The organism is Acetobacterium sp. (genome assembly GCF_039830195.1).
Classification (GTDB): Bacteria; Bacillota; Clostridia; order Eubacteriales; family Eubacteriaceae; genus Acetobacterium.
In genome coordinates, this window is the sequence record NZ_JBDODG010000039.1 from 1 (window position 1) to 57,671 (window position 57,671).

Genomic DNA, 57,671 nt, shown 5'->3' on the forward strand with positions numbered 1-57,671 from the left:
CTATTTTACCTCATTTCCTTGCAATTTGGGACTGCACTTTTATGATAACACTCCAAATATATCCCTGATCAGGAGCTTTTTTTGCAACCTCAAGAACTGATTGTCAAAAGTTCTCTTCATTTCTTATCTGATTCAGATAAGGCGGGTATAGCATTCTATGTGCGATGTAAAAAATCCAATCGGGCTGGTCTGTCCCCTGGCGAATATACTCAAATACCATTTTGCACATTGGTTCGGTAATAGCAGTTTCACCGGATATTTATGCTCTATTGCCTGGATACTAATAATCTCTCGCTGTGGATACCTCGTGAATGCCGTTCTGTTCGATTTCCTAACACTCACGTATAGATTACAGTTGGTCTTAGCTTTGGCAGTGAACACTTCGGAAGCTTCCTATTTTTCTGGTGAATACAGTCAGCAACGTGTTTTATGTGGTTTTAAATTGACGTTATTTTTAAAAAAAACTAACCGATTTCGCGGGAATCTGCTCAGCGTTACCTTATTTTTTATTTCAGCAACGAGCTAATTATGGATCTATTGACTAGCTTCGCAACCAAAACGGAGGGGAATTTACAAACAAGGTCAATTATTATGCAATCTACTCTGGCTTAAATACAACCGGACATTCTGATCACTGCTTATCTGAAAAAATATTCATACTCTATCCGGAAAGCTTTTCAGAAGCAGTGTTTTCTAATTCACTCAGGTGAGAAAGGGAAAGGGCATTGAGAAAATAAGTTCGCCAAAGAGCTGCACTATTGTAATGAAGATCAATTTTTTAGCAATTTCCTAATTAATGCGGCCACGTGAAGTCATTATGACAACCTTAGAACGCTTTAAAATAATTACTATTCGAAAAGAATGCCAAAATAGCGATCATCACATTGGATAAAGCAGGTATCATGTCAACAGTTTTCTTTCGTATAGTAAACCACCTATCTCTAACGATTAAGATTATAATTCATCAAACGCTGAGTAAATGATAGACAGTATTTATTATCAGCATTTTATGCAATGATGTACTAGATGTTGAAAATGAACTTATCCAATTGAGAAAAGAAGACCAACTCATACTGGCGGAAAATGACATCCTAAAAAATCAGCGATATAACCCTCGCTGTGCTTGGGTACTCTAAAATACGAAATTAGAATTCTATTCGCACCAGTCAAGATCCTATTCAATATCAGTAATGTGCCGTTACCAAAAATGCCTTATATTGCATTTTAAAAAAGACCAGAGTAGCCGGAACCAATCATCCCTGTCGTGATTCAGATAATGATTGATTGCATCATGCGGTCACCAGATATGATACCGTGCCAAATAAAACTGGCTTACTGATTTATTTGGCTTTGCTAGAAACAGATACAGATTGGAACAGCTTGAAATTTTTCATACTATTCAAGGAAGAGAAATAGCAGCAATAGCATTGATCGCGTAAACGAGATCTTTAAACTTTGTAGAACCTTAAATAACAGCAGTTTCCTTTGTGCAATTCAGCAACAGCTTTCAATCATTCACCTAAATAATGTTCAACGTTATTTACAGGAATAATAACTGTAGCCAACGCATTTTTTCATAATTGACCTACTCATCTTCCTATTTTCATGTCTCAAAAATAGCTTTAAGTTTATCCATGATATTTTGTTCATAGTATTCCTTTGCTGTATTTTGAGCTCCTCGCGAAAGTTCATTATAATTTTCCATATTATGTGTCTCTGTTAATCTCACCATAATCTTTGATAATTCATTTGAATTTCCAACCGGAAATTTGTATCCGTTTATACCATCATGAACATAGTAATCTGGTGCGGCATATGAACTTGATACAACTGGAATGCCGCATGACATTGCTTCTATGGCAACCAACCCCAAACTCTCACCTTCTCGTTTAGTCGGAAAAATAAAATAGTCGATCAGCCCATAAAACAACGCTAGTTCTTTTTGCGGCAACAATCCCACTCTACAAATAACATCTTCCAGTTTATTTTTTCTAATAAGTTGCTCCAATTCTTTTTCTTCTGGACCGCAACCAACTAAAATATAATTCGCTTTAATACCTTTTGAAATTGATTTAGATACGGCTTCTATATAGGTATCCCAGCCTTTATCTTTGCTTATTCTACCAGCCATACCAAAATTTAAATGCCGCTTATCCAACCCATATTTCTCTTTGAGATTTCTTTTGTTTTCTATGCTTAAAGGATGAAAAACATTATGATTTACTCCAGCTGACGGGTACACATAAATGGTTTCAGTTTGTAAGCGATATTTCTGCGACACATATTTTTTAAAATATTCGCTAGGTACAACTATTTTTTCACTTTTTCCCAATATCGCTATTGTATACTTTTGCAGCTTCTCCTGTTTGGAGTTTTCAGGAACGACATCACTACCATGGACATTTGTATATATTGGCTTTTTTCTCATTTTATTTGCAATAAGAACCGGTATACTGCTATGAGAAGCATAATGCACATAAACTATCTCATAAGTTCCAAATAGTAATTTCAGGACAGTCTTAACGTAAAACAAAAAATAGTTTTTAGCTTTTCCTATTTTGGAATCGCTAAAAAGCATCACACATTTTTTATATTTAATACCTGCGATGTCCAACTGATCACAGAACTTCTTAACAAATATGCCGTATGAAGGATGTTTTGAATCTGGATACATATTTGACACTATAACTAACTTCAAACTGGTCTCCTCAATTATTTTCTATAAATTGCACAATACTTTCAATGATTATATTTGAATTGGATTCATATTCCTGATACTGCTCCATCTTGCTTGTCTGAATGGCAGCTTTTAAATCTTCCACATCCCAGCATGGGCAAATTAAATTTAATCCGTCAAACTGCCTAATCAACTGTATTTGATGGTCATCTACATGCTCTCCATATCTAGCAAGCCTTGGCACTGCAATTACTTTTTTTCTTTTTTTTACCGCACCAATAATTGCCCCTGTACCACCATGGGTGATCACCGTGTCACATTTGGATATAGTGCATGCAAATTCATTTCTGTCTAAAAAAGATTTATAAATATAATGCTGTGGTATGTAATCACTTACACCAATTTGAGCAAATACCTCATCTGATATAGTTCCATCTGCAACACATTCATCAATTTTTTTTAGCAATCTGTTAAATTGGAATCTTTGACTTCCTAATGTTACAAATATCATGTTCTTCCTCCTCGTTAATTTTTTAAAGCGCTGTATACAATCAATGAGTATCTCTGGATAAACGAATCATCATTGATAATCACTTTGTATTAATAGATGCCACCTAAATAAATTGCTTTTGGATAAAATTCTTTCATTTGTGGCCATTGAACATAAAACTGATCTGCATATTTATAAAGTAGTTTTCCTGATTGAGTAGGACTTATTACTTTCGCAAATGATTCTATGTAAATCAGCTTCTTACCAAACATTTTACATATCAAACAAAGAGGAATCATTGCCAATACACCGGTACATATGATTATATCTGGTTTTTCAACTATATATAATTTCAATGCTTTAAATGCATTCATAGCTAATCTTGGAAAACATGATTTTTCTTTTCTATTTACTTGCAACATGTAATAAACCTTTATACCTTTTACATCTGAACCGTATTCCGTTTTTTCAGAAACAACAACGCTATCATATTTATCCATCAATGGTCTCAGCATCATCAACTGCTCAAAGTGACCGCCTGACGAAGCCGCAAAACATATTTTTTTCTTTTTTTTGTACACAACGCTCACTTCCTTTGATCAATCTCTACCGAATGGTCTTTTGTAAGGACCTATTCACACACATTATCCAAACAGCTGTCCTCAGGATTTGCAAGGATTGTATTGCATACTTTCTTGAAATCTATTAAATTACAGTCAACTTTACTACCGAAGAAATTACTGCCATATTTACGGGAGACAGTAACTACCATAAACAAAGGACGGATTATCATAGCACATGCCATGCGAGGAATGAACCAACTACATTATTAATTCACTCCATTGTTCTAACCTTGGTCGAAATGACTGGCCTTTCGTATCATCATTCTTTCAATCCATATTCGTTACGATTCTAGTATTTAATAGACTTTTAGTAGGCAAGTATTGATTTTTTTCATCAGTCACATTTTTCATGTAAACGATCAACAAAGCCTCACTCTTTATTTCAACGCTCTTTTCATTTGTTTCATAAGACTTTGTTGTTCCCATTATTTCTATAGCCCAATAAAATACGTTGCATATTTTACATTTCTATATAGCATTTGTTCCTGTCATCATTAAATCTCCCAATAAAAAATCCACCATAGTCCCCCCCCACAGTGGATCATTTACCCAAGTCTCATACCAATACAACCTCATCCTACACCGCACCACACCGTCCAAACACCACCATCACCGTCTTAAACAATATCTTAACGTCCGAACCCATCCGCCACTCACTGATATATTTATTGTCTAAGGCCACGACTTCTTCAAAATTCGTCACCTGGCTGCGGCCACTGATCTGCCATAAACCGGTGATCCCGGGCTTCATTGCCAGTCTTGACTTGTGGTGAAAGCTGTATTCATTAAACTCATCCAGCGTCGGTGGCCGGGTGCCCACCAGTGACATATCGCCTTTTAGGACATTCCACATCTGCGGCAACTCATCTATACTAGTCGAGCGGATAAACTGACCGATCCCTTTGATAATCCGGGGATCATTATCCATCTTAAACATCAGTCCGTCCATTTTGTTCTTGGCCAGCAATTCTGCCTTGCGCTTTTCGGCATCCGGATACATGGACCTAAACTTATAGATTTTAAAGGGCCGCCCGTTGGTCCCGACTCGGGTTTGGGAGTAAAAGATCGGACCGGGACTTTTAATGTAAATCATCGGGGCCACAAAGAGACAACAGATCCCCATGATCAGCAATCCCACCAGGCTGCCGCAAATATCAATTACCCGTTTAACAAACAATTGCCGGACACTGATGACGTTTAAACCGCTGGTGACAATTTTGTACTGGCCAAACTCCTCAATGATTTCTTTCTTGGGATATTTACTCTTTCGTTCACCCAGCACATAATGGACCACTACCCCCATCGTAATACAGGTTTCTTCAATTTCATAAATCAATTCATTGTAATGATTGGCAAAGATCAGGACATCGTCAACTACATTTCTTTTGATATATTTATAGGCCGCCTCTTTAGATGGCAATTGGGGAATCTTACAGCCCTCAGCCGGCTGATCATCCAACACTACTACACGATTGAAATGGTACGCCTCGCAATCATTGTTCTGAACGGTTCTGATAATGTTGTCCAGTTCATCAAGGCGATCACTGAACGTGAAGATGACCCCCTTCTTGGCGTTTATACTCAGTGTTAAACGCTTTTTGCTGGCTCTCTTAATCAGACTCCTTGCCGTATAGGTTAGCACTAATGTCAGTAAATACATTAGGGTTAAATTCAGCCGTGAATAAACGGCGGTGGTTTTTAAAATAAAGGTAATGAAGATGACCCATCCATAAATCAAACTGACCTGATATAAGACCGACGTCGCTTCATCAAAATAACCGCGGCAATAAATGTTCTTGTAGGCATCGTTAAGTAAAACGTAAATATAAAAACATATGCTCATAATCAGGGCCAGCTCAAAATACGTTCGGTAATTGTTCTGTGAAATAATACCATTGATAAGCGGTAATAAAAATGCAATATTCAGACAGATAAAATCGCTTATTGTAAACTTATAGTACTTTATCCAACTTTCCTTATAAAGCTTATACATCTCTTACCCCATTTTCAAAATACATCTATTCGATAAAAACTGCTTTTGTTCTATTCTGCCGATTTATAAAAAAGGTCAACGGTTAGTTGGGTTAAATTGCCCTGATCCGGGTAAAACTCTATGAATTCCGGGCCCTGGCGGGCTTCACCAACCATGGTGAAAATGGCCGCTTCGGGATAGGTTTTAATATAGTTCTGAAACTCATTCAACTTAACATAATCACAATCGGTGATCAGATAATCTTCTACGGCGGCAAAGGATTTGACTAAAAAATTGCCATTTTCACCCACCCGCAGTCTTAAATTATTATAAAACCCGTTGATATACTGTTCCTGTCGGCGAATCCGGGATAAATTGGTGCCGTCCGCGACATCCATCCGGCGCCTGATAAATTGCAAGGCCAGATCACCACTTAAGGTTACCGGGGTCTCCGGTAAAAAACCAGGATTAATGGCCGTCAGATCTTCTTTAATAACAACCGGTACCCCGCCTACCATATCATTTAAGACCGGTATGGCATCCATTTTCATAATGGCGTAATTGTCAACGGTAATCCCGCCCAGCAGTTTTTCGACGGCATTGACGGTATTTTCGGCACTGTCTTTCAGTCCGGTTCCATAAGTATGGGACAAGGCAATTTGTTCAAAGGCTGTGCCGGCACTTTTGCCGCCCAGCCCCAGCACCGGTACTTCCATCATGGTGTCCCGGTTGATAATCAAAATTTTACAGGTGTTTTTATTTTTATCGTAGGCAATCAGGGCGAGAAAGTCGATCTGCTCATTGTTCAGGTATGAGTCACTTTCTGCTACCGCACCAAACTTGTCAACACCACCGAGAAGAAAAGTATACACATCGGGATCTGGTAAGTATTTCTGATCATTGATATAAATTGCTTTCGACTCTTCATAATCGGTCAGGGTCTGACCGGCATTTTCGATTTCTTCCTGTCCAAATACTTGTCCAAATTTGTGTCCAAAATTTGTTACTGCTAAATAAGCAGTAACAACCGCAATCGTGCCGATAATCAGGATGACAAAGGTACGAAAAACGATGTTACTGCCAGTTCTACTATTCTTTCTCATCTGGTCTGATTAATTATACGGATTTTTTCTTTTTCAGGGCCACGAATACAACTGCTAAAATAACAGCACCCAGACCTAAAACCGGAATCAGCATTGAGAAGGTATTACCGTTGCCGCCTGCTTCACCGGTAACGGTTGGTGGGGCTGCGTTTTTCTTGGTACTTTCAACGGTGGTTGTTGCTGCTGCGGTACCCTGATCGGCTACCAGAATTGCAACCGGGCATAAATGCGGGAATTTAACGGTTAATGAGCCATCGGCATTGACGGTTACATCTTTAGACTCGATGAAATCCCATTTGCCGGTATCCTTATTGAAAACAGTCACGATCACGGTATCCCCTGGTTTATAACTGCCACTCATAGTCAGCTCCAGTTTTTGGCCTTTGTCAAATTTTAAATCCTGATTCACTTTGATATCAAAGATCTCACGAACCACAACCTTATCAGCCGCAATTCCGGGGTAATTCTTAGTCAGGAAATCGCCTAAATCTTTGTTGTATTCTGAGTTGGGGTTGGTGAATTGAGCTTTAGCTTCGTCGTAAATTGCTTTTTCTTCGGGACTTAATGTTCCCTCTGCTGCATCGGCGGTAATCTTAATGTCGCCGGCATTAATGGTGATCGGGTTACCATCGGCATCGGTGAATGTCGCTGCCCCCACAACATCCGGTGCTGCCTTTGAGCTGACACTCGGGGCGACCGATGCAAATACCTGCGCACTTGTCAGTGATAACAGCACGGCTGTCATCAACACAATAACCTTCCAATTCTTCTTACCTTTCATAAATGATTCCTCCTTCTAAATACTGGTTTTGTTTATCATGAAAAGCTTTTACACTTTTTATGCCTAGTTTTTTTTCAATCGTTTGATAGGCTTCCCCCACATTGGGTGGCCGCGATGTTAAATTGTGACAATCTGAACCGATAAAATCAACGCCATTTTCATTGAACAGCTTCAGGGCTTTTCTTTGGGTACCGCGGTTGATAAAGTAATCGGCATTGACCTGGATAAAAAAGTTATCACAGACATAGTCAATATTATCAGTTCGTTTTTGCAGCCGCAGATAGCGATCCAAATGCGCGATCACCACTTTCAGCCGAGTTCTGTTTTCAATGGCATGGAGCGAATCGAGCATCCGTTTCGTCCAGGCGGTCATTGGCATTTCAATTAATATGAAATCGGTATCGGAAATCTTCAGTGCTCCGATATCTTCGGTGGTGACGATCCCATCATAATAAGCGACTTCTGCGCCAATCCGGATTTTATCCAGTGGTACGGTCAGCGATCTGATCGCGCTGGCTCTTCTGACTAAAAAATCGATCGGTTTTTCCAGCCAGGGATAAAAGTGCGGCGTCGCAACGATCATTTCAACCCCCTGATTGAAGGATGCTTCAATCATTTTCGCTGATTCTTCAGGGTTTTTACTGCCATCATCCATCCCCGGTAAAATGTGCGAATGAAAATCAATCATCCGATCACCCCTGGGGTAGCGAAGGACTGGCCTTCACATAGTCTGCTTCATAATTCTTTTGATACGCATGTTTTTTATAATACCCCAATTTTGCCTGATTATAGCCATTAAACACAAAACCCAAAACTTTTGTATGTGAGAATTTCAACTGTCTCATGGTTTCATTGAGCGCTTTTTGATCACAGCGATCCTGGCGTACCACTACCACCATCCCGTCGATATGCTTCGAGGCAATCACCGCGTCAGCAACAACGGTGATGGGGGGTAAATCAATTAAGATATAATCATAGTTCTCGGAACAGATTTCCAGAAAACCCTTCATTTTGTTGGAATCCAGCAATTCGGCGGGATTCGGGGGGATTCGGCCCGTCGGTGCGAGGTCAAACTTAACCAGTTCTGACATTCTGACGCCCACCAGGATATCACCCGGGGCAATCTCATGGTTTACCAGCAGGTCGGTCAAGCCGACATTTTCATTAAGGCCCAGCTTGGACGCGACGGTCGGTTTTCTAAAATCGGCTTCGAGAACCAGCACCTTCTTATCGTTTGCGGCTATCGCATAGGCGATATTGATGGTGGTCAGGCTTTTGCCTTCGCCACTCAAGGCACTGGTGATGCCAATGATCTTGCATTTTTTATCATCGGCAAACGAGAATTCCAAATTGGTCCGCAACAGTTTATAGGCTTCTGCGGCTTGAAAATTCAGGCTGCCGCCGATTTTTTGCTGTTCTGTTAATTTATTCCGATCTGCGCCCTTACCAGCGGTGTTTTTCTTTCTCCAACCCATCAGTAGGCACCTCCTTTCGCTCTTGTTTTACTTGTAATTACTGTAATAGTAACCATTATTACTTGTTTTACTGTCCATATCGGGAATAATTGCCAGTAACGGGATTTCCTCATAGTTTGTGATCAGGTAATTATCGTCGCGGATGATGGTGTCGCTGAGTTCCAGGGCAATAATCAGCCCGGCACATAAAAGAAAACCGATTAACGCCCCGACTAAACTGTTTTTAATCAGGCTGGGACTGCTTTTCTCCGCCGGGATAACGGCGTAGTCAACGATCCGCACCGAGCTGCCTTCAACAATACTGCTGATTTTTTCGGGCAGGATGCCGGCAATGGTATTGGCAATTTTTTCGGCCCGGTAGGGGTCGGTATCGGTCACGACCACTTCAAACACTTCGGTGGAGCTGACTGATTCTGCCGTGATCATTTTGCTTAGTTCCTCATAGGTTAAATCCAGCTCGGCCTTGCTGATGATCTCGCTCAGCACCTGTCGGGACTGCAGAATGACAATATAGGTTTCAACCAGACTTTTGGCGGCGGAAATATCCCCGCTGGTCAGACTCAGGGCGGCGGAATCAAATGACAGTGAACTATTGTTAACATACATTTGTGCCTTTGATTCATAAAGTGGTTCCACCAGGAAATAGGTAAAAGCCAGTACCAGGCCACCACATATAACCGCTGAGATCACAATTAACCAGGCTTTACGCCAAAGTGCTTTGAGCAGTTTAAGGATATCTATTTCTAAATCTTCTTCTAATTGATGTGTCGTGTTCGCCATTGATTCTCCCCTAAATTAAAGTGTACGTGGTTTCTTAAAACTTTATTAAACTTTTTTCATTCTTTTCCATTCTAGCACAATTTTTTTTGCACCACAACGTGTGGCAACTTGTGTGACACGTTTTTTGGCATTTTTTTGAAATTATTTTTTATTGTTTTTTACGATTTTTTAGCATATGTCAAAGATTTTCGTTTTACTTAAGATTTTTAAGCATTATGCTGAAAAATTGGCATAAAAAAAACGCCGGTCAACGGCGCGAGGTGGTTGCTAAACTTCCGTACCGACCAATTGTTAATCTGTTGTCGGTACCGGGGTTACTAGCGTATTTTAATTCAGTTCACTCAATATCATCTGGTTTTGGAGGCGGGACTGGTTTAGGTCAATGATCCGCTGATTTTTGGAGCCCCGGAATTTGAGTAGCAGGCTCTTTTGGGTTATGTCGAACTTCCCGTCCACCAGCAGATCGGTGTGCTCCAGCAGTTGCTGCTGATCTTTGTTGGCGATCAGGGTTTCGTAGCGGTAGCCGCTGTAGGCTATCACATGATAGCCCAGCTGCCGGGCACGGCGGGCCAGTGCGGCAAAGGCCTGCGGCTGTTCAAAGGGTTCCCCGCCGCTGAGGGTAATGCCGTCCAGCAGCGGGTTCTTTTGCATTTCGTCTAGAATAGTTTCGATGTCTACCAGCTTGCCGCCGCTAAAATCATGGGTGGCCGGGTTATGGCAGCCCTGACAATGATGGCGGCAGCCCTGGGCAAACACCACCAAGCGGATGCCCGGGCCATCGACAATCGATTCCTTAACGACGCCGGCAATTCTTAGCTGGGGGTTCATTACAGTTGCTCCAGCCGGTCCCCACCAGCCATTGGCCCGGCGGTATTGAAATGATTGATCCGATCTCTCACTTCGGCTTTTTTGGCGTCGTTGAAGCGGTCCAGGGTTCCGACCAGATAACCGGTGATGCGACGGATCCGTTCAAATTGAACATCACCTTCGCTGCGGCCGCAACTGGGGCACTCATCGCCAATGATGCCGGTATAGCCGCAGACCGGATCCCGGTCCACCGGGTGGTTGATTGAGCCATAGCCGATGCCGGCTTCTTTCATGGTTCTAACCACTTTTTCAAAGGCTTCCAGATTGTCCAGCGGGTCCCCATCCATTTCCACATAGGTGATGTGCCCGGCGTTGGTCAACTCATGATAGGGGGCTTCCAGGGTGATTTTTTCATAAGCGCTGGTGGGGTAGTAAACAGGAATGTGAAAGGAGTTGGTGTAGTATTCGCGGTCGGTGACGCCGGGGATCTCACCAAAGACCTGTTTATCCAGTTTGACAAAGCGTCCGGCGGTGCCTTCGGCCGGGGTACCCAGCAGGGTGAAGTTGAGCCGGTACTGCTCACTGGTTTCGTCCATTCGTTTGCGCATATGGCCGATAATGCTAAGCCCCAGAGCCTGCACTGCGGCCGCTTCACCATGGTGTTGGCCGGTTAAAACGGTCAGGCATTCGGCCAGGCCGATAAAGCCCATGCTCAGGGTGCCATGTTTCAGCACTTCGCGGATTTCCATCTCGTCGCTCAGCTCGGCAGAGTCAATCCAGACGCCCTGGCCCATCAGGAAGGGAAAATTCTTTACTTTTTTGTGGGCCTGAATTTCAAATCGCTCCAGTAGCTGCTCAATGACCAGATCGATTTTCTGATCCAACTCTTTAAAAAACAGTTCCTGGTCGCCTTTGCTGTTTAAGGCAATCCGGGGCAGGTTAATGGTGGTAAAACTGAGGTTGCCGCGGCCATAGGTGATTTCCCGATTGGTGTCATGAACATTGCCGATTACCCGGGTACGGCAGCCCATATAGGCGATTTCGGTTTCTGGTTGTCCGGGCTTGTAATATTTCAAGTTATAAGGCGCATCCAAAAAGGAGAAATTCGGAAACAGGCGCTTGGCACTGACCCGGCAGGCCAGTTTAAACAGATCATAGTTGGGATCCCAGGGATTGTAATTGACCCCTTCCTTGACCTTGAAAATATGAATTGGAAAGATCGGGGTTTCGCCATTGCCCAACCCGGCCTCCGTGGCCAGCAGCAGGTTTTTTATCACCAGCCGCCCCTCGGTGGTGGTATCCATGCCGTAATTGATGGAACTGAAAGGGATTTGAGCCCCGGCCCGGCTGTGCATGGTGTTGAGATTATGGACAAAGGCTTCCATCGCCTGGTAGACACTGCGGTCAATTTCCCGTTCGGCATTTTCCACCGCAAAGTCCTGGACCCGGCTGATGATGTTGGCATCGGGGATCCATTGGGTCAGGCTCCGGGCTTCGGCTTCCCGGTAATTTTGCGGTTGATCCAACGCCGGACTTAAGCCCTGTTTCTTTTCAATATCTTCACTGATGGCTTTGACCTTAGCAAAGGCGTTTTTAGTATCCGCCAGTAAGGTTAAGGCCTTGGCCAGATTTTCGCGATAAAGCCGGATATAGGTTTTTTTCACCCCGGGCACCATGGTATAGTCAAAATTGGGAATGCTCTGGCCACCATGCTGATCGTTCTGGTTGGACTGGATGGCAATGCAGGCCAGGGCTGAATAGCTCTGAATATCATTGGGTTCCCGCAGATGGCCGTGGCCGGTGGAGAAGCCATTTTTAAACAGTTGCTCTAAATCAATCTGACAGCAGGTGGTCGTCAGGGTTAAAAAGTCCATATCATGAATGTGGATTTCGCCAGCCTTATGGGCCTTTGAATGGTCGGGATTGAGGACAAACATTTCATAAAACTGCTTGGCGCCTTCTGAGCCATATTTCAGCATCGTACCCATGGCAGTGTCGCCGTCGATATTGGCGTTTTCCCGTTTGACATCGTTGTCTTTGGCCTCTTTAAAGGTCAGGTCTTCATATATTTTCATCAGCCGGGTATCCATTTCGCGGATCCGGGTGCGTTCGGCCCGGTAGAGGATATATTCCTTGGCGGTTTTGGCGTGGCCGGTTTCGATCAGGATTTTTTCCGCGGCATCCTGAATTTCTTCCACCGTCGGGGTGTTGGTCTTCATTTCCTGTTCGATATAAATGGCCACTTTTTCAGCCAGATCCATGGCGGTCTGGTAATTCTGGCCGCCGATTTCCGTGGCTGCCTTAAAAATTGCATTGGCAATTTTTTCAATATTAAAGGGCGCTTCTCGTCCGTCGCGTTTTTTGATTTTAGTAATCATGCTGGTCTGTTTTCCTTCTTTCCTGCTAGTCTGCTTATTTATTTGTTTACTTATTTATTTACTTTCCGGGCATTGAAAAACCTCTCGACGGCGGGGGTCAAGAGGCATAAGATTGGTTGGTTCAAACACCTTTATTGTCTTTATTTTGTTGTCTGTATTTTACCACATACAAGATATGGTGTCAAATCCATTATGCGTTGCAAACCGTCATCAATATCTCAGCAGCAATGAGTTTACATCGTACTGCTCTTTCTGGCGCCCATCTATAATAACATAAATTTACAAATTTGGGACCTTAAAATTACTGCAAACCCTTTCAAATCCTGAGACCCTTAACTTTTTTCAGAAACAGCATTATTTTTGCAAAAGCTGTTGACAGCTTTAAGAAGGTAATGTATTATCTATTAAGGTAATGTGTTACCTTAATAGATTGTTGGAGGTTATCATTTGGACAATATCGATTCAATGCCGGACCAAAAATTTATCTTTGGTGGGGTTCAAGTTGTTGCCAACCAGATGGATACTCTACTGGAACGGGAACTCAAAGAATACAATTTAACCACCAAGCAGTGGCTGCTGACCATTGTGGTACAGAATATTTTTGATCACGACCCGACCATCAAAGAAGTCGCCAAAGGCATGGGCAGCTCCCATCAGAATGTCAAACAGGTCGCGCTTAAATTAGAACAAAAGGGCTTTGTGGTGATGGCAAAGGATCCCCACGATGCCCGGATCACCCGGATCAAACTAACTGATGCGATTGATTCTTTTGGCCAGGAAAGCCAGCAGAAATCCGAACTCTTTACTGAAAAATTATTTGATGGCATCAGCGCCGCAGAACTGGCGGCGACCCGGTCAGCCATTGAAAAATTGCTGACAAACCTGGAGGCGATGGACCAGGAATCAAAATAACAGGAGGAAAAACACATGAAAAAAGCAATGATTATTATTCTCAGTATTCTGGGCGTATTGGTACTGGTCGGGGCCGGCGGTGTTTTTTACATCACCAATGGCCTGGAGGCCGGCGAAAACCTGGCGATCAACCCCGTCGATCTGACCAACATTGAAGATGGCACCTATGCCGGGGTTTATCAGGCGGGACGCTGGAGCAATGAGGTCGCCGTCAGCGTGGCCGATCATCAGATTGCCAACATCGATGTGGTCAAAACAATCACCATCGAAGCTCCGGAAATGACCAGCACCATCATCAACAGCGTCATCGAAAAACAGAATACCACCGTCGACACCGTCACCGGTGCCACGGTGTCAAGCAAGGCCTATCTCAAATCGATCGAAAATGCCTTATCCCAGTGATGCGTTTTACGATTGCCTGAATAGCCGTTTTTAAGCAAGCAAACAGCCTGTTGTCGCGGTGGACAACAGGCTGTTTGCTTATTTTTTGATGTGGTAGTATTTAGCTTGCTGATTGGTTGATTTCTTCCAGGGTTTTCCCCATCGTTTCTTTGCCGAATACGGCCACCACAATGGCCACCACCGCAAACACCAGGGTCAGGGTAATAAAGACATTGGTATAGCCGATTTCGGTGCCATAATAATTATAGATCACCGGCACAATAAAGGGTGCTGAAAAGGCGCCGATCCGACCAAAGGCAGCGGCCCAGCCGGACCCGGTCGCTCTAAAAAAGGTGGGATAGACTTCCGGGGTATAGGCGTAAACGCAGCCCCAGGCGCCCAGGCTGAAGAAATAAAGCATTGAACCATAGATCAAAATTTGTTCGACACTACCGGCATGGCCAAACAGCCAGGCGGCCAGGGCGGTTCCGGCAAAATAAATGGCCAGTACTTTTTTGCGCCCGACCTTTTCGATCAGATAGGCGGCACTGAAGTAGCCCGGCAACTGGGCCAGACACATAATCAGGGTAAACTCAAAACTTTTGGTCAGGGTAAAGCCCTTGGCCACCAGGAGCGATGGGGTCCATAAGACAAAACCATAGTAACCAAAATTGATGCCGAACCAGATCACCCACAACACAATGGTCGAACGGATATGTTCTTTGCCCCATAAATCCAGAAACGATGCCTTGATATGCGCGAACTTATCGGTTGCTGATTCAGCGGCTTTCGCCTGGCTGGTAATATTGGCCTGCTTTTCCATCGTCATCAGGAGATCTTCAGCTTCACTGATTTTACCCACCGATTCCAGATAACGGGGCGATTCGGGCACGGCCATCCGGAAAAAGGCCGCAAACAGGGCTGGTACGCCGCCGACAAAAAAGGCCATCCGCCAGCCGTAAACAGGGATAAACAAATACGCCACAAAGGCGGCAATCAGCCATCCCCAGGCCCAGAAGCTCTCTAAAATAATAACATTGCGGCCCCGCATCCGGGTCGGCGAAAACTCACTGACCAGGGTTGATGCCGCCGGCAGTTCCCCACCCAGTCCAAAACCGGTAAAGAACCGTAACACCAGCAGCATCGTAAAATTCACGGCAAAGCCGGACAACGCACTGGAGACCCCATAAATAACCAGGGTCCACATAATCACCGTTCGGCGGCCCCATTTATCGGCGGCCATGCCGGATAAGCCGGCGCCCAGGGCCATCCCCAGCATCCCGATGCTGCCCAGCAGACCAAGCTGGCTGGGATCCAGGGCCCATTCTTTACCAATGGCTGCCATCACACCGGAAACCATCCCCTGATCCATCGCATCAAACATCCAGCCGATCCCGGTTAAGAGCAGAACCTTCTTTAACATCGGGGTCATCGGCAGCTGATCAATCCGCGAAGCAATATTTAACATTGTTACCCTCCTCATCATACTTAAGTTGTGATTATTATAGCATAACTATTTATTTTTGCTACCAAATCCCGGTACGAATTGGGAGAATTTGTTTGCCTTTGGCGTTTAATTGCTTTTTATTGTCACCAGCAACTGCCTGATCGCCGCGCTAAATTGCGGGTGCAGACGGGCGATTTCCTTTTCATCGCCGCCTTCAAGGGCCTTTTGCAGGGCCTTGGCGATTTCAAAAAGGTGCTTGGCACCAATGCTGCCAGAACTGCTTTTAACCTTATGGACCGTCTGGGCAGCGGCCTGATAATGCCCGTTGTTGATGTCGCGATCGAGGTTTTCTGCCACGTCCTGGTTTTCGTTGAAATAAGCTTCCAGAACACTTTCATAAAGCGACTGATTGTTGCCCATATAGCGGAGTCCCTCTTCCCGGTCCAGGACCATGGCCTCATCGGCACCGCCATTGTTCTGGTTATCACGCTGGCGGTCCGGTTCTTTTTTGCTGCTTGTTGTGGCGCTGACAATTTTTCTGATGGTTTCCACAAAGTGTTCGGGATCAAAGGGTTTGCTGATGTAGTGATGAATCCCACTCGCTTGGCATTTTTCCTTAACCCCCTCAATCACGTCAGCGGTCATCGCGACAATGGGAATATCCGCCGAGAGCGCTCTGATTTGCTCGGCTGCTTCATAACCGTTTAGAACGGGCATGTGCAGATCCATCAAAATTAAATCGATCTCGCTGCGGTGCGCCTTAAACAGCTCAACCCCCTGCTGTCCGTCATTGCCCAACCAGACCTGAAAGCCCACCGGTTCCAGCAGAGATTTGGCAATCAACTGATTGGTTTTGTTGTCCTCGACCACCAGAATGCCATAATGATGGTCGATTATTTCGTTAACATGATCTTCCGGTTTAAACGCCTGATTGGCAACGATGGCTTTGGTCCTGAAAATTTCCAGAATGCCATTGTATAAAACCGAAGGGATAATCGGTTTGCCGATGCCAATGTCAACGCCCTGGGTATCCAGTTGGTCAAATAGATCCTCCCGCATCATCGGCAACAGCATAATGACTTTGGGTTTTTTCAGGATTTTTTTATTGTCCTGAATCATTTCAATAAATTTAAAGCCGCCGCCGGTGGGGGTATCATAATCCAGAATCAGCAGATCAAAGGGCTCTGAAAACTTGCCGTTTTCCAGTTCCAGCATATTGATGGCACTGGTTGCCGAGGTGGTCAGTTCGCAGTGCATCCCAAAGGCCCCTAAATAACTGTCAATAACATTCATGTTTGAGCCGGTTTTTTCCAGTACCAGGGTCTTGATATCATTAAAATACAGCGACGAAACCTGTTGCTGATATTCCTGCTCTTTTTGCTGATCTTTTTCCAGCGCCAATTCGACAATGAAGGTTGATCCTTCCCCGGCGGTGCTATAAACCTGGATCTCGCCGTTCATCATTTCGACCAGGCTTTTGACGATTGACAGACCCAGCCCGGTGCCGCCAAAGCGGCGGTTGATGCTGGCATCCCCCTGGGCAAAAGGCTCAAACAGATTTTTTATCTGCTCGTCCGACATGCCGATGCCGGTGTCCCTGACCGTAAAAGCGAGATGGTAAAAATCCGATTCCCGGGCCACCAGTCGGATATCCAGGGAGACTTCGCCGTCATTGGTAAACTTGGTGGCATTATTAATCAGGTTCAGCAATATCTGTTCAATCCGTTTGGCATCGCCAAAGTAACAGTTTGGTATTTTGGGGTCTTTGCTGAGCTTGAAGCCGATCCGCTGTTCTTCAATTTTATAGGAAACGATATTGATGACATCCTGAATCACCAGATCCAGATTAAAGGCGACCCGCTCCAGCTCGATTTTGCCGGCTTCAATTTTGGAGAAGTCGAGAATGTCATTAATGATGCTGAGCATCGTATTGGCCGATTGGGTGATGCGGTCCAGATACATCTTCTGGGTCAGGCTGACCTGGGTTTTTTTGACCAGATAGGCCATCCCGGTAATAGCATTGAGGGGGGTTCTAATTTCATGGGACATCCGCGCCAGAAAGCTGGATTTAATATTGTTGGCGGCCTCGGCTTCCTGCTTGGCGATTTCCAGATCGCGCTGGATTATTTTGCGCTTGTCAATTTCGCGACGGAGCCGTAAAATCCAGTAAATGGACACCAGCCAGATCAGGATGATGACCCCGCTGACAATCATGACCACCTGATAGATGGGGCCGTAGTCGGGTACCACATCGACGCCAACCCACTTGCTGTTGATGGCGAGCCGCTCTTCCGGGGTGATGGTGGCCAGGGTTTTGTCGATGATGCCAATCAGCACCGGCCAGTCATTGCGCACCGCAAAATATAAGGCTTGTTGTTTTTCGGCTTCAAAGGCGACGTATTTTAAATTGGTCAGACCGGTGGAATTGATCAGATAATTGGTGGTGGCCAGATTTCCCACGAAAGCCGTTTCGGTGCCATTGGCCACGGCGGTTAAGGCGGCTTCCACCGAGTCGTATAAACTCAGATTGAGTTGCGGGTATTCGGTCAGGTAACTGTGATGGGAACTGTTCTTCTGCACGGCCACCGTTTGGCGGTACAGATCTTCAACGCTGCTGATATTCTCGGTGGAATCCCGAACGACAATGACGCGTTTAAAATAATAATAGGGTTCCGAAAATAAAAAATACTGTTCCCGGGTCGGGGTTTTGGAAACCGCCGGGAGCATATCAATCTCACCATGGAGGGCCTTTTCATAGGCTTCGTTCCAGGTCAGTCCGGGGCTGACCACCATCTCCAAGCCGGTTTTTTCACTGATTATTTCCAGATAGTCGGAGGTAATGCCCTGATAGGTACCATCTTCGTCAAAAAACTCAAAGGGCACAAACATCGGGTCCACCCCCAGCCGGATCACCGGATGCTCGGCCATAAAGGCCAGTTCTTCGGCCGTCCAGTCGATACTGTCATCACGGGCATAACAAAAAGACGGCCAAGCCAGCATAACGATGAGTAAGATGATTAACCGGGCCAGTCGTTTCATGACTGGGCCTCTGTTTCCTGAATCTCCTGCAGAAATTTACGGGAAATCTTAATAACACTGTCCTTGATTTCTAAAAAACCGGTCACAATATCCGGGTCAAAATGCTTGCCGCTTTCGCTTTTGATCAGCTCGATGCTGTAGTCAAAATCATAGGCCGGTTTATAGACCCGTTTACTGGTCAGGGCATCATAGACATCGATAATCGCCATCAGACGCCCCGGCAGTGGTATCTCTTCGCCACTTAAGCCCCGGGGATAACCGCTGCCATCATATTTTTCATGATGGGCGCCAACAATTTCCATGGCTGTTTTAATAAAGCTGGGCACATCCGCATCACAGTAGATTTCGTTTTGCAGGGCATTGACCCCATAATCCACATGTTTTTTCATTATCGTAAATTCATCTCTGGTCAGTTTCCCCGGTTTTAATAAGATATTATCGGGAATTCCGACCTTGCCGATATCATGGAGCGGGGTGGTGGTCACCAGTTCCTGGACGTAGTTCTCGCTTAAGATATCCTGGTATTTGGGTTTTGCGCTTAAATGGTCACAAAGAATTTTCATGATTAACTGGGTACGGATGGTATGTTTTGATGATTCCACATTGCGGACTTCCAGCAGCCCGACCAGCGCCTGGATGGTAATGTCCCGGGTGGCGGCCACCTCTCTGGTTTTTTTTAACACCATGGCGTCCAACCGGGCATTATCCTGTTCGATCATTTTTTGAATCCGTTTTAATTTAATATGGATATTGATCCGGATCAACAGTGACTGAATATTAAGCGGCTTGCGGATATAATCCACCGCGCCCAATTCCAGGCCCTTGACCTCATTGTCGATTTCGTCGTAGTTGGTCAGAATAATGGTCCGGATCTTGCGATATACCGGATCCTGCTGCAGTGCTTCAAGCACCTCAAAGCCATTCATTCTGGGCATGTTTAAATCAAGAATGATCAGATCGATATCCGGATTTTTGGCAATTAATTCCATGGCCTCCAATCCATCGCAGGCTGTCAGCGTTTGATAATCTGCTAACATGGTGCTGATAATCAGACGATCGGTGGTTGAATCATCGACAATCAATATCTTTGTGCTCATTGTTCCCCCCCTAAGCTTTTTTGATTGATTTTCAGTTCTAATTAATATTTATAGATACCCTTTTTAATATGGTTCCAAACAAAAAAGTTTCAAAATCCGAAGGGATTCTGAAACTTTATCGTAGGCTCGTGTTTTGTTTTTTAAATTGTTTCGATATCTGAAAGTTGTTCCTGTTGGGGGGATTCTTTTGTGGAGCGTTCGGCAAAAATTAGTTCCGGACTTTTAATGCTGACCTTTGTTCCTTCCGGCACTGATTTGGTGATAAACACGTTACTGCCAATGACGGTTCCCTTGCCGATGACTGTTTCGCCGCCGAGAATTGAAGCGCCGGAATAAACCGTGACCTCGTCTTTTAAGCAGGGATGACGCCGCACGCCGCGGAGTTTCTGGCCGCCCCGGGTGGACAACGCCCCCAGGGTAACGCCCTGATAAATTTTGACATGCTCACCAATAATTGCGGTTTCACCGATGACGACGCCGGTGCCATGGTCGATAAAGAAATACTTGCCGATGGTGGCGCCGGGATGAATGTCAATTCCGGTGATATTATGGGCGTATTCGCTCATGATGCGGGGAATCAGCGGCATCTCCAGCTTGTAGAGTTCATGGGCGAGGCGGTGAATGCTGATGGCAAAAACGCCGGGATAGCAAAAGACAATCTCATCTTTACTCTTGGCTGCCGGGTCACCGTCAAAGGCGGCAATGACATCGGTGGCCAGAAACTCCCGGATCTGGGGGATTTTGCTCATGAATTCATAACAAATTCTTTCCGCTTCCTGTTGATAATCGTCTTCACCCAAATCTTTGGATCTGCCGGCCTGGTGTCGCAAAGCCAGAGTGAACTGTTTGGTCAGACTTTCGATGATGCAGACCAGCAACTCGCCAATATGATAGTCCTGAATTTCGCGGCGAAAATTAGTTCTCCCGAAATAGCTGGGGAAAACCAGTTGCCTTAATGCTTTGGTGGTATCAATAATCACGGTCCGGTTTGGTAAAAAGCCTAAATCATGGGGTGCAATGTAGCACTCCTTTTTATAACTCTCTGAAATGCTGTCAACCAGTGTTCCTATTTTTTCTTTATATTCATTACTCATGGTGTTCCCTTTCACTTTTGCCGATCACTTTTTTTAATTGCTTTTTCCGCATTAATCATTCAACGGCGTTATAATTTCTTTATTATACTACAAAATCCAACTAAATCCGGAAAAATAATAAGGACTAACCCCTTTAAATATTAGGGGTTAATCCTCCGCTCGATTTGTTGATCCAACCAGATTCTCAGTACCGATACACCGCGGCCACGTCGCTTTCGGTTGGCATGTACTCTTTTTCTAAAATCAGCACTTCGCCGCCCCGGCTAAGTACCACCTCGGCCATGTCGTCATAAACATCGCCGACGCGGGGGTCCGCAATTTCACCCTGGCGGATGCTGCCCAGATTGGGGTCAAACAGTCCGGGATGAACGGTGTTTTCTTCCAGATATAAGGTGGCTACCTTGCCTTCGGCAATGGCCCGGCCGATCTGGACCAGATCATCGGAACCTAAATCCTTGGCGTGGGCGGCCGAAAAATTATCTAACCGTTCTTGCAGCTCTTTTTCAAACAGTTTATTCATCACATCCTGAACTTTTTCGTGAAGCGTCTTCTTGTCGAGGGCATCCACATCAATTTTTATGCCTTCGGCGATCAGGTAATTATTTTTTGACAGCTTTCTGAATTCGCCCTGGTGTTCGTCCAGACCAGCCAGGATCAGTGGTATTTTGTTTGTTTTGGAATACTGTTCCAGAATAAAGGTATCGACATGACGGAAAAACTTTTCCTGGTCGACTTTCCGCTCATCCTTGGCCCCGCCATGGCCGTGATACATGGACTGATCGCCGCCAATGCTGGCCACCGAAAGATGGGGGGCGGTTTTTTCGGTTCCCAGAACGCCTTCCATGGTCGCATCTTTCTGATCCACTGGTATCCCCTTTATGCCGTAGCGATCAGCTTCAAACAGGATGAAATTATCCCGATTTAAACCCAGCACGTGATAATGGCCGTAAGACTGAAAGCTCCTGAGGATGGGCTTTATATAATAGCTGTCTGACACAATCGCCAGGCTTTTCACATTGACCGGCAGCTTATAGACAATACATTCTTCTTCATCCCCCAGAATTGCCATACTCTCCGTGGCACCTTCCCAGAACAAAGCATCTTCCTCCATTTCTTTAAACAGCGAAAACAAATCTTTGAACCCTTTGAATTCCTTCTCTTTTAAAGAAGCCTGGGCTTCCTTAACAAGATTTTTAAAACGGATGGGATTTTCCAGACGATCCGGTTTCTTGATATGGGTATCCACATAGATGGAGATCACCGGCCTCTTTCCTTTTTCCATCATTGGATGGGGAAATTCTGTAACGATTTGATAGTTCATCTACAAATCCTCCTCTCTGGTATACGAAGTATTTACCCGCTTTATTTCCAGAATCACACCCTAACTCGATTCTGCCATTCTATTTCACAAAATAATACCCTAACCTGACTTTGACAAACCCATCAAATAATGCTAAGATTGCCTTATTAATCTGAAAACGTTATATTATTGCTATTATCCTGACCGAAAAGATTTTTTCTGACCGGAAAGGTGCGAAATTGGCAAGTTTATTTGATTTAATATTTTTATGTTTTATTTAATAAACGTCCTTAATGCTATTACGCTCTCTTTCCGTCTATTTTTCGGAGAGAGAGTTTTTTTTGTCTTTTATTTTTATTTGATTCTTATTTGAAATGAGGGAAAACATGCGAACAGAACACGATTTATTGGGCCAACTTGATGTGCCGGTTGATGCTTACTACGGCATCCATACGGTGCGGGCCCTGGAAAATTTTTATATCACCGGCATCCCGATTCATAAAGAACTGGTGGAAGCCCTGGTCGTCATCAAGAAAGCGGCGGCGCTGACCAACATCAGCATTGGTGCCTTGGATCCGGAAAAGGGTGAAGCCATCACCGCGGCCTGCGATGAAATTCTGGCCGGCGCGCTGCGCAGCCAGTTTGTGGTGGATTGTATGCAGGGCGGTGCCGGCACCTCGGCCAATATGAATGTCAATGAGGTGATTGCCAACCGCGCCATTGAACACCTGGGCGGACAAAAAGGCGATTACCATCTGATTCATCCGCTGGATCACGTCAATCTCCACCAATCCACCAATGATGTCTTTCCGACCGCGGTGCGGATTGCCGCCATCCGGTTGTTAAAACCGGTGACTGAGTCCTTTGCCAACCTGCAATCGGCACTCCAGGAAAAGGAAGAAGCGTTTTCGCGGGTCATCAAAGCCGGACGAACCCAGCTTCAGGATGCGGTGCCGGTGACCCTGGGCCAGGAGTTTGGGGCCTGGGCTCAGGCCATTTCCCGGGACCGCTGGCGGCTTTACAAGGCGGAAGAACGGCTCCGTCAGGTGAATATCGGCGGGACTGCCGTGGGTACCGGCCTCAATGCGCCCCGTTCCTACATCTTTACGATGATTGAAAAACTCCGGGATCTCACCGGCATCAGCCTGGCCCGGACCGATTACATGATGGATCCGACCCAGAACTGCGATGTCTTTGTGGAAGTTTCCGGCCTGTTAAAAACCGCGGCCGTCAATCTTTCTAAAATCGCCAATGATCTGCGGCTGCTTTCTTCCGGCCCGTACACCGGCCTTGGTGAAATCACCCTGCCGGGGGTGCAGGCCGGGTCTTCGATTATGCCCGGCAAGGTCAATCCGGTCATCCCCGAAGCCGTTAATCAGGTGGCCTTCCAGATTATGGCCAATGATACGGCGATTACCCTGGCTGCCATGTCGGGACAGTTGGAGCTGAATGCCTTCCTGCCGGTGATTGCCAAAAACCTGTTTGAAGAATTGGATCTGCTCAGTCACACCCTGCCGATCTTTATCCGTCGCTGTATCGACGGGATTGCGGCCAACGCGGAAACCTGTCGGACCAATCTGGAAAACAGTACCGTAACCCTCACCGCCCTCACCGCCATCATCGGTTATGACAAGGGCACCGAAGCTGCTTTGATATTAAAAGAAACCGGACAATCGATAAAAGATATTATTCTCGAAAAAAGCTGGATGACCGCGGCTGAACTGGCGGAGGTGTTAAAACCGGAACGACTGACCTCACCCAGCATGGATAAAAAACACTGATCACAATCTCTGATCGAAAGGAAATAAAAAATTATGAATCTAAATAGTATGAATGAAACCCCGATGTCCAGCCGGATGGCGATTGGCCTTTTTGGCAAACGAAATGCTGGTAAATCGTCGCTGATCAATGCCCTCACCGACCAGTCGGTGGCGGTTATTTCTGACGTCGCCGGAACCACCACCGACCCGGTTTATAAAACCATGGAGCTGTTACCCATCGGCCCGGTGGTCTTTATCGACACCGCCGGTCTGGACGATACCGGCGAACTGGGAATGCTACGGATTGAAAAAACCTATGAGGTGCTGCGGAAATGTCATTTCGCCATTGTCGTGGCGGATATTGAAACCGGCATTACTGACTTTGAAGAAGAATTCATCGATCAGCTAATCAAGCGCAAAATCCCCAGCGTTTTTGTACTCAACAAAGCCGACAAGGGTTGTCCCGCGCCGGAAGAGATCGAAGCCTTGAAAAAATCGCTTAAAATCCCCTTGTCCTTTACCAGTGTTTATAATGGTACCGGAATCAAGGCGGTCAAGCAAATGATCATCGACCATGCCAACTATGAAGATGTGGAACCGGCGCTGGTCGGCGATCTGATTGAATCCGGGGATATGGTAGTGCTGGTAACCCCGATCGACAAATCGGCCCCCAAGGGTCGGCTGATTCTGCCCCAGCAGCAAACCATCCGCGACATCATCGAAAAGGATGCGGTGGCGATGATCACCAAAGAGCATGAGCTGAAACATACGCTGGAAAGCCTGAACAAGCCGCCAGCTATTGTCATCACAGATTCTCAGGCTTTTCTCAAAGTATCGGCCGATACCCCGGCCGGCATTCCGCTGACCTCTTTTTCAATCCTGTTTGCGCGGCAGAAAACCGATCTGGCCGAAATGGTGCGGGGGATTAAACGGATCGAACAACTGGTGCCCGGGGATAAGGTACTGATCGTCGAAGGTTGTACCCATCACCGCCAGGCCGATGATATCGGCAAGGTCAAAATCCCCCGCTGGATCCGCCAGATTGCCGGCTGTGACCTGGAATTTCACTGGGCTTCCGGCGCGCATTATCCCAAAGACATCGGGGAATACGCCGTTATTGTTCACTGCGGCGGTTGCATGCTCAACCGCCGGGAAATGCAGTACCGGGTTCACACCGCCCGACAAAAAGGGGTTTACATCACCAACTACGGGATGCTGATCGCCTATGTTCAGGGGATCTTAAGCCGGGCCCTGGAACCCTTCCCGGCGGCCAAACTGGCCCTGGAAGAAAACAATCTGAATTAACGCAATTAACACCCTGATGCTTAATCAGGGTGACCAACTGTCAAAAAGATAACCCAGTACCGACAATTGTTACATCATGTTGTACGCATCGGAGCGGACACGGCAGCGCCTGTCCGATTCCGCGGCGAACAACAGATTAACAATTGGTCGGTACGGCAGTTTATTGATAACCTAAAGTTTGTCGCAAAATTGTCTCAATTTCCGCAGCCGGCATCGGCTTATGGTAAAAGAAGCCCTGGACGGTATCGCATTTTTGATGTTTTAAGAAGTCAATCTGTGCTTCCGTTTCGGCACCTTCGGCGATCACACTGAGTCCCAGATTTTTGGCCAGACGAATGATGGTATTGACGATCGCCTGGTCTTTTTCATTTTCGGTGACGCCATCAATGAATTGCTTGTCAATTTTTATCTGGTCCATGGGCAATAATTTCAGTCGACTTAATGATGAGTACTCGGTGCCGAAATCATCGATAGAAATATACAGTCCCAACTTTTTCAGCCCGTTTAAAACACTGACAATATAACTGGATTTGTTGATGGCGATGTTTTCGGTCAGCTCCAATTCCAGATATCTTGGTTTTAAATCCGTTTCTTTGATCAACTTTTTCATCTGACTGATTAACCGTGGATTGCGAAATTGGGTGGCGGAGATATTAATGGCGATCCGGATCGGCGGCAGCCCCATATCCTGCCATGACTTATTTTGACTGCATGCTGTTTTCAGCACCCATTCCCCGATGGGATTGATCAACCCGGTTTGTTCAGCCAGCGGAATAATCACCTTGGGTAGTATTATCCCCAGTTCCGGATGCTGCCATCGCAGCAGCGCTTCCACTGCGACAATTCTGCCTGTTCCCAAAGAAATCTGCGGTTGATAATAAACCCGCAATTCATGCTTTTCCAGCGCGTGATACAGATTGCTGGTGAGTTTATTTTTAAAGTTTACTTCTGCTTTAATCGTCGCGGAACATAATACATAATTGTTTTTTCCTTTTTCTTTGGCCCTATACATCGCAATATCGGCATTTTTTATCAACTCTTCGGCTGTTTCCCCATCCTGCGGATAAATCGAAATGCCGGCATTGGCCGAGATATAGAATTCCTGGCCATTGACAATAAAGGCGTGTTTAAATAAACTGGTAATCCGGTTGGCTACCTTTAAAATTTCTTTTTCCCGGGCCATATTATTCAGAATGATTACAAATCCATCACCCTCAAAATGGCAAACGCGATCGGATTTTTTTACTGAGTGCACCAACTTCTGACTGACCTGAACCAGTAGCTTGTCGCTGCCCTCATGGCCCATCATATCATTGACGGTTCTAAAACTATCAATATCCAGATAGATGATCCCGATCATTTTACCATTTTGTTTTGCTAATTTAATTCCCTGGTTCAAGCTGTCGTTGAACAATAAGCGGTTGGGTAACCCGGTTAGTTGATCATAATAAGCACGATAGGTGATTTCATTTTCGGCATCGATCTTCACCAGGGCATCTGCTAAAATGTTGGCAATAATTTCCAGCAGCCCTTCATATTCTCGGTTTAATTCTTCCTTCTCAGTTTTTATTTCAAAAGCCAGGAATCCTCTTACCTCGCCTTTGCAGGAAATCGGGATTGCGATAGTCACATCATTGGGTCTTTCTTCCAAATTGTCGCCGCGATTGAAAATATGGACCACTTCATTGGCAAAAATTGATTTGATCCACTCCGGGGCTGCTGCTACGGGAATATTCAGGCGCTCTTCTTTTTGTGACCCGACACCGTCATTACACCATTCCTGTTGACACGAGATACTGCTCTTATCTTCATTAAAAAAACAGATACAGGCGCGGTCGATATTGAACATCGAACCGCTTTTGCGTAGCCATTTTATGGCTTTTTGATCAAAATTTACGGCGCTGACATTAAGAAAGTCAGTCGAAAATTCGGAAATCGTTTTTTGGATTTTGAGCTGGTCGGCATTTTGCTTCAATCGCTGAACATAGAGTTTATTTACAAAAAAAGCCACCCAAACCCCAATCCCAAACAACCCGATTCTCGCCACGTAAACGGCGCTGGCAATTTCTACAATGGCCTGAGGTTTGATAATAAAAACCAGAATCTGGGTTAGAAAGATGGACACCGTTATCCCAACCAGGGCAATTCGGTTATTATAAACAAGGCCAATCATTATCAGAATAAATGGGAAGGCCCAAATTGTGAGACTGGCGATGCTGATAAACTCAAAGGTTATTACGGGTATCGAGATCCCAATTAACACCATGATGATATAATTCTGGTACTTCTTCAGGGGCTCCGCACGTTGGGCTATTTGGATGATCAAACCAATTGCCAATAATAGTCCGCTAAAGGTCAGAATCGAGATCAGGTCATCCTGCGCTTTAATGAAGTACCGGGAAATAATATTTAAAAAACTTCCGGCGATAAAGCATCCCGCCAGGTAATTATATATTTTAGTGCGGTTCTTCTTATTTAAAATGATTTCATCCATATTGATTGGCGGCATTCTTACCAGTTTGTACTTTTTAATTGAGTAAAACATGGCCAGGATGGCGACAAACATAACATTTGAGATTTTTTGTGTGGCTCCTGTTAAGAATAACTCATTGCCGAGAATCTGCATGACAAAACCAATGACTAATGAAATACTAAAGCCTTTCAGAATAAGCCGGGCCTGTTGCATATTTCGCTGGTTACCGGAGTATTCCCCCCAGTGCCAAAGTATGCCCAGTCCGATGGCAATAAAACTGTAGTAATAAATATAATATAGTACATTCCAGAGATTATTTTCGGCTCGATTAAGCCACCCGAACGGTGTATTGATCAAATTATACTGGAGGATGGCCAGGTCATGAGATAGCGCAAATATGTAAATAAAGACGGCTGCCGGGGTATAAATCAAAAAATAGATCCACCACCTTTTAAGCAGCCTTTGTTTTTTGGTGAGAATTAATAAGAAATGTAATAACAGCCCGGCAAAGCAGCACCACCCCAGTGCTGAAACGCGGCGCCAAAAAAAGCTTGTCTCCATGTCCGCTGCTGAAATGGACATAGCCAGGCTAAATGTCCAAACAGCTAAAAAGATACACAGCACAAAAAAGACCCGATTGCTTTTTTCTTTCGCGTTCACCGAAACAATATAAGAACCAAAGAATATATAAATTCCGGATATAATGAAAAACAACAATGAAAATATCAATGGTAGTATCCCCACAAGAACTCCTTTCATCAACTATTTTTTTAATTATTGAGCCGCATTCATCTAAGTGTTGTATTATATACCCAAACAATCCCGATCTTTCACATTTTTTTAATGAATTTAATTTGTGTCAACCCGCCAATTTATTTTTTAGTGCACGATCAACTCAAAGCATGCAACCTAAATTAAAACACCCTATTCCCGGTCCGGAATAGGGTGTTTTTGCTTAAAATCAGATCTGTTAATATATCCCATAAAACTCTTCCATGGTTTTGCCGCTGTTATGAATCGTGGTTGCCACCGGAACCCCCAGATATCGTAGATGCCAGGGTTCGTAGGCATAACCGGTAATATTGGTTTTGCCCTGGGGATAGCGGACGATAAAGCCATATTCATGGGCATGGTCACGGATAAACTGGCCTTCGGCGGTGGCCCCAAAGTTTTCCACCAGATCAAAATCAACGGTGGCGGAGGTGACATCCATGGCCAACCCCAATTGATGCTCACTCATGCCCGGCCGGGCACTGACCAGTTCCGCCCCGGCGACCCCATACATCTCCACATTCCATTGGTACAAGGCTGACTGGGTCGCATAGGAACGATACCCGGAACAGCAGTAGAGGGTTAAACCCTGCGCACTGGCGCCATTAAAGAGCTGGATTAAATGCTCGGCGGCATCGGCCCGGAGCTGGGTATCCCGGGTCGAGGGTAGATTAACCCAGACCAGATCACCCGGAACATAGTCGGCGGGAATGCTGTGGTTTTTATTGACCAGCTGAGCCATTGAGCCTAACTCGTTTTCGGTGGCACTGGGCCCCTGGGTCCCTTTTAGCTGAACAATAATTTTAATTCCTTCCAGGCGTAGCCCTAAACCTTCGGTTCCCGCAGTTTCGCCATTGATCACCCAGGGCAGCCAGCCAAAGCCTTCCACATAGGCTTCGTAGTATACATCAAACAGCTCGGCATTGGCTCCGGTCAGCCGGATTTGAATGCCTTCGAGACGGAGCCCCTGGTTCTCGGTACCGCTCAATTCGCCGTCTTCTTTCCAGCCCTGCCAACCGATATTCTGCACGTGGGTCTGGTATTCAAGACCGACATTGCTCTCGCGATAGTCATTCTTTATTTCAATTGCTTCCAGGCGCAGATTCTGGCCCGTTGTACCACTCAAGTCACCATTTTGCTGCCACCCCTGCCAGCCAATATTCTGGATATGGGTCTGATAGACAACTTGGGTGTTGGTGGTGACAAAGGGCCGTGCGGTTGCGCCCGGCGCCGGCTCACCCTTGGGCACCACCATGATTCTGATCCCCTCCAGCCTTAAGCCGAACCCTTCGGTTCCGGCACTGGCATCATTTTTGGCCCAATCCAGCCAGCCAAAATTCTGGGCGTGAACCTGATAGTAAACGTCATAATTCACAGCGTCAGCCCCCGTCAGTCGGATTTTGATCGCCTCCAGACGCAGTGACTGGCCGGAGGTTCCGCTCATAGCACCGTTTTTTACATAGTTCTGCCAACCGATGTTTTCGACATGGGTAGTGTACTCAATCCCGACATCGCCGCTGACATTTTCCAGTTTCACTTCAATTCCCTCTAAACGCAGACCCTGTCCTTCGGTTCCACTGATGACGCCGTTGCTGACAAAGCTCTGCCACCCCACGTTTTGCACATGGGTACGATATGAGCAGCCCAACGCCGCATTCACCGTGGGCTCCGTCGTCGTTGCCTGGCCTACCGCATCCGACGTGGTTGTGACAGCGTTTTCAGTTTGTGGCAGCTTGTCCTCTGCTTTGACGCTACCAAAAACCGGAGTCAGCCCCAGCAATAAAGCCAGACAGAATAAACCTACCCGAGTGATCCTCATTGACTTTAATTTTAACATTTCACTTAACCTTTCTTTTATCTGTTATTGATCATTTCATAAAAAAACATTCCGCTGATTTATTCTATCATAAATCAGCGGAATGGTCAGATAATTTGTTTTTGATTTGTTATAAAATCATGGCTGATGACACTTAATTTCAGCAGCTCTTTTCGGACTGTTCGGTAATCGCGTTTTTTCCCGGGGCCATCTGCTTTTCGGATATCACCAACCCCAATAAGGTCAGTGCGATACCCAGCACCGCCAGCCCGGTTAGTTTTTCCTGCAGGACCAGCACCGATGTTGCCACGGTAATCACCGGCACCAGATAAATATAAACGGTAGTTTTGGTGGCCCCCAACCGCTTGACCGCCAGACCCCAGGTGACAAAGCAAAGGGCTGAGGCCAGCAATCCCAGAAACAGCAGATTAAAGAGATAGACCGGCTGAGCCAATGGTTGAAGGCTCCAAGTAAAATTGAAAAAAGGCAGGGCTGGCATCATAAATAGTAGCCCGTAAAAAAAGATCCGCCGCGTGGTTTGAATGGTATGATAACCCAAGCTACTTATCTTGCGGGTCAGTACCGAATAAACGGCCCACACCGCGGCCGCCAACACCGCCAGTAAATCACCAATGGGATTGAGCTGCAGCACCGTGATCCCATTAAAACTGATCAGAAAGATGCCCATGATGGCGGCGATAAAGCCGATAAAAAAATTCAGGTGCAGTTTTTCTCCGGTCAAAAAGAAATGAGCCAGGATCGCCGTGAAAAAGGGTGCAATCGAGATAATCACCCCCACGTTGGAGGCATAGGTATAGGTGAGAGCAATGTTCTCCAGTAAAAAATAAAGTGTTACCCCACACAAACCAGCGGCCATCATCAGCATTTCCTCGGCCCGGCTGCGCAGGCCCATGCGCCGGGGATAGACAAGGGTCAGGGCGAGATAGCCGATGACGAAGCGAAAAACCAGAATCTCAATCGGGGTAAAGACATCCAGCAGAATTTTTGTCGAAACAAAGGTGATCCCCCAGATGAAAATCGTAAAAGCAGCGGCCAGATGGCCGGTCAGGTGGTGTTGATTAATCAATTTTTGCTCCCTTCGCTGCTGCGCCGGGATCCCGGTTTTGTGAATCCTGCGGGATAAATATTTTCTGGTATTGTTTGGGGGTAATCCCGATGAATTCCTTGAAAAAATTGGTGAAGTGACTCTGATCCGAAAATCCCGTCTGGTAGGCAGTTTCCAGCGGTTCCAGCCCTTTTTCCAGCAATAGCTTGGCCTGGTTGATGCGCACCGTCTCCAGATAGCGGTAGGGGGTAATCCCCTTTGTTTTGGTAAAGGCCCGTACCAGATAATACTTACCACAACCAATTAGCGCACATAAGTCATCTAACGAGATCCGCTCCGGGTAATGTGCTTCCAGATAAGTACAGATCGTTTCAATGTCACCGTCAACTTCCTGTTGATCGCCATCTGCTTCCCAGTTGCCATATTCTTCAATCAGCTGTTCAATCAAAAACAGAAAAGCTTCTTCCTTGTTAAATTCTTTTTCTTCCTGCATCACCATCTGATGCAGTTCCTGGAGTGGTTTCACCTGTTCGCACCGGCATACCACCGGCTGTTTAAAAATAAGCTTGTCCTGCTTGCCGGTAATTTCGCAAACCACGGCCCGCATGATTTCCGGTTTGATGTTGAGGCACCGATAGTCCAGGGTGTTTTCATCAATTTGTTCGCAAAAATGATTATCGTAGGGATTAAAAAGCAGCAAATCCCCCGGTCCTACCCGGTATTCTTTGTTCTTGCAGGACAGTTTTCGTTGCCCACTTTCAATAAAACCAATCACATAATGCTCATGAAAATGGTTGGGGAATTTTTGAATAATGCCTTTTAATCGAAAGGCTTCTATTTTCAGGGTGCTATCATAACGCACGATCCGTTCTTCATGGTGTTTCATTGATCGACCTCCACTTCCACCCCAGTGTAACATTGATCTGATTTTATCTCTTGGATGATATTGCAGTTCCGATTTTCTATAAACAAGCTAATATGTCATTCACTTTCACAGACAGCTGAATATTAAATAAGGTTTCGCTATCGGACAAATCAAGCTCAGTTATTTCGATGATCCGATTAATCCGGTATTTGAGCGTATTGTAGTGAATATGCAGACTTTTGGCCGTCAGGGTGGTATCCTGATTATGATTAATATAGGCCACCAGGGTGTCCAAAAAATTGCTGCCTTTTTTCTCATCCAGTTCTGTCAGTGTTTTCACCACCGGATGAACTAAATTCTTAATATTGGTTTCCCCTCTAAAGCTGAGGATCATATGGGGAATAATCAGATCGTCATAGTTATGAATCCGTCCTGGTTTTTTTAGCTGATCGCCCAAAGTCAAAGCATTGTGAGCCTGTTTATAGTGCTCACAAAAATCATACAGGTGATAAAATATTTTGCTGATGCCGGCAGTGCAGTCATTTTCTTCCAGCAGATTTTCAAAGGAGGCCATTTCCCGCTCATTCTGAATTTCTGCGGTGATGGTGTCCAGCAAAATCACCAATTGCCCATTGTAAATAATCACGGTTTGACGATTAAAAAAATTCTGATAAATCCGTTTTAAGTAATACAACCGATCATTAGTATTCTGGCGATTATCAATGCGGATGACCAGGGCAAAGAGATTTTTATAGAGCTTTAATCCATAAATTCTTTCCCGTTCTTCAATGGCCTCATGATCATACATTTTCTGGTTCAGCAGGGCAATTAAAAAGGTATCGCTGAGTGAACTGGCGGTCTGGCTGCTACCGTTGGCATCTTCCATGGTCATCGCCACGGCATGACACAACATGATCAGAATTTCCTGATCACTTTCGCTAATGGGATGGTGGTATTCCAAAAGTTTCAGATATGCCAGCGGCCGATTATTTTTCAAAACCCGACCAACCAGTTGCCGATGGTTTAACAGGCCGGTTTCCCAGATGACCAGCACCTCTTTTCCCTCATCTATTTCATTTTGATTATCATCAGTCATCACCGATTTGGCGTATTCCTTATTGACATAGCCCTTGGACAGGGTCCATTCCCAGAGGGGTTCGTTGTCAATGTTATTTCCCCCGGAATGGGCAATAAAACATAACGAAACGTCAACCAGCAACAAGGGATTATTCAGCAGCTGATAGCCCAGATCCAGTAATTGCTGGATGGTATAGCCTTGCTGACAGGACTCAAGAATTTTTATTGAACTGTCACCAATCCGATACTGCTCCTCAAATAATTGTCGTACCCGCTTGACCACCGTTTCCGGGTTCCAGTCTTTGTCCACCAGAATAGCATTCGTGCCGCTTGTCCCGATATGCTTTTGGTCCAGGGGCTCATCTTCGATGATAATAAAACAGTTTTTATGATCCAGCCGTCGCTGAATATCAGACCCCTTGATAACATAGGCATAGTCCGGCAACAAGTCCGGACGCTGTTCAGCAAAATAATCAATGCCTTTAATTTCAATATTGTCGTCATTTTCATCGCTGCTCATTTTAATGGGACGCCCATTCAATACCGACCTAATTTTTTTAAGTGTTACCGCCATCAGAACCACCTTATCATCTTATCGAATTTGACTCATTATATCACGGGGTGAAACCCCTGTACATCAGGGTCTTAAAGAAAAACAACTAACCTTTGCCGACTCGCCTGTTTAGGAATATTTTACCAATTCAACCTCTTCAATTTGTCACTTTTTACAAGTCGTCTTTGTCAATTGGCTTCTATCTGATTATTAAAATCTCAAACCCTCACAAAGACGGAGCCACCCCCAACTGCTATACTGATGCCAGATAGAAATGACAACTCTTTAACAAAATCAAGGAGGATTTGATATGGTACAAAGATACTCACAACTATGTCCGGTGGCTTTCGGTGCTGGCGCTGTCAGCACCACCGGCGATGTCGCCAATGAAGGGTTGCGTTTTCTCTGTCCGGTTCCGGCCACTGAAAAACTCATTTCCGCATCGCTGACCAAGATTTACGACTGTTATCAGTAAGTCTATTTATAAAATTTAAGGAGAATCTTATGACTTTTGAACATTTATTATCCCCCATCAATATTGGTACCTTAAAAATCAGAAACCGAGTGGTGATGGGCGCCATGGGTTCGGGAACGGCCCATGACAACGCCACTGTATCGGAATGCGAATGCGCCTACTATGCCGAGCGCGCCAAAGGCGGGGTCGGACTGATTATTAATGAGGTCACCCGGGTAAACAATGAAACCGGCGTAATGATGCCCCGCCAAACCTCTGCCGCCACCGATGACTGCATCCCGGGGCTGGCAAAACTGGCTAAAGCTGTTCACTTCTATGACGGGGCCATCTTTATCCAGCTTCATCATCCCGGTCGCCAGACTGATAACATGGCCATCGGCGGGCGGGCGACCATCTCCCCCAGTGGCATCAAGAGCATGCTGACCCAGGCCGAATGCCGGGAAATGACCAATGCCGAAATAAAAAGCTTTGTTCAGGATTATATCAATGCTGCGGAACGTTGCTACAAAGCCGGGATCGACGGGGTTGAACTGCATGGTGCCCATGGCTATATGTTAAACCAGTTCATTTCCCCGCTGACTAATAAACGGACTGATGAATACGGTGGTAGCACCGAAAACCGGGCTCGGGTGGTTAAAGAAATTATTGAAGGCATCCGCGCTCGCGTTGGCCGGGACTACCCGGTAATGTTCCGAATTTCAGCCGATGAGTTTCTCCGGGAATCGATGTTCCCCTTTTCAGAAGACGGCTTACTGCTGGATGAAGCGGTGGAAATCTGTAAATATCTTGTGCCCTTTGGTCTCGATGCCATCAATGTCTCCGCCGGTATTTATGAAACCATGAACCAGGCCTGGGAACCGATTTCTTTTGCCGAAGGCTGGAAAATCTATCTGGCCGAAGCCGTTAAAAAAGCGGTGGATGTGCCGGTCTTTGGGGTCGGTGTGATCCGCAACCCGGATTTTGCCGAAAAAATCATTGCTGAGGGACGAGTGGACGGGGTTACCATCGCCCGGGGTTTATTGGCCGATCCTGATTGGGTTAATAAAGCTGCTGCTGGACAGGTGGACGATATCCGCCGCTGTATTTCCTGTCTGAACTGCATGGACTCGATGATTGCCAATGGGATGAAGGGCGAACCCTTTGCCTGTGCCATCAATGCCCGGGCTGCCCGGGAATGGTTCTATAATGATGCCCGCATGAATGGCGATGGCCGTTTAGTGGTTGTTATCGGTGGTGGTCCAGCTGGCATGGAAGCGGCTCGAAAGCTGGCCGAACGCCAGTTTAAAGTCGTCTTATTTGAAAAGGACGGCGAACTGGGTGGCCAACTCGGGCTGGCCAACAAGCCACCTCATAAAGATAAAATCAACTGGCTGATTGATTATTATAAAAACCAACTTACTAAGCTGGGGGTGGAGGTTCGACTCAATACACCAGCCACCCATAATGCCATTACGGCCCTGAACCCTTATGCTGTTTTTGTGGGTACCGGTTCTGAAGCGATTGTTCCCCAATCCATTAAAGGCGTCAAAAAAGCCCATGTCTGCACCAGCACGGATATTCTCACCGGTAAGGTCCAGCTCACTGGTAAAAAAGTCGCTGTGATCGGTTCTGGCATGACCGGGGTTGAAACGGCTGAGCTGCTGGAAACCCAGGATAACGAGGTTTTTGTGGTGGAAATGGCTGATCGCATTGGCCCCGATGCCAGCTGGCAGAGCTTCAGCGACGTTCAGGCCCGCCTGATAAAATTTGGCACGATCTTTATGCCTGGCCATAAGCTGGTTTCAATTGATGACAAATCGATTAAATTGGAGCAGACCAATGGACAATGCACTGACCTCGCCGTTGATCATGTGGTTCTATCCTTAGGTGTCAAGGCTGATCAAACCCTGGCCGATGAACTTGTTAAGCAATTTGATCGAGTTGTGAAAATTGGTGATACCGCCCAGGTTGGCCGAATTGCCAACGCGGTAGAAACAGGTTTTGTTGCCGCATATCATTTGGTTTAAGTATAAACAACAGCACAATTATAAATTTTTCTATAAAAAAGGCGAAGCCCGAGGCTTCGCCTTTTTTGTCATGTTTTATCCGAATTCTTCTCATATCACAACTTCTTCCGAAACCACGGAGTTTCTGCCCGCATTTTTGGCCTGATACAAGAACTTATCAACAAGATTCATGGTTTTGCTGTAATCTTCCTTTTTGTACCAACAGATGCCAATGGAAACGGTACAGGGAAAATCAGTTTCGCGATCTTGAAATGCCACTCTGAACTTTTCGCCCCGGATTTTGGCGTTTTCAAGGGTTTCGTTCTCCAGGATCAGGGCAAACTCTTCGCCCCCGTAGCGGCAAATCACGCCGTCAGAAAAGTGTTTGTTCAAACACCCCGCCAGTTCGCAGAGCACTCGGTCCCCGGCCGGGTGTCCATATTGGTCATTCACCCCTTTGAAATGGTCGATATCCACCAACATCACCACGCCCTCCTGCTCCAGCTGATCAAAACAATCCACAAAATACCGGCGATTATACAATTTTGTCAACTGGTCTGTCTTCGCCAGAATCTCCATCTGTTTTTTAGCTTCGGTTATCTCCGTCACAGCTGTGAAAACTACAATCGTCCCATGGTGTTTGCCGATGGGAATCAGCCGAATCTGGTAATGCTGTTCCCCGATTGATACCATTTGCATTTTCTTTCCGGCAATAATATGGGTCAAAACCGGGTATTGATTGACCATCTCTCCAATTTTTAGCTGACCGATGGCCTCAAAAAGCTGACTGGTCGCCTGATTAATTTTTAAAATATAACCTTCACTATCCGCAACAATAACCGCTTCTTCAATGGTATTAAAGATCATTTCATGCGTTACTTCACTTAAAAACAAAATATCATAGCGATATAATCCCCCTGCCACCAACAGGCTGAGAAAAATATAGGAAAAGGGTGACAGATCAATCTGGCCGCTGCCCCAACCAAACAAATAGAGGATGCTGGCAATCAACGGTACCAACATCCCAGCAAAAACCATACTAACCCGCCGCCGCGAAGAGCCCCGGGTATTGATGATGCGCTTTAATAAAACGACCAATGCATAACTGATGGCAAAATAGAGGGCTGCCACCTGAACCAGATACCAAATCCCTTTATCAATTGCCAGGGTGGGAAATCCCAGGCTGGTGTCCACTCCGAGATTTTCATAATACCAGCCATGCAGGGCATTCGTCTGAACTAAAAACAAGGTGATCATATTTAATATCAGCAGGATGGCCATCACATAGCGGTTGGCAAACTTTCGCTCGCCGACATACTCTCTGGCAAACCAGAGAATCAGAAAGGGATAAAAAGACATGGCCATATATTCAACTCGGATCCACAGGTACATGGTCTCCAGGTTTGGGCTTAACAGCTCAAAGCCGTAAGCAATGGTATGAACTGCCATGGCCAGCATCAGGACCGAAAAAGCTTTGACCCCTGAAATACCCTGATGTCGAAACCCCACCAACCCCAAGACGATCAGAACCAGTGCTGAAATCATTAATAGTGTGCTTAAAATAACGTTCATTCAATCCTCTTTTATTGTAAGACCCGCTGTCAAAGCTCTCCGTTCGGGAAATTTACAGCTTGTCGTCGATTCCGTATTTTAATAGCGGTTAAATTGTTCTTAGTTAGAATAACACAATGTCTCTGACGAAACAAGCTGACGAATGAAAAGTCGCTATAAAAATAAGGCTCATGATTATCTTTGACGTTTTTGTCAAAGCAATCATGAGCCTTATAAGTTTAGCTACTACGCTGAGCTTTTAGACGATTTTAAAAAACCACCAGGCAATTAGAAGGTATATTGGTATGAGAAACTGTCGCCTTCATTGCCGATAAACATCGCGTAGGATCCGGCGGTAACCGGGACGCTTTCTGCCGCCGCATAGAGACTGTCATAGCTGAGTGTAAAATCTGGAGCAAAAATAATCACCCGGCCGTCTTCAGGCATACTGACCGCAAAGATGCCGTCGGCATCCAGCTTTCTGACCTGGTTTTCATTAGCCCTGACAATGCTGATGGCCTCATCTTTTCCCAGCCCGGTGACATCCTGAGCATCGATAAAGGTATAACTCATCATGTTAAGAACTTTTTTCCCATTGACCTCACTGATTCGCGGTTCAACCAGATCCCGGGCATAGGGCAGGATCATTTCGGTATTGTTTTCATCTTTTAAGCGGTAGGGTGTAAAGGTGCCGTCGCCACCAAAATAGATGAAGCCCGGCAAGTCGGGAATACTGCCGGTGGCAGCGACAAAGGTATTCAGGTCAATGGCCGAGAAATTTGTGGGGATCCACCATTTGTTGGCAAAGTTCTGGGTATTCACCGGATTGACTGAAGCAATCCCCTGTCCCACCACCAGGGAATAGTCCGCCGTCGGCAGGGTTTGCAGGATCAATTTTTGACCAAAGCTGTCACTGAAGGACAGCCGGTTACCGGACGGCAGATAGAAATAACCGTCATCCATATAGGGATAGGTTCCGGCGCTGACAAATTCACTACCATTGAATTTTTTGTAATTCATGGTGTTGTTCTGCCGGTCAAACTCAACTTTGATGGTGCTGCCATTGGCCCCATAATATCCGGCAAAGCTGCCCAGCTGATCGGGAATCGCAGCCGGATTCGGCGCCGCTGCAGCACTGGTTTCGCTTCCCGGCAGTGCGCCCTTTTCCTCCAGCAAGGCCTGGGTAATGGCATTGCTGATAGTGGTTGTATCGGCGGTACCGGCAAAAATCACGGCCACCGATAAGCCCTGTTCCGGCAGCACGTAAAGCTGCGAGTTAAACTGCAGGGTGCCGCCGTTTTTGCTGAGCACCTGAATTCCCTGTTCGGCAAAATCCGCCACCGCGACCATATCCCAGCCCAAACCATAATTGGTAATCGGCGTACCTGATGGCACTGTTTCCGGGCCATATTGAGGACTGGTATATTCGGTAAAAGACTCCGCGGTCATAATCTTATTGGTCAACAAGGCATTGCCGAACCGGCATAAGTCTGCGGCGGTGGAGGAAATCCCCCCGGTGCCCATCAGGTTGACATATTCCGCCGGCAGGGCTGACCCATCGTCGTTGTTGTATTTCAGGGCAATATTGGGATTATCTGCTTTAAAATAACAACTGCTGTCATCCATACCCGACTTGGAAAAGATATGCTGATTTAAATATTCGGCATAGGACTGGCCGGATACTTTTTCGATCAACACCTCTGCCAGGGTAAAACCATCGTTGCAGTAAACACTGACCACCCCGGGATCATCTTTTAAATTGCTGTTGGCCAGGTAGACCATAAAATTGGCCAGAAAATCCGGATCCACGGCGGTGGCAAAACCATTGTAAATGTCGGTTCCCGGCAATCCTGATGAATGATTCAGTAGCATCCGGACTGTGATATTTTTGTAACGGCTATCCTGCATGGTAAAATCCGGGACATAATCGACCACCGGTTTATCCAGATCAACCTTACCTGCTTCGACCAGCTGCATGACCGCGGCGGCCGTAAAAACCTTGCTCACCGAACCAATATTAAACTGGGTGCTGGTATTAACCCCCAGCGCCTCGCCCCGGTTGGCCATGGCAAAGCCCTCTTCATAAACAATTTTACCATCGTCCATAATCGCCACGGTGGCACTGGAGGCGCCGCCCGCAGAGATGGCATTCCAAACCTCCGTTCGCGCCGTCGCAATGGTTTTTTCATAACTTTTGGGTTCTGCTTTTTGTGCGCTACACCCCGAAAACACCAGAACCATCAATGTCAGACAGAATCCCCAGATCAAAATTTTTCTTTTCATTACCATCCGTTCCTTTCAAAAATCCCCCATAATTTTTACCGTTATTTCTTTTCTACCCTCATTCAATATATTTATCAGTTCTTTTGTATGAAAAAACAGAGCGTTTTTATCCAATTTGTTTTCTGGGTCTTTATTATTTGATTATAACACAAAAACCAGCAAATAATTGCTGCAAAGATACCCCGGTCAGGCTATAATAAGTATTAAACTAAAACCGTTAATATTTAAATTTTCTGGAGGTATTTCCATGACACTGGATAATGAACAGTACCGAATCATTGTTGAATCGTCCCCCAATATGATCTGGCGCGCTGGTACCGATACATTGTGCAATTACTTTAACACCACCTGGCTAAGCTTTTCCGGCAAAACCATGGCCGAAGAAGTCGGCACCGGCTGGGCTGAAGGCGTTCACCCCGAGGATTTTGACATGTGCCTGAAAGTATATCTGGATGCCTTTGCCAAACAGGAGTCCTTTGAAATGGAATACCGACTTAAACGCAGTGATGGCGTTTATCGCTGGATCAATGATCGGGGTGTGCCCTATTATATCAACGACCATGAATTTGCCGGTTATATTGGCAGCTGTATGGATGTGACAGATAAGGTCGAAGGCCAGAAGATGCGGGATCTCGCCCAGCGGGACGGTCTGACCCGGATCTACAATCGTCAATATTTTGAGCAGTTGGCGAGTGTTGAATTTTCTAAAGCCAAGCGGTTTCAATCAGATCTTTGTGTTGCAATGATCGATATCGACAAATTTAAAAACATCAACGATACCTGTGGCCATCACGCCGGGGATCTGGTTTTAAAAACAGTTGCCCAAACGATCAATGAAAGCATCCGCGCCTTTGACCTGTTTGGCCGCTACGGTGGGGATGAATTTGTATTACTGATGTCCGGCACCAATTATGCCGAAGCGTCCGTTCTTATCGCCCGATTAAAGAATGTTCTCGACGCCATCGAAATTAATTATAATGGCACCCTGATCCACATCAGTGCCAGTTTTGGATTATACCAGATGCACGGCGAGGAAATCCTCGAAAAGGTCATCATTGAAGCTGACAAAAAACTCTATGAAATTAAGAACCGTCAGAAAAAGCAAATACCGTTTCGACAGGCGTAACTGCCTTTCTGATGCTTAAAAAGTCGGGAAAGCGATAAACATCATCTCCTTCCCGACTACTCGGAACATGCAATTAAACAAGTTGCTTATTTTGTAAACAGATTAATGATAACCAAAAGAATTACCGCCCCCACTGAGGCAACGAAGATACTCCATAAATTAAATCCGGTTACTCCGGTTGTTCCAAAAAAGTCAAATACAAAACCGCCGATCATTGCGCCCAAAATTCCGACCACGATATTTTTAATTAATCCCATCTTCTCATTGTTTTTAGTCAGCATGCTGGCCAGCCAACCGGCTAAACCGCCAAGTATGATCCAGGTGAAAAATCCCATAAGTTCACTTCCTTTCTTTTACTACTTATTATTATACCCACTTTACTTAAAACAAATCGTTCAATTCGACAGATGTTACCAGATCAGCTTTAGCCAGTCAGCTATTTCCATTGAATCGCTTGTTGATCACCGGGAATTTCGTTAGTAATCTATTCGCTCCACCCGATCTTTAAAATGCACCTAAGGTTTTCGATGTACAATTACACGTTGTATACTTTATTTAGTATCAACCGCATCCATCAAATGCGATCATCATTGTTGAAATACTTGTTAAGGCCCTTTTCTCCCCAGCCTTTATTGATATTGCAACGTTTCCCTATTCAGCTTGCTTATCGACATGATTAACTATAGAAAGGCACTTTTTACTCTTAATTGATTAAAGTGATGAAAAACAATGCAAATTAATTCAACTGAAGTACCCTTTTCAGATGATCTGGACATTAATGGCAGTCTGAAGGAGTTTCTCCTGCAACAGCAGATTTATCGGGCTGCCATTAAAGAAATTAAAACCAAACTTGAAATCCTGGATGAAGAATTCCAGGCCCGATACGATCATAATCCGATTCATCATATGGAATACCGGTTAAAAGCACCCCAGAGTATCGCTGAAAAAATGCAGAAAAAAGGTCTGGAGATCACCGCCGAAAACATCCGCAAAAACCTGACTGATATTGCCGGCGTTCGGGTGATCTGCAACTATTTAAATGATATCAACCGGATTGCCAACCTATTACTCCGTCAGGATGATATTACCCTGGTCCGCAAAAACGACTATATCACTGAGCCCAAGAAAAACGGCTACCGCAGCCTTCACCTGATTGTCCTGGTGCCTATCTTTCTAGCCGAACGCACCGAATCCGTTCCGGTTGAAATCCAAATCCGGACGATTGCCATGGATTTCTGGGCCAGTCTTGAGCATCAGCTCAAATACAAAGGACATAGCGACATGTCTGAGGGTCTCCGGGAACGGCTGAAATACTGCGCTGAGTCAATTACCCGACTTGATGAAGAAATGCAGATGATTTATGAGGAAATCACTGCTGACGACTGCGACCAACAATAATCGATGCCGAGGCAATTGCTTCGGTTTTTTTATTTTTCTTTTTTTATTTTATTGACAGTTCTATTTATCTATGGTATCTTATTTATAATCATTACTGTTTAGTAATTATTTCTTTATAAAAAAGTTTGATCCCAAGAACTGGAAGATCCCCTTTCTTTCCTGAGTCTTGATCAATCGAACTACTATTAAAACTATTGATATGGAGGAAAACAAATGTCAGAATCAAAAACATTGAACAATCTTATGGAGGCGTTTGCCGGCGAGTCTCAGGCAAACAGAAAGTACACTGCATATTCAAAGAAGGCTGAAGCAGACGGAAAAATCAATGCGGCTAAATTATTTAAAGCTGCGGCTGATGCGGAAACCCTGCATGCTCTGAAGCATTTTGAAGTGGCCGGAAAGATCCATAGCACTGCTGAAAACCTTAAAGATGCGGTCGCTGGCGAAACCCATGAATATACCGAAATGTATCCTGACTTTTTAAAAGAAGCTGAAGCCGAAGGAAACAAAGAAGCCATTAAGACCTTTACCTTTGCGATGAAAGCCGAAGCGGTACATGCCAAACTGTATCAGGAAGCCCTGGAAGATCTGGATCAAACCGAAGAAGTATTCTATTACCTCTGCCCCCTCTGCGGCAATATTGAAAAAGCAGTTCCCGATAAATGTGCTATCTGTGGCGTTCCTGGAACCAGCTTTATTAAATACTAAGTATTAAATTAAATACTCCAATAACTAATCTAGCCCTTCTCCTAACCTGAAAAAACCAGAAGCATCCGTTACATGATTAGCAGGATGATTCTGGTTTTTTGTTTTTCTGTTTTTTATCAGACCAGCTGTCTTTTGGCGTATTTATAAAAATATGCTTCTTTTTTCATCAGTTCATCATAAGTGCCAGCTTCGACGATGTTGCCCTTTTCCAGCACCAAAATCCGGTCACAATCCATGATCGTGCTGAGCCGATGGGCAATGACAATTCGGGTGGCGTCGAGATTTTTCATGCTTTCCGAGACCGTCTTCTGGGACCGGTTGTCCAGGGCACTGGTGGCTTCATCAAAAAAGATGATCGCCGGATTGGCGGCAATGGCTCTGGCGATCAGCAGCTTCTGCCGCTGTCCCCCGGACAGGGTGCCAGCCCCCTCTGCCACCATGGTTTTAAGACCCATGGGCATTTCCCTAATTTCTTCATCCATACCTACTTTTTTGAGCAATTCCCAGACATCATCTTCGCTTAATTCTTTTTTTGAGCCGGCGATATTGGATAAGATATCCCCGGGGATCAGTTGGCTGTCCTGGAGCACCACTCCCATTTGCTTTCTGATTTCCCGGATATCCACACTTTCCAGATCAAATCCGCCGCAATAAATACTGCCGCTGGTCGGTTTTTCAAAACCCAGCAGCAAGCGTAACAGGGTTGACTTACCGCTGCCGGAAGCTCCAACAATGGCCACATATTCGCCATGTTTGATATTGATAAAAATATTGTCCAGAATCGTTGCACCACCCTCGTAATAGGAAAAGTACAGATGCTTTATTTCGATATCACCCTGAATTTTTCCCGGTGTGGTTTTAAAACAATCCACCTCCGGCACCCCATCAATGATCGGTTTGGTATTTTCATACTGTGGTACCACACTATTGATGGAAATCAAAGTTTGCACCAGTCCCAGCAACGAGGATATAAAAATGATAAAGGCCGAATTGATGGCCACAAAGCCCCCGGAGGAAATGCTGTTGACACTGACATAATAATAGATCACACACATCGACAGGGTCGGTAAGGCGATGGTCGTCAACCGCAGCAGCGCCATCAGTTGTCCTCTTTTATACTCCACCTTTCGTTGTTTGGCATACTCCCGGACCCATTTCAGATAGGAGCGACTTTCGGCCCCGGCCACCCGCAGCCGCGAAACTGAGGTGATCAGCTCAAACACCATGCCCGAAATATCATTGGACATTTCCAGTGAGGTACGCTGACATTTCATTTGCATTTTTCCAATGACCAGGGTGATCGCCACACTGACCGCCGTTAAAACCATGGCAATCCAGCCAATGGTGGTATTGATGGTAAAGATATATAACCCATTGATAATCGAAAAAGAGCTGGTGATGATCATGGTAATAATATTGACCGATAAAATCTTCTGTATCATCGCAAAGCCGGTGGCTCGCATGGCCAGGGCTCCGGATGAATACTGTTTAAAAAATGAAGCCGGCAGCGATAACAGTTTATCCAGCAGCGAATTCTGCAAAATTGACAATTTACCCTGAATTCGGAGAATACAGATGTTTTGAACCATGGTGAACAAGCCCCGGCTGACAGCGACGGCCACCAGGATAAAACCCACCACCAGAATCGTTATTGACTGATTTTGGGGAATCCAGACGTTGAAGGTTTCCTGCATCGCCATTGCCGGCAACAGCGATAGCAAAGCGGTTACGACTGCCAGCACCAGGGTCCAGATCAGATCCCGGCGGCGGAACAGTTTTAAACCCAATTTTACCATTTCCCGAAAAGATACCGGTTCCTTGGGCAAGGGCGGGTAAAAGACATAGGCCCGGTCGAATTCCGACTGGCCATCCACTTCTTGCGACGTCCCATCATAACGAAAGCAGAGATAGCGGGTTGGGGATTTAGGGATCAGGGCGACTGCCTCTCCGGACATGGTAAAGGCCAGCATCGGGCCATTGTCTCTTTTATACCAATCCGCTTTCAGCTCCACCAGGCGAATGCGAAATCCCGATTCATCGGCAATCAGTTTAAACTGATCACCGCCGCTATTAAGCTTTCTCAGTGGCGGGATTTTGACGGCAATTCCCATCGCTTCGGCGACCTTGATCACTGCCGCAATCAGCGGATTATCGTCTGGGGATGCCGCCGATTTTTTAGGGGACAAGACGCTGTCAAAGGCCTTTTTGGCGCTGTTATCATACTGTTTATTGATCTGTCGAATCTCTTCTAATTTTTTTGCCATCTTTTATCCCTCAGTTCTGATCAGACTTGCATACTCGCCACCCAAAGCCATCAATTCTTCATGGGTGCCGCGCTCTTTGACAACCCCGCAGCTCAGTACGATGATTTCATCACAATCGCGAATCGTCGATAAACGGTGGGCGACCAGAATGGTACTGATGCCGCGACGCCGGATATTTTCACTGACCTCGGCCTCGGTGGCCGTATCCAGTGCACTGGTGGCCTCATCCATCACCAGGATCCGGGGATTTTTACATAAGGCCCGGGCGATTTCCAGGCGCTGTCGCTGACCGCCACTTAAGTTTTTTCCGCCTTCGCTTAAAATGTGGTCAAAAGCGTTGGGCAATGCCAGAATATCCTCATAAATACAGGCGTCTTTGGTGGCCTGGATGACATCCTCCACCGCAATGGTTTCATCCCACATGGTAATGTTGTCCAGCACCGAGGCTGAATACATCACAATTTCCTGATCGACCGAGCTCATCGTATTGACCCGCAGCTCGGCCGGAATCGCCTTTATATCGATGCCATCAATGCGTATTTCGCCGCTCCAGGGCTGATAAAGGGTGGTAATCATTTTAGCAATCGTCGATTTACCGCTTCCCGATGAACCGACCAGGGCAATCGAACCACCCGCCCGGAGCGTCAGGTTCAAGCCCTGAATAATCGGATCTGAGAGTCGGTTATAGCCGAAGGTGAGATCCCGGATCTCGATCTCACCTTCTAATTGATCACAGTCAAACCCATCCAATGAAATCTTTTCTGATTCCAGGGCGATATCTTCCGGATATTTTTCGACATCATCGAGGCGCGCAATATCGGCGATCATCCCCTGTAAGGCGGCACTGGTACTGACCAGTTCACTCATTGGCTGGGTAAAACCGGTCATCAGGGTGTTAAAGGCCACAAAGGTCCCAATGGTCATGGCTCCCATTAACACGTACTCACTGCCGATGGTAAAGATCAGGGCCGTTAAGATCGAAGTCAGCAGGGTCGGCAGCACCGAAATAACCGCTTCCATCCGCCCCATCCGCTGTTCTACGGCCAGGGTTTCGGCACTGAGTCCGGCGATGCGGGTAAAGAAATTGTCTTCCTCACCAATCGACTTAATGGTTTCGATGGATTTCAGATTGACCATGATCCAGCCAATTGATTTTCCCTGATATTGCAGCAGGACCCGGTTGTTGTCCGCATTCTTTTTAGCTGTGTATTGCAGCAGAAAGATGTTGATCCCGGTGATGACAATGCCGATCAGGGTCAGAATCACATTGTATTGAAAAAGCAGGATCAGGTATAAAAAGGCGGTGACCAGATTGACCAGAATTCGGGCCAGATTGCTGGATAAGGCCGTTGCCACGGTATTGATGCTTTGCATCCGGCTGTTGATATCCCCGGATTGGCGTTGATTAAAAAACTCTACCGGCAGCCGCAGGACGTGACGAAGATAGGTGCCGGCACTGTCGATGGCAATATAGTTTTCCATCCGCACCAGGGCGTTCTCCTTCAGCCAGTTGAGAATGGCCTGGAGCACCACCGTGTTTAGCAAAATAAAAACAAAAATCAAAATATCAAATTTTTCGGTATTATTGAGGTAATAATCGACAAATATTTTGGCATAATTAGCAATAATCAGACCGGGAATAACCAGTAGCACCCCCAGCACCAGAGCATAGAGCAAGGGCGAAATGCCGGTTTGGGATAGCCGTTTAAACAGCGCCTTCCAGACATCAGGCTTTTCCCCGGCCTTTTTAAAATCCGGTCCCGGCCGGGATTCAATCACCACCCCGGTAAACATCTGTCCCAGTTCTTCCGCAGTAATTACCCGTTGTCCCGAAGCCGGGTCGCACAAATAAACCTTGTCGTTTTTAAACCCTTCCAGGACGACAAAGTGACTGAAATCCCAGTGGATGATCACTGGCATGGTCATTTCTTTTAACTTATCCACGGTACAGACAAAGCCCTGGGACTCGAGGCCGTAAAGTCGGGCCGTTCTGGCAATATTTCCGGCTTTGACCCCGTCCCGGGAGACCCCGCAATCGATCCGGAGCGTTTCCAGGGTTTCGTAGCGCCCATAATAGGCCAGAATCATCGAGAGTGAGGCCACCCCGCATTCCACTGCTTCCATTTGCAGCACCACCGGTACCTTGGCTATTTTAGGCAGTTTTTCGTGCTCATCCCGACTTTTCTCGGTTTCTGCTTTCGTCATGAGTCATGCCGCCTTTCTAGGAAATAATCAAATCAATGAGATATAACTGATCGGTGAAAATCGTCGCACTGCCGGATGTCCCGGCGGTAATTTCGCCATTAAAACCATTGTTTTCTTTGGTCCAGATATAATCCCCCTGATCATTAACCTTGGGATCAATAATAATCAGCATCTCAATCGGGCTTTCTTGATCCTGAGACAATCCGCTGAGCTGAACGCTTCGTACAATCCCTCTTAAATATCCATACTTATCATTGTTTACTGATTCCAGCGCGATAAAAACCCGATCTCCCTGCTTGACATTAATGGCGCCTTCATAGCTGGAATAGGCCTGAACCACCACCGTGGTATCTTCATTTTCCCGTTTGACGATTTGACATAAGGTCGAGTTTTTTGGCAAAAAAGCCCCGTCCTCAAAACGCAGTCCTGCCACCACACCGCTTTCCATGGCGACAATCATCGTTTGCCGTTTAACCTTGCTTTTTTCTTCTTCTGTCAGTACTGTGCCGTTGGTGATCTGCGCAGCGGTCCCCTCGGTGGTCAATACGCCCAGCAGATCGCCTCTTTTGACATAATCACCATTGGATACACTGAGCTGGGACAGGATCCCTTCATTTTCAACCACCACATCAACGTTGCCCTCACCATAGGATACCACCGCATCCAAGGTGGTGGTGATGTTAATCGGGACCGTAACTGAATAGATGATCACGCCGACTAAGAAAATGATGATCCCCAGCAAAATCAGCAGATTCCCCGGTCCGATGACGGTCATCAGGGCTGCGTGTTCGCTTTTTTTAGTACTTTTATCCTCTTTATTCCGAAAAATGGATTTACTCACCGCTTTGTCCTCCTCCCGTCAAGTTGCCCCTAGGCACTAATTGATCATTGACATAGCTCTTCTGAAACACCGGAATTCCATTGATCAGTCGTTTGTCAAAGCTTAAACTGCCATAGACGGTTTCAAAACTGTTTTCGCCCAGCACTTTTTTAATGGCCGCAGTATCCAGGCTCTGGGCCTGGTTCACCGCCGCTGCTGCCAGGTGCATGTTCATGTAGGCCTGGGCCGCCGGTAAATCCGGGTTCTTTCCATAGGCCTGCTGATAGGCCTGGATAAATGCCGCTTCTGGCCCGGCTGTGGCAGTATTGTTAAAATAACTGGTGACCTGGGTCAGGTTTTTCATGCTCTGGGGAATGGTATAAGGCTGAATCTCAATGTCATAGCTGGCAAAGACTGGCCGGGTATTGCCGGTTTTTTCCAGATACCCATACAGCGCCGTGATATCATCCCCGACACAGGCGGAGACGATGGCCTGGGCGCCCAGACTGTCCCATTTTTTTAGATAATAACGGAAATAATCAAGATTTGGCAGATAGGACACCGCGTCGACAATTTCAATGCCGGCTTCACCGGCATGTTCTTCAACTTTTTGCATATAATCTTTGCCATAGGTATTGCCGGCGGTATGAACAATGGCGATCCGGCGGATGCCCTGGGCCGCCATACTGTTGACCATTTCATTGGCCATGGCATCATCCGATGGGGCGCAGAGATAGGCGCCCTCATTATCAGCTAGATTCAATTTCGAACTGGCGATAATCGGCGCAAACAGCAGCTTATTATTCTGGTTGTAGATACTCCCCACCTTCAACACATCATCGGTACTCCGATGTCCGATGACAATCGGAAAGCCCGGCTTTTCAGCAATCCTGGTAGCTACTTCCACGGCGGTGTTGGTGTTATTGCCATCATCATTGTAGTTGATTGCGATGGTTTGATTAAGGATCCCGCCCTGATCATTGATCTCTTTGGCCGCCAGCTCAATGCCATTTTTAAAAGAAGCACTGTACTCCTGCGAAAATGGATAAACCACATCCACTGACAGGCTGCTGGTTTTGTCGGTTTCCGCCGTGCAGCCAAAGCAGAATAATCCGCCGCTGAATATGATAGCTAGTATCGATAATATCATAAGGTGTTTTTTCATAACCTTCTCCTTACGTTTGGATAATTCTTAGTCTAAATAAATGCTGAAAATAAAATCATATGCTTGTCACTCATTTTCACCAATAGCTTGCTTAGTTCCCCGGCCGACAGATTTAATTTTTCTGCCATTTCTGTGCTGGTAAATTCTCCGGAACAGCAAAGAATATCAATTTCGGTTTGGCTGAGGGTATTGATATCCAACATCGAAAAATCCGGTATCTTTTGGATAATCCAGGTATTTCTTTCATCCTCGTCTAATTCATGCCATTCTTTCAACAGGCCTTTGTACTCAATCAGTTTTTGATAATACGCCACCATGATCTCGTCTTTGGCATAAATAAATTTAAGGTATCCAGCCGCAATACCGTAATTAAACGCCAGCTTGAAATCTGCTTTGATCCGATCTTGGGAAATCAGACCCTTTTCAAACTGTTCCTTCATTTTATTAGAGACGGCCGTAATAAATCGGGAGCGACCCATACATACTTCCGGTAGCGATAATTCCCGGGTATGATTAACCGGAAAATCCTCCAGGTTGGTCAGGCATTCCCGGTCTTCCAGCACGATTCCGAATTTTTCGGGATGATTATAAATCTGGGTGCCGGGCAGGGGCATTATAAAGGTTGTTGATATGTCGAGCATCCCTGGGGCCAGGTCCAGTAGCTCCAGGACTTTTGTGGTGGTCTCGGCCAGGGTTGCAGCGCTTTCAAAGGCCCCGCCGATAATATAATTCCCGGTTAATTGGGGTAATCCTGCGGCATAGCAGATTTCGACCACCTTTTTTATATCCTCTGGGCGGGCCTGTTTGCCATAGGCTTTCAGGACTTCTTCCACCCCTGATTCCATGCCGATCTGCATCCGCACCATGCCGCTATCGATCATTTCGCGAATCAGTTCAGAGTGTTTCACCAAAAACCCGGGATGACCTTCGCAAAACCAGACAAAATCATATTTCTTTCGAAGCGTTCGCAAACCGGCTAAGATCTGCTTTAGTCTAACCGGATTGGTAGTGAAGGTATCATCACAGAAAAACAGGTACCGGGGACGTTGACTATTTTTTAAGCGGGCGGCTATTTCGTCTAGTACATCTTCCGCGCTTCGCATCCGCAAATTTTTGGAATTCCCGCCCTCAAAACAGAAGGCACAGCGATAGGGACAACCCCTGGCGGTAATTACCGACAACAGTGGTCGTTCCTGATAATCGAGCACATCCTCATTACGGGGCCATTCATATTTTGAAAAATCTTCCAGGTAGACGTAATCGGCATTTTGGGATTTTCGGATTTCACCCGGAACGCCCAACGCTTCTCCCGTGATTTTTGCATTTAACCAGGTTAAGAGGCTTTCTTCGCCTTCGCCTTTTAGGATGCCATCGGCCTGATATGTTTCCAGATCTTTTTCGGTCATATGCAGGGTTTGCGGACCGCCCAGAACCACATAAAAATCATAATGCTTTTTTAAATAGCTGATGATGGCCGCCACCGCTGAACGATTATCAAAATCACAGTAGAAACAGACCGCAAATAAGCGGTCTTTCATTTTTTCAATGGTTTTAACGGCGTCGGTGGTAATCCCGGTATAAGCTTTTGCTTCGAAACCATTAGCGTTGAGTTGAGCTGCCAGGGTTAAGATCCCCAGATTTTCAATCATTTCAAAGGTTCGTCCCCGAACCATGCGTTGGGTGTAAACCAACAGAACTTCGGGTTTGTTGATTAGGGTTTCCGGTATAAAATCCACTTATTCCCCTCCATTTTATTCAGGGATTGTTCCGCCTGGTGGTAGAAATCAGCATTTTTCCCCTGAGGGTCCAGTTTTATTTGGCCCTGTTGCAGGATTTCTTTTTTGGAAAGCTTACCATTACATAATTTCAACAGGGTATAGTCGATTTCATCCAGGACCTGGTCAAATATCTGTGGTTTTTCGCCACTGACATCGGTATAAAGCCACAGTTCGAAGGTGCGGTGGACAATGGCAGCTTGATCATTTGTTCCTAATTGAGCATTGATTAGATACTCATCTGAGGCCCGCATTTTCCAGTAAGCATCATCAATGGGAATGTTCTTATAGACATAGTCGTTCCACCGGGTAAACACACCGTATTGACGGCCTAATCGATACGAATCCAGAATCACCGCTTCCGGAATTTTTCCATCAACATATATTTTGCGCATTTCATTCTGCAGCCGCTTATTAGCCTGCAAACGAATATTGATCAGGTCGGTAAAATCCAGTTCTTTGGTGCGGGAAAGGGGAATATCCTCATTGCAGCAATCAATCAGATCCTCATAGATGGACATCCCGAATTTCTCCGGATTAAGGGTAATGGGGGTTTTGGGGTAGGGCAAAAATGAAAAGTAAGCGGTTTCGAACTGACCCGGCGCCCGGTAAAGCAATTCCATAATTAAATCTTCGGATTCTGCGATGGTCTCCCGGGTTTCATGGGGTCCGCCAATAATAATATTGCCGGAAATGCCGTGAATTCCTGATTCAACGCAATGATCAATGACATCAACGGCCATCTTTCGGGTTATTTTTTTATTATAGCTCTTTAAAACCTGGTCACTGCCGGATTCCAACCCAAAAAAGATCTTTACCAGACCAGCATCGGCCAGATTCCTGGCCATCTCCCGATGTTTATCAATCGTCGAAATATGGGCGCTGGCAAACCAGACAAAATCATAATCCGCCCGGATTTTTTTGACTTCTTCACAAATCTGATCAACCCGTTTGTGATCCAGGGTAAAGGTGTCATCAAGAAAATTGATGTAATTGATGGCGGGATTGCGCTTAAAATTCGTCCGGATTTCCGCCATCAGTGACGGTACTGAGTGGCGACGCACCCGTTTGGCATTGGCCCCTTCATAGCAAAAGGTGCAGCCAAAAGGGCAGCCCCGGCCAGTTAAAATCGGCAGCAGTCCATAATGTTTATAGTCGTTGGTCAGGGTAATATCCGGCCAGGGAATATCATCCAAATCCTCCGGGGGCTTTCGCGGTTCGGTTTCCACCAGTTCTCCGTTTTCATCCCTGAAAATAATTCCCTGGATATCCTTGAGCGAACCTTTTTTTTCAATAAAATAATCCATCAGCTCGAGAATGGTTTCCTCACCTTCGCCGATACAGGCAGCTTCGATGGCCGTTGCCTTCAAAAAATCAGCATCCATCCCCGCTGTTTGCGGACCACCGGCCAACAGGATCACCTCCGGATAGCGTTTTTTCACTTCCTGAGCAAAGGTCTTAACCCAGTGAATATTGTTAAAATCACAGTAGAAACCAATGATTTTAGGCTTGTCCTCGTTTTCCATCACAGCGTTGACATAATCCAGCGCTTCCTTGGCATAACCCTGAAACATCTCGGCCTGATAGCCCTTTTGCCTTAATAGCTGGGTCAGTATATTCATTCCCAGATTACTGCCGGGAATATAGCCGCTGACATAGCGGTGCGATTTGATCAATAATAGTTCCATATCTACCTATCCCCCTTTGAACTGCTGACTATCGCTATCCGGTCAGCACTTCGAAGGGGAAAATCCCCTTCTTGGCTTATTATGCTCTCGCTGTTTGTGTTGCTGTAAAAGCGTAATCTACGCCAACAATACTTAAACCACCGGCAGCCTGATCTAATTGATCATCACTGATTGGTTGTTTAGCCTGTGCTTCTTTAAAAGCAGCATCGAATTCAGCTGCAGTACAGCTGTAACCTAATTTTGCAACCACTGCATCAAATTCTGCTGCTGTTTTAGCACCATCAAGTTGTTTTGCCAACGCCTCATCGGTTAATACTTTTGCAGCTAATGCTTTTGCACCATCAATACTCATTTTCTTCCTCCTTTCCAAACGATTTTGGCTAAATCACAAAATGAGTCAGCCAATATTTAAAATTAAATTGATACAGAATATCAACTAATTTTCCATGGAATTCGGCCTGATTTTGATAAGGCCCACCAAATATTGAAAACAATTCGGTTTCGATCTCGGCCAGGCTTCTTTTTCCGGCACAGCGCAACAACAACTCATATTCCAGCGGTGAAAGCGCCATGCCATCAAGTTTTGGGAACCCTTCGGTAAAGGTCATCGTGCGCCATAATTCAAAGGTACGCTGGGGATAATCGCTGGAGAAATCCAACGATGGATCAAATGCCTGTCCCTCGTTTAAATAAAGCACGTAATAATATTCATAGGCTCTGGGATTGGCGGCAATTTCCTCAAACCAGCGGCTGCGGATGCCATAGGTCAGGGCAGCTTTAAATTGCTTCATCACCGCCTGCTGTTCTAGTTCATGATTTTTGATTTTCTTTTGCATGCTTTGCCGGATCACCTTATTGAGTTCCTGACGGTCTTTCATCACCTGATCCTGACTTTTTCCCAGGGGTGTGACAAAGGGATAGTCATCGCCGGAAAACCGGCCGGTGTGGTCATGCAGCTGTAAATTGAATTTTTCCGGATTGTCCCTGATCTGGGTGCCGGGATAAGCTCTTAAAAAACCGGTGATAATATCAATGACCCCGGGTGCCTGATTTATCAAGGTTTGGATCAGGGCCGCGGTTGCTCCGGGCGTTTCCTCCGGACCGCCGACGATAAAATTAGTCGCAATCTGGGTCAGTCCGCAGTCGGCGGCGTAGGATACAAATTCAATGATATCGTCAATCTGGACATGCTTGTTATACTGGTCGATGACCTGCTGATCCCCGGACTCAATCCCGATCTGCAAGCGGACCAGCCCCGCCGCAATCATCGTCGGCAGGATATCCATCCAGTTTTTTATTCTGCCCACATGGCATTCGCAATACCAGACCAGATCGCGGTCCTTTCTGATTTCCTGCATACCCCGGCAGAATTCTTCAATCCGGTCCCGGTTAAGGGTAAAAGCGTCGTCCATGATAATAATGTATTTCAGATCCGGATTATTTTGTAAGTTGAGTTTGATTTCTGCCAGCACCAGCGGAATGCTCCGCAGCCGAACCTGCTGCTTGCCCGGGCTGGGGGCGCAATAAGCACATTGATAGGGACAGCCCCGGCCGGTAAAAATCAGTTTGCCATAGGCATGATCAATATGCAGGGAGGCGTGATAGGCCGGCAACGGCAGGGCATCCAGATCGGCGATAATGGCCGGCGGGGTTTCGGTAAAAATCCCGTCTTTGATCATCGCCAGTCCGTTGATCTCGCTTAAGTCGCCGTCTTCTTTTAAAACGGCATTCAAGAGCAGCGGCAGTGATACTTCGCCCTCGCCTCTTAAAATGAAATCGGCCTGACTGTCTTCCAGAAATTTTTGCGCTAGCCCAATGCTCTGGGGACCGCCAATAATAATGGGAATATTCCAGTCTGCTTTGATCTTTTGAGACAAAGCTTCAATCAGCGAAACATTATCAAAATCACAGGAAAAACCCACTGCGACTGGTTCATTCTGTTTTACCTGTTCCAGTAAATCTTCCGGTTTGCCATGAAAAACCAGCGGTTCAAAGCCGGCTTCTTCCAGCGCTCCGGCCAGATAAAAGAGCCCCAGATAATCATGAGAACTGGTTTCATATTTTTTCGACACATTACAAAGGAGTATCTTCATTTTATTACCCTTTTTCTAGAACGGAACAACAAGAAGCCAGTATTTTTTATCAAAAACTTTCAGCGTCGCAATGATCCGTTCCCTTAATTCATTGGGACTTTCACCAAACGGTTTTCCAAATCGCTCATACAAAATCTCGGTAATGGCGGCGATGGTACTTTTTCCGGTGCAGTATTTCATGATTTCATATTCAAAGGGCGACAACGCCTCACCCCATAACAGCGGATAGCCCTGGGAAAAATCCACATCCCGCCACATTTCAATCATCCGCTGGGGTCGCCAGTTGGGCAGTTCGGCCGGGTCGACATCGGTAACCCGACTGGCGGATTCCCGGGCCAGCATGGTGTAATAGGCGGTCAAGGTCGGCTTATGATGAGAAATAATATTTATCCAGTATTTGGGCCCGTTGGCGGCCATGGATGTTTTGTAGCATCTTAAAATATCTTCATGACCCAATTCCCCGTCGTTGAGCATGATTTTTACCTCATCCACAAAACTCTGAAGATATTCCTGATAGGCGCCCATAATCTCCCGGCGATCCATGGTTTCACTATCCATAATCGGATAATCGGAAATACTGCCGAGACCCTGTTTATCGTAAATGGTCAGTCCGTATTTTTCGGGATGCAGACCAATATCAGTCATCGGGTACGGCATCACAATACTGGGCGCAATTTCCATCATCCCCGGGCCCAGTCGCAGCAGCTTGGCTCCAAAGGTCTTGTTTTTTTCAATATGTTCCCGGTTTTCGAAGGGACCACCCACCAGCAGCGCTCCGAAGACCTGCTGCACCCCGGCATCATAGGCGGCTTTCACGACGATTTCCACCATTTCCGGAGAAATGTTTTTGCGGTAAATTTTCAACATCTCCTTATCTACGGTTTCAATGCCGATTTGAAGTCGATTAAGGCCGGCATCCACCATCGACTTCAGTACTTCCGGTCGTCGGCTTAAGGACACCACATCGGCCTCACAATAGAACTGAAAGGGCTTCACGGCCTGAAGGGCTTTAGCCTCCCGGCAAAATTCATCCAACCATTTGGGATCTGTAACCAGGGTGTCGTCACAAAACTTAAAATAATTGAGCTCCGGATATTTTAGCAGAAAATGTTTCATTTCGGCGATGACGTTGGCCACACTTCGCTGCCGCATCGGCCGTTTCAAGGCCCCTTCATGGCAGAAAACACAGTGGTAGGGGCAGCCCCGACTACTCATCAGATACAGGCTGGAAAAATCAATCGGGGTAATGCTTTTATCATAGGCCGGAAAGGGCAGATCATCGAGATTTTCCACCACCGGACCTTCACCCATATCGATGCAGTCGCCCTCTTCGTTGATATAAAAGATTCCGGCAATCCCCGTCAGGCCTTGCTGTTTTTTTAAGGCCTCCAGAACCGCCACCATCGCCAGTTCACCTTCACCTCTGACAATCGCTACCGCTTGAGACTGGCGCAGATAATCTTCGTCCAGAGAAATGGCTTCCGGTCCGCCTATCAACACCGGAATCCGATAGGTTTCGGTAATTGCCGCACTAACTTTTTTAACCACGTGCTTATTTTCAAAATCCACCGAAAAACCAATCCCGCAAATTTCATCAAAGGGGTAGCGTTTCAGATAATCGATGGCCTGATCCGGGCGGCATTCACAGACAATGGCGTCATAACCTTTGGCATCCAGATAGCTGGCCAGCCCGTAAATGCCCAGAAAGGCCCCGTTTCTGCTGAAGCCGGCAACTTCCATCCCGATGGTTGATAGTTTAAAAAGAATGAACTTATTTTTCACGGTATCCTCAACTTCTTTGACTACTGCTTTTCCCCGTTGCGCCCATTCTTGATCAGCCGCTGTGGCAGTCAGCGATCCTGACAATACACACATCCCCACGGCTTCCAATTTTTTGATAGTCGCCAGCAGATGCTGCTTAAACACTTCAAAGCTCTCAAAGCTGTTCTGGTATTGTGGAAAAAGTACTTCTGCCATTTCGTTCATGGTCAATTTTCCGGAGCTGTATTTTAGCACTTCAAATTCGAAGGGGGAATAAACAAATCCGTTTAAGACCGGAATTTCTGCCGCCAGCTCGGGGGTCAGGGAAAGCA

General features: G+C 45.9%; 42 protein-coding genes (1 of these 42 running past the window's edge). 9 read left to right on the forward strand and 33 right to left on the reverse strand.

Annotation, left to right across the window (positions count from 1 at the left end):
- Positions 1-1,603: 1,603 nt before the first annotated feature.
- From ABGU93_RS12235 to ABGU93_RS12285, 11 genes are all read right to left on the reverse strand, one after another.
- Positions 1,604-2,698, reverse strand: coding sequence for a glycosyltransferase (locus ABGU93_RS12235; protein WP_347413728.1), 1,095 nt, complete (start codon positions 2,696-2,698; stop codon positions 1,604-1,606).
- Positions 2,699-2,708: 10 nt separating this feature from the next.
- Positions 2,709-3,188 (reverse strand): PssE/Cps14G family polysaccharide biosynthesis glycosyltransferase, encoded by a 480-nt coding sequence (pssE, locus tag ABGU93_RS12240; RefSeq protein ID WP_347413729.1) that lies wholly within the window; start codon positions 3,186-3,188, stop codon positions 2,709-2,711.
- Between the two features lie 89 nt (positions 3,189-3,277).
- On the reverse strand, positions 3,278-3,748 hold the full coding sequence (gene pssD / locus ABGU93_RS12245; protein WP_347413730.1) for a PssD/Cps14F family polysaccharide biosynthesis glycosyltransferase: 471 nt from the start codon (positions 3,746-3,748) through the stop codon (positions 3,278-3,280).
- A gap of 619 nt (positions 3,749-4,367) precedes the next feature.
- The gene (locus ABGU93_RS12250) at positions 4,368-5,783 is read right to left on the reverse strand and encodes a sugar transferase (RefSeq protein ID WP_347413731.1); all 1,416 of its coding nucleotides are present in this window, start codon (positions 5,781-5,783) and stop codon (positions 4,368-4,370) included.
- Positions 5,784-5,833: 50 nt separating this feature from the next.
- Positions 5,834-6,865, reverse strand: coding sequence for an LCP family protein (locus ABGU93_RS12255; protein ID WP_347413732.1), 1,032 nt, complete (start codon positions 6,863-6,865; stop codon positions 5,834-5,836).
- Between the two features lie 13 nt (positions 6,866-6,878).
- Positions 6,879-7,646 carry a hypothetical protein gene (locus ABGU93_RS12260; protein WP_347413733.1) on the reverse strand — a complete coding sequence of 256 codons (768 nt, stop codon included), beginning with the start codon at positions 7,644-7,646 and terminating at the stop codon, positions 6,879-6,881.
- Positions 7,636-8,334, reverse strand: a complete 699-nt coding sequence (locus ABGU93_RS12265; protein WP_347413734.1) for a CpsB/CapC family capsule biosynthesis tyrosine phosphatase — start codon at positions 8,332-8,334, stop codon at positions 7,636-7,638. The genes ABGU93_RS12260 and ABGU93_RS12265 overlap by 11 nt, the downstream gene beginning before the upstream one ends.
- Positions 8,335-8,338: 4 nt before the next feature.
- Entirely contained in the window at positions 8,339-9,121 is a 783-nt protein-coding gene (locus ABGU93_RS12270) for a CpsD/CapB family tyrosine-protein kinase (protein ID WP_347413735.1), read from the reverse strand.
- A 27-nt stretch (positions 9,122-9,148) separates the two neighbouring features.
- A complete protein-coding gene (locus ABGU93_RS12275; protein WP_347413736.1) occupies positions 9,149-9,901 on the reverse strand; it encodes a Wzz/FepE/Etk N-terminal domain-containing protein in 753 nt (250 codons plus the stop codon).
- 327 nt (positions 9,902-10,228) lie between these two features.
- On the reverse strand, positions 10,229-10,729 hold the full coding sequence (gene nrdG, locus ABGU93_RS12280; protein ID WP_347413737.1) for an anaerobic ribonucleoside-triphosphate reductase activating protein: 501 nt from the start codon (positions 10,727-10,729) through the stop codon (positions 10,229-10,231).
- Positions 10,729-13,086 (reverse strand): anaerobic ribonucleoside triphosphate reductase, encoded by a 2,358-nt coding sequence (locus ABGU93_RS12285; RefSeq protein ID WP_347413738.1) that lies wholly within the window; start codon positions 13,084-13,086, stop codon positions 10,729-10,731. The genes nrdG and ABGU93_RS12285 overlap by 1 nt, the downstream gene beginning before the upstream one ends.
- 447 nt (positions 13,087-13,533) lie before the next feature.
- Here ABGU93_RS12285 and ABGU93_RS12290 point away from each other — a divergent pair, with 447 nt between their 5' ends.
- Together ABGU93_RS12290 and ABGU93_RS12295 are read left to right on the forward strand one after the other, a co-directional pair.
- Positions 13,534-13,998, forward strand: coding sequence for a MarR family transcriptional regulator (locus ABGU93_RS12290; RefSeq protein WP_347413739.1), 465 nt, complete (start codon positions 13,534-13,536; stop codon positions 13,996-13,998).
- A 15-nt stretch (positions 13,999-14,013) separates the two neighbouring features.
- A complete protein-coding gene (locus ABGU93_RS12295; protein ID WP_347413740.1) occupies positions 14,014-14,400 on the forward strand; it encodes an FMN-binding protein in 387 nt (128 codons plus the stop codon).
- Positions 14,401-14,500: 100 nt separating this feature from the next.
- On the opposite strand, the gene ABGU93_RS12300 is transcribed toward ABGU93_RS12295, so the two are convergent.
- The 5 genes from ABGU93_RS12300 to ABGU93_RS12320 form a co-directional block, all read right to left on the reverse strand.
- Positions 14,501-15,847 carry an MFS transporter gene (locus tag ABGU93_RS12300; protein WP_347413741.1) on the reverse strand — a complete coding sequence of 449 codons (1,347 nt, stop codon included), beginning with the start codon at positions 15,845-15,847 and terminating at the stop codon, positions 14,501-14,503.
- A gap of 105 nt (positions 15,848-15,952) precedes the next feature.
- Positions 15,953-18,865, reverse strand: coding sequence for a transporter substrate-binding domain-containing protein (locus ABGU93_RS12305; RefSeq protein ID WP_347413742.1), 2,913 nt, complete (start codon positions 18,863-18,865; stop codon positions 15,953-15,955).
- Positions 18,862-19,962, reverse strand: coding sequence for an HD domain-containing phosphohydrolase (locus ABGU93_RS12310; protein WP_347413743.1), 1,101 nt, complete (start codon positions 19,960-19,962; stop codon positions 18,862-18,864). The genes ABGU93_RS12305 and ABGU93_RS12310 overlap by 4 nt, the downstream gene beginning before the upstream one ends.
- Positions 19,963-20,102: 140 nt before the next feature.
- Positions 20,103-21,056 (reverse strand): serine O-acetyltransferase EpsC, encoded by a 954-nt coding sequence (gene epsC, locus ABGU93_RS12315; protein WP_347413744.1) that lies wholly within the window; start codon positions 21,054-21,056, stop codon positions 20,103-20,105.
- Between the two features lie 184 nt (positions 21,057-21,240).
- A complete protein-coding gene (locus tag ABGU93_RS12320) occupies positions 21,241-22,377 on the reverse strand; it encodes a hypothetical protein (RefSeq protein WP_347413745.1) in 1,137 nt (378 codons plus the stop codon).
- Between the two features lie 365 nt (positions 22,378-22,742).
- Between ABGU93_RS12320 and ABGU93_RS12325 the strand changes: the two genes are divergently transcribed.
- Together ABGU93_RS12325 and hydF are read left to right on the forward strand one after the other, a co-directional pair.
- A complete protein-coding gene (locus ABGU93_RS12325) occupies positions 22,743-24,137 on the forward strand; it encodes an aspartate ammonia-lyase (RefSeq protein ID WP_347413746.1) in 1,395 nt (464 codons plus the stop codon).
- A gap of 33 nt (positions 24,138-24,170) precedes the next feature.
- Positions 24,171-25,421: a [FeFe] hydrogenase H-cluster maturation GTPase HydF gene (gene hydF, locus ABGU93_RS12330; RefSeq protein ID WP_347413747.1), complete on the forward strand. Its 1,251-nt coding sequence runs from the start codon at positions 24,171-24,173 to the stop codon at positions 25,419-25,421.
- A gap of 160 nt (positions 25,422-25,581) precedes the next feature.
- On the opposite strand, the gene ABGU93_RS12335 is transcribed toward hydF, so the two are convergent.
- The 5 genes from ABGU93_RS12335 to ABGU93_RS12355 form a co-directional block, all read right to left on the reverse strand.
- Positions 25,582-28,653: an EAL domain-containing protein gene (locus ABGU93_RS12335; RefSeq protein WP_347413748.1), complete on the reverse strand. Its 3,072-nt coding sequence runs from the start codon at positions 28,651-28,653 to the stop codon at positions 25,582-25,584.
- 211 nt (positions 28,654-28,864) lie between these two features.
- A complete protein-coding gene (locus tag ABGU93_RS12340) occupies positions 28,865-30,502 on the reverse strand; it encodes a D-alanyl-D-alanine carboxypeptidase family protein (protein WP_347413749.1) in 1,638 nt (545 codons plus the stop codon).
- Between the two features lie 139 nt (positions 30,503-30,641).
- Positions 30,642-31,568: a DMT family transporter gene (locus ABGU93_RS12345; RefSeq protein WP_347413750.1), complete on the reverse strand. Its 927-nt coding sequence runs from the start codon at positions 31,566-31,568 to the stop codon at positions 30,642-30,644.
- On the reverse strand, positions 31,561-32,433 hold the full coding sequence (locus ABGU93_RS12350) for an AraC family transcriptional regulator (protein ID WP_347413751.1): 873 nt from the start codon (positions 32,431-32,433) through the stop codon (positions 31,561-31,563). The genes ABGU93_RS12345 and ABGU93_RS12350 overlap by 8 nt, the downstream gene beginning before the upstream one ends.
- Before the next feature lie 76 nt (positions 32,434-32,509).
- Positions 32,510-34,063, reverse strand: coding sequence for a helix-turn-helix domain-containing protein (locus ABGU93_RS12355; protein ID WP_347413752.1), 1,554 nt, complete (start codon positions 34,061-34,063; stop codon positions 32,510-32,512).
- A gap of 289 nt (positions 34,064-34,352) precedes the next feature.
- Between ABGU93_RS12355 and ABGU93_RS12360 the strand changes: the two genes are divergently transcribed.
- Positions 34,353-34,517: a hypothetical protein gene (locus ABGU93_RS12360; protein WP_347413753.1), complete on the forward strand. Its 165-nt coding sequence runs from the start codon at positions 34,353-34,355 to the stop codon at positions 34,515-34,517.
- A gap of 29 nt (positions 34,518-34,546) precedes the next feature.
- On the forward strand, positions 34,547-36,523 hold the full coding sequence (locus ABGU93_RS12365; RefSeq protein ID WP_347413754.1) for an NAD(P)/FAD-dependent oxidoreductase: 1,977 nt from the start codon (positions 34,547-34,549) through the stop codon (positions 36,521-36,523).
- 90 nt (positions 36,524-36,613) lie between these two features.
- On the opposite strand, the gene ABGU93_RS12370 is transcribed toward ABGU93_RS12365, so the two are convergent.
- Both ABGU93_RS12370 and ABGU93_RS12375 read right to left on the reverse strand, forming a co-directional pair.
- Positions 36,614-38,074 carry a histidine kinase N-terminal 7TM domain-containing protein gene (locus ABGU93_RS12370; protein ID WP_347413755.1) on the reverse strand — a complete coding sequence of 487 codons (1,461 nt, stop codon included), beginning with the start codon at positions 38,072-38,074 and terminating at the stop codon, positions 36,614-36,616.
- Between the two features lie 267 nt (positions 38,075-38,341).
- Entirely contained in the window at positions 38,342-40,336 is a 1,995-nt protein-coding gene (locus tag ABGU93_RS12375; RefSeq protein ID WP_347413756.1) for a serine hydrolase domain-containing protein, read from the reverse strand.
- Between the two features lie 247 nt (positions 40,337-40,583).
- Here ABGU93_RS12375 and ABGU93_RS12380 point away from each other — a divergent pair, with 247 nt between their 5' ends.
- Positions 40,584-41,462, forward strand: a complete 879-nt coding sequence (locus ABGU93_RS12380) for a sensor domain-containing diguanylate cyclase (RefSeq protein WP_347413757.1) — start codon at positions 40,584-40,586, stop codon at positions 41,460-41,462.
- Between the two features lie 86 nt (positions 41,463-41,548).
- Here ABGU93_RS12380 and ABGU93_RS12385 read toward each other — a convergent pair whose 3' ends face one another.
- Positions 41,549-41,797, reverse strand: a complete 249-nt coding sequence (locus tag ABGU93_RS12385; protein ID WP_347413758.1) for a GlsB/YeaQ/YmgE family stress response membrane protein — start codon at positions 41,795-41,797, stop codon at positions 41,549-41,551.
- A gap of 394 nt (positions 41,798-42,191) precedes the next feature.
- Here ABGU93_RS12385 and ABGU93_RS12390 point away from each other — a divergent pair, with 394 nt between their 5' ends.
- Together ABGU93_RS12390 and ABGU93_RS12395 are read left to right on the forward strand one after the other, a co-directional pair.
- Positions 42,192-42,860, forward strand: a complete 669-nt coding sequence (locus ABGU93_RS12390) for a GTP pyrophosphokinase family protein (RefSeq protein ID WP_347413759.1) — start codon at positions 42,192-42,194, stop codon at positions 42,858-42,860.
- A 213-nt stretch (positions 42,861-43,073) separates the two neighbouring features.
- The gene (locus tag ABGU93_RS12395) at positions 43,074-43,568 is read left to right on the forward strand and encodes a ferritin family protein (RefSeq protein ID WP_347413760.1); all 495 of its coding nucleotides are present in this window, start codon (positions 43,074-43,076) and stop codon (positions 43,566-43,568) included.
- A 116-nt stretch (positions 43,569-43,684) separates the two neighbouring features.
- On the opposite strand, the gene ABGU93_RS12400 is transcribed toward ABGU93_RS12395, so the two are convergent.
- The 9 genes from ABGU93_RS12400 to ABGU93_RS12440 all read right to left on the reverse strand — a co-directional run.
- A complete protein-coding gene (locus tag ABGU93_RS12400) occupies positions 43,685-45,832 on the reverse strand; it encodes an NHLP bacteriocin export ABC transporter permease/ATPase subunit (RefSeq protein ID WP_347413761.1) in 2,148 nt (715 codons plus the stop codon).
- Between the two features lie 3 nt (positions 45,833-45,835).
- Positions 45,836-48,037 carry an NHLP family bacteriocin export ABC transporter peptidase/permease/ATPase subunit gene (locus ABGU93_RS12405; protein ID WP_347413762.1) on the reverse strand — a complete coding sequence of 734 codons (2,202 nt, stop codon included), beginning with the start codon at positions 48,035-48,037 and terminating at the stop codon, positions 45,836-45,838.
- Between the two features lie 16 nt (positions 48,038-48,053).
- Complete coding sequence (locus tag ABGU93_RS12410; RefSeq protein ID WP_347413763.1) at positions 48,054-48,878, reverse strand: biotin/lipoyl-binding protein; 825 nt, start codon at positions 48,876-48,878, stop codon at positions 48,054-48,056.
- Positions 48,871-50,022, reverse strand: a complete 1,152-nt coding sequence (locus ABGU93_RS12415; protein ID WP_347413764.1) for an ABC transporter substrate-binding protein — start codon at positions 50,020-50,022, stop codon at positions 48,871-48,873. Before ABGU93_RS12415 ends, ABGU93_RS12410 begins: the two co-directional genes overlap by 8 nt.
- Before the next feature lie 32 nt (positions 50,023-50,054).
- A complete protein-coding gene (locus ABGU93_RS12420; protein WP_347413765.1) occupies positions 50,055-51,758 on the reverse strand; it encodes a radical SAM protein in 1,704 nt (567 codons plus the stop codon).
- The gene (locus ABGU93_RS12425) at positions 51,734-53,485 is read right to left on the reverse strand and encodes a radical SAM protein (RefSeq protein WP_347413766.1); all 1,752 of its coding nucleotides are present in this window, start codon (positions 53,483-53,485) and stop codon (positions 51,734-51,736) included. The genes ABGU93_RS12420 and ABGU93_RS12425 overlap by 25 nt, the downstream gene beginning before the upstream one ends.
- A 79-nt stretch (positions 53,486-53,564) precedes the next feature.
- The gene (locus ABGU93_RS12430; protein ID WP_304886290.1) at positions 53,565-53,837 is read right to left on the reverse strand and encodes a Nif11-like leader peptide family natural product precursor; all 273 of its coding nucleotides are present in this window, start codon (positions 53,835-53,837) and stop codon (positions 53,565-53,567) included.
- 28 nt (positions 53,838-53,865) lie between these two features.
- Entirely contained in the window at positions 53,866-55,578 is a 1,713-nt protein-coding gene (locus ABGU93_RS12435) for a radical SAM protein (RefSeq protein ID WP_347413767.1), read from the reverse strand.
- Positions 55,579-55,593: 15 nt separating this feature from the next.
- On the reverse strand, positions 55,594-57,671 hold the 3' portion of the coding sequence (locus ABGU93_RS12440) for a radical SAM protein (protein ID WP_347413768.1). Its footprint extends 1,525 nt past the window's final position; the window shows 2,078 of its 3,603 coding nt (coding positions 1,526-3,603); its start codon lies off the right edge, out of view; its stop codon occupies positions 55,594-55,596.

What these genes read in the sequence shown, in the direction of transcription:
- pssE (WP_347413729.1), bottom strand. Translation starts at nt 3,188, where the DNA reads ATGATATTTGTAACATTAGGAAGTCAAAGATTCCAATTTAACAGATTG.
- ABGU93_RS12250 (WP_347413731.1), bottom strand. Translation starts at nt 5,783, where the DNA reads ATGTATAAGCTTTATAAGGAAAGTTGGATAAAGTACTATAAGTTTACA.
- ABGU93_RS12255 (WP_347413732.1), bottom strand. Translation starts at nt 6,865, where the DNA reads ATGAGAAAGAATAGTAGAACTGGCAGTAACATCGTTTTTCGTACCTTT.
- ABGU93_RS12260 (WP_347413733.1), bottom strand. Translation starts at nt 7,646, where the DNA reads ATGAAAGGTAAGAAGAATTGGAAGGTTATTGTGTTGATGACAGCCGTG.
- ABGU93_RS12265 (WP_347413734.1), bottom strand. Translation starts at nt 8,334, where the DNA reads ATGATTGATTTTCATTCGCACATTTTACCGGGGATGGATGATGGCAGT.
- ABGU93_RS12270 (WP_347413735.1), bottom strand. Translation starts at nt 9,121, where the DNA reads ATGGGTTGGAGAAAGAAAAACACCGCTGGTAAGGGCGCAGATCGGAAT.
- ABGU93_RS12275 (WP_347413736.1), bottom strand. Translation starts at nt 9,901, where the DNA reads ATGGCGAACACGACACATCAATTAGAAGAAGATTTAGAAATAGATATC.
- nrdG (WP_347413737.1), bottom strand. Translation starts at nt 10,729, where the DNA reads ATGAACCCCCAGCTAAGAATTGCCGGCGTCGTTAAGGAATCGATTGTC.
- ABGU93_RS12285 (WP_347413738.1), bottom strand. Translation starts at nt 13,086, where the DNA reads ATGATTACTAAAATCAAAAAACGCGACGGACGAGAAGCGCCCTTTAAT.
- ABGU93_RS12295 (WP_347413740.1), top strand. Translation starts at nt 14,014, where the DNA reads ATGAAAAAAGCAATGATTATTATTCTCAGTATTCTGGGCGTATTGGTA.
- ABGU93_RS12300 (WP_347413741.1), bottom strand. Translation starts at nt 15,847, where the DNA reads ATGTTAAATATTGCTTCGCGGATTGATCAGCTGCCGATGACCCCGATG.
- ABGU93_RS12305 (WP_347413742.1), bottom strand. Translation starts at nt 18,865, where the DNA reads ATGAAACGACTGGCCCGGTTAATCATCTTACTCATCGTTATGCTGGCT.
- ABGU93_RS12310 (WP_347413743.1), bottom strand. Translation starts at nt 19,962, where the DNA reads ATGAGCACAAAGATATTGATTGTCGATGATTCAACCACCGATCGTCTG.
- epsC (WP_347413744.1), bottom strand. Translation starts at nt 21,056, where the DNA reads ATGAGTAATGAATATAAAGAAAAAATAGGAACACTGGTTGACAGCATT.
- ABGU93_RS12320 (WP_347413745.1), bottom strand. Translation starts at nt 22,377, where the DNA reads ATGAACTATCAAATCGTTACAGAATTTCCCCATCCAATGATGGAAAAA.
- ABGU93_RS12325 (WP_347413746.1), top strand. Translation starts at nt 22,743, where the DNA reads ATGCGAACAGAACACGATTTATTGGGCCAACTTGATGTGCCGGTTGAT.
- hydF (WP_347413747.1), top strand. Translation starts at nt 24,171, where the DNA reads ATGAATCTAAATAGTATGAATGAAACCCCGATGTCCAGCCGGATGGCG.
- ABGU93_RS12335 (WP_347413748.1), bottom strand. Translation starts at nt 28,653, where the DNA reads ATGAAAGGAGTTCTTGTGGGGATACTACCATTGATATTTTCATTGTTG.
- ABGU93_RS12340 (WP_347413749.1), bottom strand. Translation starts at nt 30,502, where the DNA reads ATGTTAAAATTAAAGTCAATGAGGATCACTCGGGTAGGTTTATTCTGT.
- ABGU93_RS12350 (WP_347413751.1), bottom strand. Translation starts at nt 32,433, where the DNA reads ATGAAACACCATGAAGAACGGATCGTGCGTTATGATAGCACCCTGAAA.
- ABGU93_RS12355 (WP_347413752.1), bottom strand. Translation starts at nt 34,063, where the DNA reads ATGGCGGTAACACTTAAAAAAATTAGGTCGGTATTGAATGGGCGTCCC.
- ABGU93_RS12360 (WP_347413753.1), top strand. Translation starts at nt 34,353, where the DNA reads ATGGTACAAAGATACTCACAACTATGTCCGGTGGCTTTCGGTGCTGGC.
- ABGU93_RS12365 (WP_347413754.1), top strand. Translation starts at nt 34,547, where the DNA reads ATGACTTTTGAACATTTATTATCCCCCATCAATATTGGTACCTTAAAA.
- ABGU93_RS12370 (WP_347413755.1), bottom strand. Translation starts at nt 38,074, where the DNA reads ATGAACGTTATTTTAAGCACACTATTAATGATTTCAGCACTGGTTCTG.
- ABGU93_RS12375 (WP_347413756.1), bottom strand. Translation starts at nt 40,336, where the DNA reads ATGAAAAGAAAAATTTTGATCTGGGGATTCTGTCTGACATTGATGGTT.
- ABGU93_RS12380 (WP_347413757.1), top strand. Translation starts at nt 40,584, where the DNA reads ATGACACTGGATAATGAACAGTACCGAATCATTGTTGAATCGTCCCCC.
- ABGU93_RS12385 (WP_347413758.1), bottom strand. Translation starts at nt 41,797, where the DNA reads ATGGGATTTTTCACCTGGATCATACTTGGCGGTTTAGCCGGTTGGCTG.
- ABGU93_RS12390 (WP_347413759.1), top strand. Translation starts at nt 42,192, where the DNA reads ATGCAAATTAATTCAACTGAAGTACCCTTTTCAGATGATCTGGACATT.
- ABGU93_RS12395 (WP_347413760.1), top strand. Translation starts at nt 43,074, where the DNA reads ATGTCAGAATCAAAAACATTGAACAATCTTATGGAGGCGTTTGCCGGC.
- ABGU93_RS12400 (WP_347413761.1), bottom strand. Translation starts at nt 45,832, where the DNA reads ATGGCAAAAAAATTAGAAGAGATTCGACAGATCAATAAACAGTATGAT.
- ABGU93_RS12405 (WP_347413762.1), bottom strand. Translation starts at nt 48,037, where the DNA reads ATGACGAAAGCAGAAACCGAGAAAAGTCGGGATGAGCACGAAAAACTG.
- ABGU93_RS12415 (WP_347413764.1), bottom strand. Translation starts at nt 50,022, where the DNA reads ATGAAAAAACACCTTATGATATTATCGATACTAGCTATCATATTCAGC.
- ABGU93_RS12425 (WP_347413766.1), bottom strand. Translation starts at nt 53,485, where the DNA reads ATGGAACTATTATTGATCAAATCGCACCGCTATGTCAGCGGCTATATT.
- ABGU93_RS12430 (WP_304886290.1), bottom strand. Translation starts at nt 53,837, where the DNA reads ATGAGTATTGATGGTGCAAAAGCATTAGCTGCAAAAGTATTAACCGAT.
- ABGU93_RS12435 (WP_347413767.1), bottom strand. Translation starts at nt 55,578, where the DNA reads ATGAAGATACTCCTTTGTAATGTGTCGAAAAAATATGAAACCAGTTCT.